Raw genomic sequence first — 55844 nt, forward strand, 5'->3', positions numbered from 1 at the left:
CCTGATCGAGGTAGATTGCCTGCAGCAGATCCTTGTCTTCAATGACTACGCCCTTGAAGCTTTCAATCGTCGACTCCTTTATGACGTTATCTGTTCCGATAAAGTGGGCAAAGTCTACCGTGTAGCTTTTCCCGATGTCAGAGAGCAGCTGCTCCATTTCAAAATCCTTCAGAAAACCCTGAATATTCTCAGCGGATACACCCACCTGAAAAAATCTTCCGTCACTGAGTCTGGTATAGCTGTACTTGTAGAACCTCTCACTTTCCGAATCTTTTCTGACTTCCTCAACGTGATACTTTTCACCACTATGAAGAAATGCATAGACAGGATGCCCTTCAGGCGCTTTCCAGCCGATATATTCATTGCTGCTGTCATACTGGATGACCCCATTACTGTCATAGGAATAAATGACATCCACATTAAGTTCACGGGCTAGAAGCCCAAGAAGTTCATTGCTGTGCCCTTCTGTCCGTTGTGACAAGGCACTGCTCGCCATAAGAAGCCTCTCATCGATCAGATCGTAAAGAAGCTCTTTCGCTTTTGTCGATTTATTCAAATTATGCGAATACACTCTTGCGACATTTATTGCATCTGCTCTGATGAAATCATAATTATTTTTTATCCAGCTGACCATCGTACCGTAAATCAGGTACGAATAAGCCAGTATTATCAAAAGGAAAGGGATGATAAAATACTTAAGCTCGATGGTCTTCGATTTGATTCTCTTCTTCACTATTAACTCCAGTTGGTCTTAACCGATGTATTTTGACGGTAAGCCGTATGATACCTGTTGTCTATATCGGTCACAACAGTAATTTGTTAAAGCCTTCTGCGTCACATGCGCTAAAATTTTCTTGAAGGCATATCCTATACAGGTCTAATTCTTACCATATGAATGCTTATCACGATTCATCTGTTTTTTAAATCTCAAAGCTGGAAAAATGTATTTCAATACTATCAATCTTTCACACTTGGCTATTATACAACAATGCCGTAAATTAAAGAAGCGGAAGTAATCATTCTCTGTCATCTTCTTTTAATAAACTGATAGGTGGCTTCATCTTTTCAGGTATGTTAACCTATAAAGTGTGTAGAACATCATGATCATTTACACGTATACTGCTTCAAATGTCAGAAACAAAAGGAGTGATGAAAATGAACACTTCCGGAAAAACACCGCTCATGCAGGCAAAAAACCTGGAAAAGATCTTGAATGTGGGTGAAATCTATTTAAAACTGGAAGGCGCTAACCCTTCTCATCATAAGTACGACCGAATAGCTGAAGTCATGGTAAGGGACTGTCTGGCTAAAGGAGGAAAGGAACTTCTTCTTGATGGTGCCTATGATTATATCCAAGCTGTACTCTGCTATGCTGGCCGCACGAATCTTAAAGTCGTTATACCAGTCTTTAAAGGAGAACACTGGAAGGAAACTTCTTTTAATGATGAGCATCTCATTTCTTTCCCTGAAAAGAAGAGTGAAAAAGCACAGTCACTTGAAGATTATGCAAAAAAGCACGGGGTATATAACGCCAGTAACGGCTATCATAATAGAAACTTAAGTCTGATCTCCCTTCAGAAGATCGGTGAAGAAATTGTAGATCGTCTGGGAGAAGAAATATCAACCGTTTTTACTCAGCTCAGCTATGGATATACCGTTTCAGCTCTTCATAACGGATTTATGGACAAATGGGTGAGTGGTGATCTGAAAAGCATGCCGAAAATCTTTTCCTGCACCATCCCCAAGGGAAACTATATATTCGACGACTACAGGCGAACTCATTCCCTTCCAGATCTTGAAAACTATAAGATCAAGGTCAATAAATATACGAGAGATCTCTTCACAGGAGACAGTTTTCTTCTCGAAGAAACACTGCACGCCATCGGTGATACCCAAGGTCATCTTCTCTCTATAGACGAGGCCCTTCTCAAGGAAAGTGTACAGCTTTTAAAGAAGCAGGAAAACCTCATACTTTCTGCCGAAGAAGGATATGCGTTTGCCGGGTTTTACCAGATGGCAAAAAGTGGTGAACTGGAAAGAGGCAGACATGTCATCATACTGAATGACGGACGCAGCGATCTCATCATCGAGAGAATCACTGATTTCTGCAAGTACACGAAAGAAGAACTGGCTGCTTTCATCGAAGAGTGGCTTCAGGATTATAAGGATCCGATTATTGAAACCATGGATGCCGTTGAGCATGCTTCAAAAGGGGGTTTCATTCTCCTCGCCCACCGAAACGGAGTCCCTCAGGGAATCTCCCTGGTCGTCAATACAGGATTTGAAAATTTCATTCCCACCTACCATCTGGGATACATCGCCACCAAAGAGGGAAACAAGGGCAGAGGAATCGCGACCGCACTCATATCAGAGATGCTCGAACTTTCAAAGGGAAACCTCTCTCTTCATGTGGACATCAAAAACAAAAGAGCAAAACATCTCTACGAAAAACTGGGGTTTAAATCGAAGTACTACAGAATGATTCATTCCCCATATTAATTTCATCTGAAAACTTAGATAAAGGAAAGGTAAGAAGACATGAAAAACATGAGAAAAAGCTATAGATGGATTCCGGTCTTCCTTTGGATGAGCCTGATCTTCATCCTTTCCCATCAGGATGCCTCACGTTCCAGTCAGCTCAGCGGCGGACTGATGACGACTGTGATCGATGTGTTATCCGGATTGTTTAAGGGTCTCTACATCAATCCCAAAATGCTGCACACTATGATCAGAAAAGGTGCACACTTCAGTGCCTATCTCATCCTTGGTCTGCTGAGTATTCGTGCTACGGAGCCCAAAAATCCCAAAGAATGGTTATGGGCTCTTATCATCTGTAGTCTCTATGCCGCAAGCGATGAGTACCATCAGACTTTCATTCCCGGAAGAAGCGGAGAGCTACGGGATGTGCTCATTGATATGAGCGGCGCCCTTACAGGTATACTGCTTTATGGATATATCACAGGAATAAGGAAGAGACTGTATACTAAAAAGTCCGGAATGAAAGCTGCATAAATCACTGCTCGTGGTGTTCAAGGATGATCAATCTCCTTAAATAAACTACGAGCTTTCTCTTTGGTCCGGAACACGATGGCGGGACAGTCAACCCCTTCATTCACCCTAACGATGATCTGATCCGGGCTTTAACCTCCTCTCCCATCAAGGCAAGGCAAAAAAGTGCTGAAGAAGCAAAATTCCTCAGCACTTTTTATTTTCATTTATAAACAGACATTCATTTTGTTGGCGTTTATTCAGAACTAAACTTTCACTTTCGATTGACGATCTTCATATCGAGTCCTTCCATAATATCCAGCGCTTTTTCATGCAGCTCCCTGTTTCCGGATATGCATAGGCTTGCATCGATGATGATCTTTGACTCGGGCAAAAGATTTCCAAGAACCACAGAATTGGACAGGACGCAGACATGTGTTTCCACACCTACAATTTCAATTCTTTCGGTATACTGGTCAATATTTTCATAACGCTTCATGATTCCTTCAATAATTGAAGGTCTAACAGCGTAGTAATCTTTGGATATCTGCTGGTGAGGGCTCAGCGCTTCTTTCAGCGGACCGTAAAGATCATGCCCCCATACCTTTTCCTCTTCACTTCTCTGATCTTCAGATAAATCTCCATGGAAATTCAATGTGTAAAAAATGAGATCTCCATTACCCTCATACTCTCTGATTTTAGAGAGTATGCCTGAAATAATGTCTGTGCCGCTTTTTACCGGCATAAGACCTTTTTCTTCATGAATAAAATCATTCTGCATATCAATTACAAAAAGCATAATATCCTCCTGATGAATTTTCTATCTCCCTGCAAAGGTGAAATCTATGATATAGGATAATTTACGCTACTCTCCAATTTATAGGAAACACTTCTCCCCCTCATGGTTTCCGTCGTTATACCCTGATATCTGTCCGTAGATATCAGGTACCTCAAGACACGTCTTCCGATAAGAGGTTGGAGAGTTAAGCGACGATTTCTCCTTCAGTTGGTCTATTCTATCATAGAAGAAGCACCATTTATTTTAATACACTATGAACTTTTCATGAGATCATCCTGTGGATGTTTCTATCCTGATTCACCTCATATGCCGAGAATTTCCTTTCCTGCAAAAAGCGCCGAAATGCCACCCGTATGCCAGAAGAGGACGCTGCTTCCTTTCTCGATTTCTCCCTGCCTGATATGAGCGAGCATACAGGCGAACGCCTTGGACGTATATACAGGATCAAGGAATATCCCTTCGGTCAAAGCGAGCAGTTTCATCGCTTCTATAGAATCACTGCCTGGAATCTCATAGCCGGGACCCGCATATTCTCTATGAAACTCAAAGTCCTCCACTGTGATTTTCCCGAAAGTTCCAATTTTCTTTAAAGCTTTATTTCCGAGCTCTGCCACATCTTCCTTGTATCTGTCATGACTGATCCCCACACTGACCCCATGGATTATCATATGGGAATCTGACAGAATCTTTCCTGCAGCTAGTCCGGCAAGGGTCCCTCCTGAACCAGATGCATGATAAAGATGATCCATATGTAGATTCATCTGGTCAAGCTGCTCATTCATTTCCAGAAAGGCTTCTATAAATCCGAGTGTTCCCGTGGCACTTGCACCACCCATAGGAATCTCATAACAGATGTTCCCTTTATCCCTTAGTTTCTGCATTTTCAGCTTCGCAGTTTTGCTGCATCGCTTCAAAGCTTCGGCAAAGCTTTCTCCCGCGGCCTGTTCCATATGAACTTCTGCACCGAGAATATCATTGAGAACCATATTGCCCATAGGCTCTTCTCTACTATCCATAAGGTTCACAAGATAAAGGATCGGCGTTATGCCCAGCCTTCTACAAGTCGCAGCTGTCTGCATCGCATGATTCGACTGACTAGCACCATAGGTTACTACTGTATCTGCATGCACATCCTCTGCCTCGGCCAGCAGATACTCCAGTTTGCGGATCTTGTTTCCACCGAACTGACTGATTCCCGCATAATCATCTCTTTTAATGTAGATGTCGACACCCAGGTGTTTTGAGAGCCTCGTAAGATGATGAAGGGGCGTCGGTAGAAATCCCAGTTTCACTTTCGGTACCTGGTTCAGCAATTTTCTATGATCTTCATTCTTTTCATTCATATCCTCACATCCTTATCCTTTACTCTAGGGCTCTGCCGGATTTTTGGCGGCTTCTTCTGTTTCCTCCATCGTAATTGTTCCCAGCATTTCTCTTACCATGAGCGTATCACTGGTTATGATTCCTTCGATATCATACTGAAGAACTGTCTTTAACTGCTCTTCATCCTTCACTACCCATACAAACACTGCCCTCCCCGCATCATGGGCACGTCTTAGGAGACTCTTTGTCAGCATATTGATCTGAACGGTATAGAAATCAACATCCAGACTTTCAAGCCTTCCGAAGGCGGTATACATGATCTGTCCCAGCCTGATTTCACTGTCCTGTCTTCGAAGCTCTTTCAGCAGAAGATAGTCGAAAGACTGGATATAAGCCCATTCCTTCATGCCATTTTCTTCCAGTTCCAGGAGAATTTTCCGAGCGGTTTCTTCACGGTTATCACCCGCCTTGACATCAAGAAGCACTTCACCCCTACCTCTTACTGCGCGCAGAGCTTCTGCCAGAGTGGGAATCTTTTCGCCTGAAAACTTCTCATCAAAGGAACTGCCAATTTCAAGTTGCATCAGTTCATCATAGTTATAGTAGGAGACAGGATGAGGTACACCTGCCATTCTGATCAGAGATGTATCATGATGAAGGACTAGTATTCCATCCTTAGTCATCTGGATATCCATTTCAATCATGGCTGCTCCACTGTTTAATGCATAGTCAATGGCGCTAAGCGAGTTTTCCGGGGCGCTGAGTGCATCGCCCCGATGTGCGGCAACGACGATATTTCTGCCTGCATAAAGGAACTCTTCATTCACCCTGTTTGAAAGACTGAAGGCAATCACTATACTCGCAGCGACATAAACTATTAGAACCGGTCTTTTATTGGATATCTTTTCTTTCATATCGGTTTCTTTCCTCATCAGCCATTTCCATTTAACCGTTTTTATGGAACCGGTCGAAGGCATGTCCCTTTTCCTCTTAATCTCATAAAAGATTTTTGTGAGATAGGAAAGATTCACCGGCAGAAGAATCATCATATAGAGAAAAAGAGCAGTAGCCGCAAAAGTAATTAAGTACTGACGAACCATGCGGCTTACCGCAATTTCGAGAAGAAGAGGAATCTGACTGAAAAGATAGACCATCAGCACAAAAAGACCAAGAAGGAATATATTAACCATGAGCAGTTTTAAAAGGATGCTGACTCTCATTCCTCTGGTCAGTTCAGTGCTCATCTTAAGCGCCTTCCTCATGGATTTCTTTTCGAGAAACACCTCATGGAAGGCAAATATCCAGCGGATGAAAAAATACATGACGGTCGCCATGAGCATTCCATAGATGAAGATACCGAACCTCACTTTCCTTATGTTCTCTATGAGTGACGAAGGAACTTCGATGAATCTTCTTACGAGCGGATTCGTCTGAAGCTCAACCAGCGGAAGCAAAAGGATAATGAAGAGAAGTAGATAGAGAAACTCAAACCCGATCAGTCTCGGAATCGCTCTTATGGCTGTGAGCATCGCTTCACTGACCATGATGTCTTCCTGAAAGAGCTTTTTCTGGGCAATGATCAGATAAGTCCCGAGAAGGACAAACAGCGAAAAGATAAAAAGAACCAGCATCCCCAGAACACTGAAGAGACCTCTTCGGGTCAGAACGATTTTGAATACATCCAGATTGAGCAGTACGCCGCCCTCAACGGAAAGGAGAACACGATTGAGGAAGTAGGATAAAAGCGGCACGAAAATGATGCTTGCCAGGAGAAAATAGAAGAGTCCGAAGTTAAGATACAGTTTATAGTTTTCTTTCATGTTTCTGATGCTTCCCATAAGATCTCTGATCATTTACATCTACTCCTCTCTTTCTGCAACATGATGTATAATCATCACATTTACCTGTATAGATTAATTTAAACATTAATACGTATAAAAAACCACTAAAGCTTCCTTAAGGGGAAACTCCAGTGGCATAGCTTGCTGTTTAAGGCAGTATGGATTGATCACTATTTCTGAGCTCTCTGACTTCCTGAACAATCTTTTCCTTTTCTTTCTGAAGCCATGATGCTTCCTCGTCACTTTCATGCAGAACTTCAGCATCATTCCTATCCAGTCTTTTTCTGTTCTGTTTCTTCATCATGATTTCCATGAATCCTCCCTTAAACCTTGTCGGCTCATAGGAAAGGATGAAAGCATTGGGTTCATATTCCTCGATCAGCTGAAGCAGTTCATTCTCCCGTGATCTTTTCGTCAGGATATCCAGACGGTATCTTGGACTGTCTTTCCCCTCTCCCTGAAATACAGTGACTCCGAATCCGCTTTCTCTCACTGTACTGATGAGTTTATGATTCATCTCTTTGATGTTGACCAGAATGGATGTATATCCGATTGCGATTTTGTTTTCGATATGGATACCGACAATCAGACCCAAAGAGAAACCCAGAGCATAGACCAGCATCTGAACGAGGCTCTGTTCACCGGTCAGTACAATCGCCAGTCCGAAGACATAGATGATGCTCTCCAGGAATCCGAATACAGCAGTAAGAAGAGTCAGTTTTTTGACCATGCTGATTGTCCTCAGCGCGAGCATGGGCACATAAACCAGTTGCAGGACCAGGAGCAGTATAATATCTTTCATTCGTTATCTCCTCATAGCTTTATGCCACACTTTAACATGTATGCGGTTTAATTTCAAATGACCAGGAGGAATCTCAACCTGATCTTCCTGTTACATCTTATCGAATTTCATTTTTCTGCAGATTAAATGCAGTTTCTTCTCCGCTGTATCGGATCGGAAACTGCATGCTGTTTTTTAAGGCTTATATCTCGTTTTCTATGTTTCTGTAGAGAGTAAACAGTGCATCTTTAAGTTCACTGATCTGCTCCATAGAGAACCCCCTTACAAGGGTTTCTTCCATCTCCACCTGAAATTTCGATGCTTTGATGGACTTAGACTCATGGTCATCTGTCAGATAGACATTCTTGATCCGTTTGTCCACAGTATCATATTCACTGGTGATTAGACCTTTTGATTCAAGCCTTTTCAGGATACCGATAATGGTAGGATGCGTAACCTGAAAGTACTCCTCCATATCTCTCTGGGAAGTTTTTACGCCTTTTCTGTGATGCAGATAGGACAATACTCTTCCTTGGGAAAGTGTCATATCATAATGTTTCAATTTCTGATTTGCTTTAGTTTCAATGGCATCACCAATGAGTTTGATGATAAAACCGATGTCTTCGTTACGGTGCATGTTTTTTCTCCTCAACTGTTGAATACTGTGCAGCTGTCGTCTGTAAACACAATTCAAGTTATTCCTTTTGCTTCTGTCAAATTCATTTCATTCATGTAAATTGAGTCAATCATTCTTTCCTAATCCATATCGGTTTCATTAACAATAATTTAATACCTTTTATAATATATTCAACCGACAGATTATAGATTCACAATTTATCGATTCGCTAGACTGAAACGATATATTGTCTGAAATATCCATTACATTTTTCTTGTGATAATATATTAAGAGTGTTATATTGTGTTTAAGATATATCAGACTATAGTAATCGGTTCTGCCTGTTACGAAACTGATTGGGAAGAGAGGAAAAATAATGCTGAAAAACCATATGGAAGTACTGATCGAAAATCATTTACCTTCACTGATCAAGGATACTTTACATGTCAAAAATTGTGAAAAATGTCAGAATGATATTCAGGCACTCGCCCTGAATAACCTTAAACCCATGTACATCATGTCAGACAAAGGCATGGTATACACCAAACTGAAGGAACTCGATCTTCAGTTTCAGTCAGATATCATCAGGGAACTTGTACAGGCCATTGCTCTTGTAGAAGAACATCCTCGTCATGAAGTCGAACTTTAAGGTCATAAAAGTAATAGAATCAGCATGAAATTAAGGGACAGGAGCTGCATTTATCGATGCAGCTCCTGTCCCTTTGATTTATAAGGTAATCATTGGATTCATTATTTCTTTTTTTCGATTTTGAGTGCTTTCCACACCCAGTCGATGATATAGGCGAATCCGATGAACACAATGACATAGATGATCAGAAAGACAATAAATTCCACAAATTTCGAATAGGTTTCAATCAGATACGCTCTGACTCCAAGTGAACCAAGCAGAACGAAAGTAGACAGATAGGTGATCAGCACCACAATTAGATATTGCCGGGTATCAAGTTCCTTCAGTTTATTCATGCTATACATTCTCCTTAGGATTATTCTTTTCCACCAGCTGAATCTTCATTCCATCGGGATCAAGAATATAGATAAACCTTGTGAACGGATTTGGCATAAATGGTCCTGAATGAACACTGATGCCGTTCTCTTCAAGTACGTCCATCATCACTTTCAGTGAATCCACCTGAAATCCCCAGGATATGTCATGGCCGATCTCCACTTTTTCTCTGTTCTTTTCCTGAATCAGTTCTATCTGCGTTTCCCCTTCTCCAAGAAATGCGATTTCCATATCAGGACCTGCCTGAAACCTCTGAACGGTTTTGAGTCCCAGAATATTTTCATAAAAGACAATGGATTCATTCATGTTTCCGACTTTTAGTGTGCTCCATATAAATTTCATATTTCCCCTCCATAATATATGATCCGCGGGAGTTAAGATGACTCATTTTTCCCTGCGTATCTTTTCCATTTCCATTCTATCACAGTCAGGGTATTTAATTGCAAAAAAATGAAGCCTCCACTTAGATGTATCGGCTCTCTTATACTGACTGAATCTCTGCTGAGTGGACATCAGATTCTGCTATAGGATAGATGAATTATTCCGAAACAATGCCAGAACAGCCAAGTATATCAAGGTCAAAAATACAGGGAATGCACTAAAGAGAATCAGCTCTGGTGTATCACTTATTTCACCGATCTTATACATGATCGGGATAAGCATCACATAGATCAGTCCGAAACATCCTCCAGCAATCATAAGGCTCTTCAGAATCCTCCTTTTCCTTTGAAAGATATCCTTTCCGGATTGGATATGATTCAGAAGCCTGATATATTCTATACCTGTATAGGTAAGCGGAATGAACGAAATAAAGATTCCAGCCATAACCGTATAGATCAGCCTGGCATTCTGATCTTCGGGAGGATTTATGATGAGATCATATAGTATCATTGCACCTGCAACGAAGAAGGTGAGAAGGAATGCAGTTATTGCGAATTTAAGAAAATAAAAACTCCATAGTCTTGTTATACTCTGCTGACTACATAGTATTCCGGCTTCCCTGACTGATTGCTTGTCTGTTCTTTCATCAGTTTCATTCGCTGACATCTTCATGCGGCTTCACCCTGAAAAAGCGTGAAAATGGCAGCAGATATCATGGAAATCAGTATAGGAACACCAGCCATGATGATCAGCCCTGGTGCATCATCTTCCTGTGCGATCATAAATATGAAAGGAAGCATCAGTGTAAAGATGATTCCTGATGTGACTGCCGCTGTTCTGAGCTTCTTTAGTATGCTCTCTTTTATCTTCATCGTTAAACTGTCATTCCCTACATGACTGACGAGCTGATATAACAGAACTCCTTTAAAGAGCCATGGAATAGAGGCAAGATAAATCCCTGCCAGGACCGGGTAGATCATCTGGTCATATCTCGGATTGACCGGATTTCGTGAAAGCCAGAATAGACCATATAGGCCAAATCCGATAACAGGTATCATCAGTACGAAGATGGATAATTTCAGAAACAGAACACTTAATTTCTTCATTTTCTCACTCACTTTGCGTTTTTTTATATCATATCATCATTTTTATCGATTATCAATAAATATTTATCAACTAAGAAAATAAACACACACAAAAATCTGTCAAATACCTGATGAATATCTCTCACCAGTCACAAACCGCTTATTCTACGTAAAAAACGAAGCACTCCTCGGAGCGCTTCGTTTTTATCTGATTTCCAGTATTCCTCTGTATCCTCTCGCACCATAATAGGATTCTGCGCCATTGTGATAGATGAACACTGCGCCGTAACGTCGGTCGCCGAAGAGGGCACCTCCAAGTCTGCGGATGGACTCCGGGGTATCTATCCATGATGAAGTCTTCGTATCCACTTTCTCAAAAGTCTGAAGCTTACGGTACTCCTCTTCCGTTAAAAGTCTGATGCCTATTTCCGATGCTCTACCTTGTGCGCTGCCTTCAGGCTTGTTCTTTTTTCTTGACTTCAGCGCCTCATCATCATAACAGAGGTTTCTGCGTTCTTCAGGCGTTTCTTGTGCGCAGTCGATGAAACAGTATATACCGCTCTTTCCATCAATCTTTACAATATCAGGCTCACCACCTGACTTTTCCATTTCGTATAGAGCGTTTAGATATTCGTCATTGTCCACGATTTTCTTCTGCACATGATCCCAGTTTATCCCTTCATGTCTATGTATGTTCTCTTCGAATCTCATCTTGAGTGTGCTGAGCAGATTTTCTCTGTCTTCGTCTGACAGTCTCTTTGTATTTGCCATCTGTTGTTCTCCTTCAGTATCTCAGTTTTTTTCATTATACCTATAGTGTTCGTAATATTCAAATAATTGATGAGGCTAATCAGAGGCCTGGTTATTGCCCGGCCTCTGATTTAGTCATTACGTTCTCTGATGGTAACATGTATGACATCTCCTGGCTGCTTTCTGATCTTTGCCCGTATGTCTTTTCTGATTCCGATGATATGTCCCGGTGTTTTCATTCTGACAAGACTTCCGTCATAAGGTTCTCCATCAAACGTGGCATGAACCTTCACCCTGCCTTTACTGAACAGACTTTTTACATCATAAGGAAATTCAATGTAGGCAGCATCCATATCCGGAACTTTTATGATCACTGCATCAAACTCAAATATTATATCCGTACGATGATCCGCACTCTGATTATTCATTCTTATGGTCCTCAGTCTCATCTTCTATCCCTGTAGAAGCGGGTATTCCCTGTTTCTCTTTCTCCTCTCTTAATCCCAGTATTTTTTCCATCTCCTCAATTCTTGCATCCTGACTGAGAAGGAGAGAGATCAGGCCAGCTAGGGCTATAAAAGCAAAAAGAATTGCACCATATTCTCCGAAAACGATCAGGGAAAGGACAAATACGAAAAAAGAAAGGAAGAGTGCGGAGAAAAAATTTTTCATAAGGACCTCACTTTACAATTAATATATTATTGATATTAATTGCATTATAACAGTAAGAGGGCTTTTTGTTAAGCACCTCTTACTGAATGTCTTTTCTATTTCACCTTTACCGGTATCCATATTTCACTGCGATAATCTGACTTGCTGGTATCCGGACTTTCATGCCAGAGGATCTCAGGTCCTTCGACAGATTCGTAACCTGAGGCCGGGAACCATTCTGAATAGATTCTTCCCCAGATGTCCTGCAGCGTCTCAGGAAATGGACCCACTGATTCGAACACTGCAAAGGTTCCCTTTTTCACCTCCAGCACCTCCAGATCAGAAGGTACTTCAAGGGATGTCGCTACACCGATATAGTGGTCCAGCTCACCCTTTTCTTCCATTCTTCCTTCTGAAAAGTTAATCGAGGCGCTGATGATGCCATGAGGTTCCTGATCTGACAATGCCTTGAGTCTTCCGATCAGATCTGGAGTCAGCTTCTTATACATTTCGGATATTTCCTCATTAACGCCGTGAAACTGTATGGCAACTCTTTTTCTGATTCCAGCAATTCTGAAACCTTCTTTTTCTACAATCTTATAGTTCATTTCTTCCACTCCTCTTATGGTAAGATTGAAGGTCATCTTCGGAAACGCTTTAAGTCTTACACCGCTTTCTCCTGCCTGTGACGGCAGTATACCATGTAGAGCCTGGAAAGCTCTCGAAAACGCATCAGGTGAGTCGTATCCGTATTTCACTGCGATATCGATCACCTTTGTATCGGTTTCCCTGAGATCTTCAGCAGCCTTGGTCAGTTTCCTTCTTCTGATGTATTCCGTGAGACTGATTCCTGAAAGATAACTGAACATTCTTCTGAAATGATATTCGGAACAGTACGCGATTTTTGCTGCTGCTTCAATTTCGATCTCATCTTCCAGATGTTCTTCTATGTATGATAGAGCGTTGTTGTAAGCATTAAGTGTGTCCATGTCTGACCTCCTTGAATACAATATATCAGGAATGGATTTGCCCTATCCGACTTTACGTGATCAGGATTTGTCGGATTACTGATTTTTCACCCTGTATTCGACGATTCTTTCGATGAGCGCTAATGGTAGTTCCTTATTATGAGGGAACTGTATGGTCCCCTTGGATGTCTTGTAACCTTCAAGTTCCTCCTTGAACTCTGTGATTCCTTCAGGCTGGGGATAAAACCCTATATGCCTGTCATAGCCGGCAAAATGAACAAGCCATTTACCCTTAAAATCATAAGTCGGCATGCTCATACAGATTCTTTCGGTCGCCTCCGGTGCTTTTTCCTGTATTATCTTTCTGATCGCCTCAAGTCTTTCTTTTACCTCTACAGGAAAACTGCTGATGTAAATCTCCACTTCATTCATATTTATCGCCTTCCTCTTTATGCTCGCGCCTCATAAATAAGGTCTGTGAGCACATATTTTAATCAATCATACCACATTTTTATTCTCCTCCTAGTCAGTCATACCTCTGTTTAATCTGTTTTTCTACCGGACGAAACATCAGACTGACTCGATTCGAGTCAGTCTGAAAAATGTCACTTCCGTTATTAAGACCAGGCGTTACCTCTTACAGAAGGAATCCTGAAAGCAGAACACCAAGCACGATAAGCGGTGCGGGAATTTTCTTCGTGAACAGAAGTGCAAGGGTAATGAGCATAATCACAAAATTGTCGATATGGAATCCGCTTTTCTGCATAAGCAGAACAGCTGCTGCTGCAATAAGACCTGCTGCTACAGCAGTGATTCCCTTAAGTGATGTTTTGATGCCTTTGATCTTCTTCAGCTTTTCCCAGACCGGGTACACAAAGTAGATGAGAAGAAGCCCAGGCAGAAATATCCCCACAGCACCAGCTGTAGCACCAAGAACCTGTGTAAGAACGCTCCCTCCCCTTGCAGCCATACCGCCTGCATATGCACTGAAGCTGAACATCGGCCCAGGAAGCCCCTGAACAAGTCCGAATCCTGTCAGAAACTCCTGACTTGTCATATACTGGCTGATCTCCACCATCTCGCTGTACATGAGGGGAACAACGACCTGTCCGCCACCGATGACAAGGTATCCATATCTGTAGAAACTTTCAAAGATATCAATGATCCTGTTATTAAACATAAGGCTCAGAACAAGACTTCCTACAGCGAAAAAGGCGAATGCGATAAGGTATTTCCATGGCGGGCTGATCTTTACACGATTCCAGAGATCTTTCTCCTTTGAAGCAAGAATACTGACAATACCCCCAATAAGAAGAACGAGGGGATAAATCCAAGCTTCCCTTATGAAGTAAGTTGTCAGTGCACCGAACAGAAGCAAAAGGAGTGTCATTTTATCCGAAACGACTTTTCGTCCTATTCTGTATGCGGCCATAACGATAAAGGCGACTGCCATAGGTCCGATATATCTGAAACCCTCCTGAGAAAGATTCATGGCACCTAAGAACTGACTGAGAAAGGACAAAAGCGTCATAAGGATTAGCACCGGAAGCGCCCAGACAAGCATTGTGAGTAATGCAAGCTTTCTTCCGCCCATTTTATACCCTACGGCAACAATTGTCTGTGTGCTGCTTGGACCCGGAAGAATTCCTGTCAGTGCAATAAGTTCAATGAGCTCTTCTTCCGTAATATATTTCTTCTTAATGACCAGCTGATCCGTAAACACGCCATAATGTGCTTCTGGCCCACCATATGCTCCAAGAGAGCATATGAATACGTCTTTCAGAAAAGTGCGGCTGCTTACACTTTTATCCCTGATATTTATTTCATCATTCATAATTTACCTCCACATATTTAACATGATCTTTAACTGTATCCTCTTGCATTATTTTGTATCTTGTATTCGAAAAGCGTTGGTGGTACAATATTATCAAAATCCGATATCGGGTTTCGTTATTGATAATTATAGTATAAAGGTGATGTGTTATGCAACAGAAAGTTATGAGAAAATTTCTTCTTGGGTTCATTCAGATCCATATTCTACATCATGCAAGACATGAGCCAGTTTATGGCGCATGGATGATTGAGGAGCTTCACGCTCACGGTTATGAAATGAGTCCCGGGACACTATATCCTCTGCTTCACAGCATGGAATCAAATGGTCTTCTTCAGAAGGAAGATATCGTTGTGGATGGAAAGATCCGTAAATATTACAGAATCACCGAGCTTGGGGAACTGGTACTCGTGGAAGCCAGAAAAAAAGCCTATGAACTGTTTAAGGAGATAAAGGAATAAGCAGCCGGTGCAAACGCACAGACTGCCTCTATCCCTTATCTCCTTTTCTTCTTACCTGATTTCCTGTGTCATTTTTTCCATATCAGAGATGAAGCTGAGCACTTTTTTCTCGATTTCATTCCCGAGCTTATCAGAATCCTCAAAAGAAGGATTCTCCATAATGATCTTCTCGATGACTGAATCGACACCTTTCGAGATTACCGAAACCTTATAGTCACTTGTGTCTCTTCGTCTTAGAAAATCCGCCGTCTTCTTCTGAACCGATCTGTTCACAGCGCTCAGCCAGACTTCAAATCGGTTCTCCTCATGAAGATAGACGATTGCGATCTTCAGCTTCCTGTCCTTCAGAGACGAAGGCGTAAAGGAAAAATAGCTCATATCCATATACCCGAAGTACAAAGAGCTGGTCAAGTAATCCGGATGATTCATCTGAAGAGCTGATCTTAATGAAGTCATGTACTTCATGATCCCTTTGTAGGCTTTCTGAATCTGTCCTTTTTTCAGCTGACACTGATATTCGCTGATATCCTGATCTAATCCGTCCATTTTCCTTCTCTCCTCATTATGTAGTGATAGAACCTTTTTCAGCTGATTCTGCTGTAGACTTCGATCGCATCCGTAATGTTAAACTGCTCGGTATTAAGGTTTCCAGATGCTCCCATGGTGATGAGCATATACTTCTGACCCCCTATTCTCGCGAAACTTGCAAGGCAAAGTCCTGCTTCACCGGTGTATCCGGTTTTACCGCCTAAGATTTCCCCATTCAGCCTTTTTCTGTTGTAGGATTCCAGTTTCATGAAAAGTGTACTGTTGAGCGTATGACCCTTAGAATCAGCCTGATTCTCCCGTACTGTATATTCCTTAGCTGTGAGTATATTCTCGAAGGTTCTGTTTTTCAGCGCATAGCTTAGAAGCTTTGCCATATCCTCCGCGGTTGTAAAATGTTCCGGATGATGCAACCCTGTTGTGTTCATGAAGTTTGTATTCTCCATGCCAAGAAAATCCGCTTTCTCATTCATCAGTTCAACGAACTCTGCTTCACTGCCCGCAAGATATTCAGCAAGCCCAAGACATGCCTCAGCACCGCTTGGCAGAAGCACACCATAAAGAAGATCCCTGATCGTTATCTTTTCTCCTGACCTGAATCCTGCCATAGAGGCATTTTCTGATATGAGCTGATCAAATATGCTCTGATCAAGAACAATTTCCTCATTAAGATTTCCTGCTCGTTCTATGACGACAAGAGCCGTCATCATTTTCGTCAGTGATGCGGGATAGGTTCTGACATCACTGTTTTTACTTAGAAGTATCTGATCATCCTCCAGTCTGATGAGCAGTGCATTTGTACTGTCGACATGAAGCGAAGATAAATCACTTTCGATCCGTTCATCACGCATAGCCGGTTCTTTCTGCGCAATATAGTCACTGAGCGTAAAATCAATCCCTACAGTTTCAGCTGTACTGAAGAGAATCAGCAGAAGCGCAAGAACCCCTATCGCTAAAGCTGCCTTCTTTTTCCCTTTTCTATTTTTCCTTCTGTCGTATTTCTTACTCATCTCTCTTTACTCCTTTTTCCTTGATAACTAAATTAAACATCAGAAGATGGAGTATAAAACGAATTCCGACTTATGGATACGTTATGGATTCCTTAATTTTTCCTTATGATGGCAGCTTCACTGTAAATACAGTCTTTTCCTCACTGCTTTGAACTTCGATGTCACCACCATGAGCCGTAACGATTTCTTTCGCTATGGCAAGACCCAGTCCGCTACCACCGGTACGAGTCGACCGGGACGTATCCAGCCGATAGAATTTCTCGAAGATGGTCTTCAGTTTATGAGAAGGAATGGGATTTCCCTTATTTGTAAAGGTGATGTGGATCTCATCATCAGTTTTTTCTGCTGCTACAACGATCGCTGTATTCGCATCACTGTATGAAACGGCATTTTTCAGGATATTATTGAATACCCTAGCAAGTTTGTCGCTGTCACCAGACAGAACAAGCTGCTCGGAAACATCGAGGGTGATTTTCTTATTCATGGGCGCTACGATCGGATAAAATTCGTCGGCCATCTGTTCCAGCATATAGGAAAGTCTGATTTTCTCTGTGCTGATTACAATAGTATGAAGATTGAACCGGGTGATTTCGAAGAACTCATTGATGAGTTCCTCCAGACGGTATGCTTTCTCCAGTGCAATGCGCACATATTTTCTCTTCTGCTGCTCAGGCATATCGTTTGCTTCATCTAACAGGCTGCAGTATCCGATAACCGATGCCAGAGGTGTCTTAAGATCATGTGCCAGATACGTGATGAGATCGCTCTTTCTCTGCATTTCAGTTTCGGCAAGCTGTCTCTGCCTTTCTATATCATCCCGGATTCTGATCATTTTTGTTTCTATCTCACTATATCCATTAGGAAGAGGGATCATTTCCTTATCTCCTGTAATGGCATCAAGAATGCCGATCATTCTTGCTCTCTCGTTTTTTCTCTGTGCCTTTCCCTGGATACCGAGCGCAGTCATAAAAATCAGCATGGTTAAGAGGAAAAGTCCTCCAAAGCTGTACACGAAAAAGGTCCTGATTTCCGACCATGTAAGATAGAGAATACCAAGCTTCCCTTCATTGGGTTTGAATGGTTCGATCAGAAATTTCTCATAGAACCATTCTTTGATGGAGCCGTTAAAGCCATAATCCATGATCCAGAACAGAATAAAGCCAAAAAGGATACCGATGGCCAGATTTCTCAGAACTCTGAAACTGTTATTCTTCAATTTTATACCCCACTCCCCAGACTGTTCTGATGTATTTCGGATGATCCCGGTTTTCATTCATTTTCTCTCTGATATGCCGGATATGTACCATGATGGTATTGCTGCTGCTTGCAAAATAGGCATCTCCCCAGACCGCCTGAAACAGTTCTTCGGAACTGACGACTTTACCGCGATGAACAGAAAGATAAAATAGAATGGAAAACTCAAGAGGAGTCAGGCTCAGACGCTTTTCATTCAGCATGCATTCATGAGTTTTCGAATTGAGTACAAGTCCACGGATAGAGATGATATTCTCCTCTTTTTCACCGCTGTGTGAATTATACAGCGTAAACCGCCGAAGCTGAGCTTTAACCCGTGCAATCAGCTCAAGGGGTCTGAACGGTTTTGTGATATAGTCATCTGCTCCAAAGGTAAGTCCGGTAATCTTATCCATTTCTTCTTCCTTAGCAGTAAGCATGATTACGGGAAAGTGATGGTTTTCCCTGATTTTTCTCAGGATGGTGAAGCCGTCCGTATCCGGCAGCATGACATCGAGTATAGCCAGAGTGATCTCTTCATCCTGAATTGCCTCAAGAGCCCCCTGCCCATGATAGAACTTTGCTACGCTATAGCCTTCATTCACTAAATAGATTTCGATGAGATCGGCAAGGGGCTTCTCATCATCTACAACCAGAATTCTTACACTCATATCATCTATCCTTTCAATGGTTATTCCATACTTTATCTTATCGCATAATTCTCCTGAAAGAGACAGGTTTTTCTTAGGAAAATCTTAAGTTTGATAAAGATCTGCTGATTAAAGGATCTTCTGCAAAAATCGGTCCTTTGCAGAAGATCCTTAATATCCTACCGGTAATTATGTTGACTGGCCAACATCAGACTTTCGATTATGCAGGTACTTTGTTTTCTGGTAAACTTGATTCAGAATCAAGAAGGAGGAAAAAGTATGATCTATGTGGCATTACTAAGAGGAATCAATGTGGGCGGCAACAACAAAATAAACATGCAGGAACTGAAGTCAGCTTTTGAAGATATCGGCCTGACTTCTGTAAGGACCTATATCAACTCAGGAAACATCATTTTCTCTGACGTGAAACACGTAAAATCGGAGATAGTCACACTTCTTGAAACTGTCATTAAGCAGCGATTCTCTCTTGATATAAATGTGCTCGTTGTCAGCATCTCTGATTTCAGAAAGATCATGGCGCAGCTTCCAGATGACTGGAGAAACGACAAAGACATGAAAGGTGATGTCCTCTTTCTCTGGGACGAACTGAATACTGAAAGTCTCAGATCTTCCCTTGTGATTAAGGATGGAATCGACCAGGTGATCTTCGTTCCTGGCGCAGTAATCTGGTCAGTGGATAAAAAAGTGGTGACCAGGAGCGGACTGATGAAACTTGCGGGAAGTCCTGTCTATAAGAAGATGACCATACGAAACATCAATACAGCACGAAAACTGTACGCAATGATGAGTGCACTTCCGGAAAGCCATAGCGAGCCTGAAAATAATGACTAGACATCCCTCTCCATTCGTACGGCTCTGGCTCTGAATCCGTTCTGCTCATAAAGCTTCATCGCATCAGTATTGAACAGATGAACGGCGAGCTCTATTTTTGTCGCTCCGATCTTACGTGCATATTCAGCAACATAGCTGAGCATACCCGTTGCGATTCCATTCTGGCGATACGTGGAGAGTACAGCCAGATCATGGATATAGATATATTTTCTCTCCTACATCATAGGCAGCTCCACATCAATAACCTGTACAAGAAAATATGCGGCAACTTCTTTCTCATTTTTAGCGATAATCACCATCTTGTCATGATGATCAAAATAACCCTGTATAAAGCTTTCCGTATACATCACTTCACTGTGTCTGTAGATATCCGGTCTATTCTCCACATAAAGAGAATGGGCTTCTTTTTTTATACTCAGCACAGCGTCCAGATCGTCCTGATCTGCAATCTGTATTTCAAAATTCTCCATATATACCTCTCTAATTCATAGGATGGGCACTACCATCAGTTTTACGTCTGTTGTCTGCAACCATTAGACCATAAAGCATCTGTCTCCTTCCCTCGATTTCCTCCATCTTCTTTCTGAACTCACCTTCTTCAACTGTAGGGATTCCTGCATAACTGATGTTGTTGATATCGGGTAGATATAGAGCTCTGTCTTCAAACTCGATAAAGATTTTTTCCAGCGTTTCAAGATATTCGTCGATGGATGATCTGAGGCTTCTTACGAGAAGCATGTTGATCTTGACTTCATCCGTCAGCCCATAATCGAAAAAGGACAGAACATCATCAATGATCTGCACTGCCACAGACAAAGCCTGTATTCTGCTGCTTGTATGATAATAAAACAAAAGCGGGTAGGCTTTGTGCTGATAGGTAAGGATACTCAGCTCTGTAGACAGATCATTAAGGTAGAGATCCATCTTGTAGAAATCATTACCATCCCAGGCGTTGATGATGATTTCTTCTGCACTCTTACCTATTCCGAAGACGCTGCTCGCAAATGCACGTTTCCGGATTACCGCTCCTATGATGGATAATATATAGGATGTGCCAAGAGTCAGAAACATCATACCGAAACCAGTCGCCAAGCTTGTGACGATCTGCCATACAGCCCCTATAGGGTAAAATTCTCCATTTCCCAGAGTGAAGATCACATAGGCTGAATAATACAGATAGTCATGCCACTGTACAGGTTCATTTCCTGATGTCCTCAATATTCCTTCTGACCCTGCAAAAATAAGTGTCCATCCGATCCAGAAAAGCATCATCCAGGACGCAAGTGTTCCGATCAGAAGAAACGGTCCAGACAGATTCAGGATATTTTTTATCTTCCTGTCCGCTTTTTTAAGCAGCTTCCACGCGATGTTTGTCATTCTATCTGTGAGGGGTCCTGCTCCGCCATCTACCCAGAGGGATGTCCAGATGAGATCGACAATGGTAAATCCCACAATAATCACACCGGCTATAATCAGAAGATACCTCATATTCATCCCTCCAGATGGCTTATTGCGAGAACAAAACAGCGGACTAAATTACGCAATAGATTATCCGCTTAATGAAACCAAACAGATAAAAGCCTTTTTATCCTGTTTTTATAAAAAGCTGATAACTGTTCATTCTACAGTTATCAGCTCAGGTTTTCTTCATCTAGACTTGCTTCTTCGAAACAGAAACTGATTGCGCTATTTCAGTTCTTTTTCTTTTTCTTTTTTCTTCTTCTCCAGAACAGATTCGAATTTCTCGAGAAGTTCTTCCCGTTTTTCCTTAGGAATCACTTTTTTCGCTAAGGTAATAAACTCCTTTTCTTCTTCTTCCATATGATGCTCAAGCACTTCTTTAAGTACCATGAACTTCGCATCCCATGTCTCATCTTCAACATCCGTTTTCTCCAGAACTTTGAACTGGTACTGACCAAGGCTATGCTCTTCGATCATCTCTCTGACCACTTCCTTATCTTCAGCCTTGACTTCTTCAAGAACCATCGGGAAGACCACTTTTTCTTCTGCTTCATGATGGCCATGGAGTTTTGCATAAAGCTCTCTGAAGAGTTCCTTCTTTTTCGCACTTTTTGATGATTCAATCTTTTTCATCAGTTCTCTGAATTCATCATGTTCCTCTTTGATATGAGTTAATACATCCATTCCTTTTCCTCCTCTTGATACGCTGATCATTTCTATATCTCATGATATAGCTGATATAACTTTCTAAAGCACAGATAGATGTCTGTATGATTTCTCATTTCTAATGAGATTAACATCATTATATCTATACGGGTAAAAATGTGTCAACGATAACAGTGTTAACGCTTGATGAACGTTAGAAGAATAATATTTCTGACCACGATATTCCGGCTTCAGATCTCACTCTGAGTTTTCAGGAAATCGCTTTTTAACATGCCATATATCTTGGTATCTATATATTCCTCATTGAATCTGAAGTCCTCACGTTTTATGCCTTCCAGTACAAATCCGTTTTTGATATAGACTCTTTCTGCTCTCGGATTGAAACTGAACACTTCAAGACTGATTTTATGAAGATCAAGCAATATAAAACCATACCGCAGGAATATTTTTGTCGCCTCACTTCCTATTCCTCTTCCCTGTCCCGCCTGACCAATCAGGATTCTGAAATTCACATTCCCCGTAGCTTCGTCATATTCATTGAATACCGCTTCTCCTACAAGAAGTCCGGTCTTCTTATCAATAATGGCTAAATCCAGACGGTCGGTCTGCTCGTTCCGGCTCTCATACCAGTGTCTTGTCCTTTCAAGATCCTCAGTGGATAAGGGGCTATTCGTCTCTTCGTCGCAGGAAGCAGAACCCGTCAGTCTTCTCAGTTCAGGTTCATCAAGGATCGCAAGAATAAATTTCAGATCCTCCTCTTTGAAGGGTCTAAGAAGGGCTCTTTCCCCTTCAAGTACTGGTTTATGAATGAAATTCGGCATACTTTTCATGTCGTTCTCCTTTATGTTGTGTTACTGAACTTTTATAACCTTCTTCATGATGAAACGCGCAGCCTATTAACCCTTATTTCTTCAATATATCCATCATCACGATTAGTCCGTCCCTTCCCGAATCCATGAAAGGTCACTGCTGCATGGACTTCATAAGCTCAATGCCCATTACTGTTGCAGGTATTCTGTAATCCGGAGACAGATTTGAAAGAACAACCACACTGATTCCTCTCTTACTGTCGATCCCGATATAGCTGTTGTAATCTCTTGTTCCTCCATTATGCCAGATCATTCCGTTCACATTGTCGATCATCCATCCGGACGCAACCTGGTTCATGAAGATTCCCATCTTCTCATGGGTCTTGGAGGAATTCTTGACATCCGCCAGCGGCATATGGCTGCTTCTGACATATTCAGGCTCTTCCTCCATATGGAACTTCGCATAATTCATCATGTCGGTGATGTCGGATAGGATGGCTCCGGCAGGCTGATAGGCATCCTCCTTTGACCAGACCCAGTAACTACCTAAATCCCCCACACCTTCTGATATCCTTGTATGGGATAGCTTAAGATCGTTTCCGATATAGTCATTCATCAGGTCTTTATAGCTTTCATCATAGGCTTCTTCCAGCACCTGTCCCAGAACTGCCATTCCGAAATTGGAATATTTGAACGGATGGACAGAATCCTTAAGCTCAACTTTTTCGATTCTATCTCTGACCATTTCTCCGGTGATATGATGAAAGCTGTTGGCCTTTCTGAAAAAATTCGAGATCATCGGCTTTTCGAAGTACTCTCCTTTATATCCTGCGGTATGGGTCATAAGCTCTTTTACTGTCGGATAGTGATCCTGCTTGTGAAGATCTAGATAGACGTCAATTGAGTCATCGATGCCGATCAGCCCCTCACTCTCCGCCTTTCGGATGAGAGACGTCGTGAAAGTCTTTGTTACCGAACCGATTTCGTATATATGGTTTTCTTCAGGAAGAAGTATTCCGTTCTCCCCATAGACTTTGAAAGACATCCTTTCTCCCTCAAGAATACCCACGGTTATTACAGCATCCTTATTGTCTTTTGTCGTAAACTCAATCATGTCCTCAAATGTCATTTCACTTAGCTGATTGAGTTTATGTGTGGCATAGACAAGGTATCCTGAAAAACCAGCTGCTGCGACAACAGATAATACCAGTATGATTCTGATCATCATTTTTCTGCTCCGTTTTTTCTTCATCATTTCCCTCTTCAAACACAGATTGAAACGCCGATGGTTACTATGCAGTCACGATCCTTCTTATTCAGATTTGCGGTTCTTTTTCCTGCCTGGGTCAAAGAAATCACTGAAGTCTTTTTTCAGATCGATGCCTTCTTCTCCAAGGAGATCCTTCGCCAGATAGTATCCGCTGGCCATAACACCTGCCACACCAAATCCTGGAAATACCCACTGACCCACAAGAAACAGATTTCTGATGCTGCTCTTGTGTCTGAGGTATCTGCCATATTCCGACTGCTCGATGGACCACCCCATGAAGGACCCGTCTCTGCTGTAGGTATATCGTTCAAATGTAACAGGTGTCGACAGTTCGTGATGGCATACAGCTTTGATAAAATCAGATCCCAGATGATTTTCAATTCTGCCAAGGAGAACTTTTTCCACTTCAGACTTGAGTTCTCTGTATTCGTGCCCCCGTTCTCTGTCTTGTCCTGTGCTCCAGTAGTCATGATACGCATAGCTGAGTGGTATGGACGCAACTACAGCGCGATAACGATCGCCTTTTCGCCTGGGATAGATGTTTAAGATGATCGGCGCGCTTTCGGGTGTGTATTCATGGGTTTTCCGCTCAAAATCTTGTCTGGACGAGATACTGATTCCTTCAAGATCCTCTAAATCATACCGGCTTTCATCCAGCGACATGAACAGCATCGCTACAGGTTCAAATATCTTTCTTTCTGTCAGATCTCTCTTCATCTTTTCTTTCTCTGCTTCGCTGTTTCTGATCCACTCATAGGTAAAGTGAGGTGAGGCGTTACTGATGACCGCTCCATGAAACTCTTCACCCGTCTTTGTTTTCACGCCATAAGCTCTACCATCCTTAACCAGGATGTCGGTAACCTCGACATTGCACCTGATCTCTCCACCATGCAGTCTGAGTCCCTCAGCTGCAGAGTCCGGAATGGACTGCATCCCATTGGACGGATATGCATTTTTCCCGAATACGCCCCACTGGTAGGCAAAAGCCATGAACACCATGGAGTACGGACTTCTGGAATAGATCAGCGATTTCAGCTCTTTGGAATCTGTCAGATTATTCATGACCTTTAAAAAGTCCTTCGTCCCATATTTCAGGAACATCGGTCGATATTTATAGGTGCTTAACCCGAACCTGATCTTCTGAAGAAGATTCATGCTGTATGGAGGTTCAGGAGCTTCTTTTCCCGAGAACATTTCCTTATTGATCGTTTCCATGAGATCGAATATCCTGTTGACTTCTAAAGTCCGCTCAGGAAATATTTCCAAAAAACTTTCTCTTACACTGCTTTGCCTGATCAGAAATTCTTTTCCGTCTATGAAGCACTTCAGATTTCCTGTAAGCGGTTCACTTTCCACACGGGGTGCGCCAAAGAATTCAAGAAACTGCGGAATTGTCTGGTTCTCCTTCAGCTCATACAGCCCGTGAATTCCAAGATCGAAATGGACGTCATTTCTTCTGAATGAAGTAACAAGACCGCCGGGTATATTATGCTTCTCCAGAACCAGAACTTTTTTACCATATTTCGCAAGAAAGTTTGCCACGCTGAGGCCACCCATTCCTGCACCGATGATGATGTAATCATAATCCATATCTTTTCACCTTCACATTATAATAGCTATCTTGTTTTAGTATATAGATATAGAAACTCATAATCAAGGCGATAGCGAAAAACATATCCACCCTGTAATCCTCTAGAGGCTCAGATAATTTTTCGTTTTCCGATGATTCACATAAATGCACCGCAAGACTGTCTGCTCTTCCCTGCGGTGCATGGCATCTCTGTTCAAAACGATATCGTGAAACTGAGTGAGTCTGGCTAATTCAGAAATCCGTATTTTCTAAGGGCATTCCAGTATCCCAATAGATAGAAGTCAGCCCACATGTCGATTTTCTCAGCAGGAAACAGTTCAAGGGCTTTCAGCACCTCTTTCGAAAACTCTACAGGATTGTTTCCATTGGCCGTTATGATTCTACCGTCCGATATGGCATTTTCCATTCTGAATCCTTCCGGATTACGATAATTTTCAAGATTTCCCATCTCTTCCTGATTGTTACCGGTATGTAGTACCTCATTCAGAAAACCTTCTTTAGCGGCAAAATAAGTCGCATCACAGATGAAACCTACAACCGCTTTTTTCTCCAGAAACCTTCTCACAACATCTGCAGCTTTCTTTGCCTCCTCTCCTCTCCATGAGTTCCCGCCGATAAGAATCAGTGCATCTGCATCTTCTGGAATTTCTTCAAATGACAGATCCGGTATAACGGTCATGTTGCCGAGAGACTTCTTGGGCTTTCTATCAGTGGATGCCCAGAGCACTTCATTTATGGAACCCATCTCTTCATCTCTTAATACCGAAGAAAGATAAGCACCTTCCCAGTCTGCAAACTGGTCCAGGATGATGAATACGACTTTCCTTTTCATGATACGATCCCCTTTCCGGAAGTATTTATTTTCTCTCATTCAGCTTATTCAGCGAATCTGTCCTAATCTAAACTGTTTGAATATTGTGTTCATTATACTTCTTTATTATCTTATGAAAGTCCATCGAAGTCAAAAAGAGGTGACTGCTCTGTGTGCATAGTGATCACGGTATTCCATGCATTATTCACTTCGGTATGCCGAAAACCTCTGAAGAACAGCCCGCAGGTGTCGTCAGAGGTTTAATCGTGATTACTGATTCAATATGCGATCGGCTTAAAATGATGAGTTCTTGTCCCTTCTGCCTCACTTAATGTATTTTACGAACCTGTAGTTGAGAAAGGTTGCTGCAACGCCCAGAACCGCAAAAGAAATCACAAGTGAGAAGAACTGTCTAGGCGGAATTACAATACCCTGTGAACTCTGGAAGATATTCTGGCTGATTACAGTCAGACCGATAATCGTAATGAAAATCAGAAGAATCGGAGTCAGTTTATATCCGATGAGCTTTTTCCTGGAAAGTGCAATCCCGCAGCCGATGTACACAGGTAGGATGATACCCAGATCCAGTACAAAAGTAGCCTCTGTGGTATAGATTTCAATGTTCGATAAAGGTGAACCTGAGAGCACTGCCGGAATGATGAACTCAAGCCAGACAAGCACAGAGCACCCGCAGATTATGGTGAAAACTGCAGTTCCCTTGAAATCAGTATTCCTGAGCGTTTCTTTGAAGTTGTCTTCTTTTATCCACTCCGCAAGAAGGCTGATCATTCCAAAGAGACTCGATGCAAAGAGCAGGATATAGACAGGAAAGAGACTGTTGAACGTCACACCGAATAAAAGGCAGGCGGAATAATAGAATAAAGCTGTAAGGCTGCCGATCTGCAGCAGTTTATATAATCCTGATTTTTCCCGAAGAAACGTAAACACCCCAAAAAGACCAGCAATGACGATCATGACGATATCTGTTCCCTTACTCCCCATAGCCTTCAATACCGAATTATATTTATAGATTCCGTCTCCATAAAGCTCTATGCTCTCCCCATAGATGTTTTCCACAAAGTACCGTTCCCCGCCGAAAGTGTAAAAAATTCCTGTGACTGCTGCAATGATGGTCATCACAACCACCAGATAGCATAGAACTGATTTTTTTGACATGACTTGATCCTCCGATTCAATTTAATCGTTTTTGACTGATTTAAGCTGTTCTTCTGCATTTTTCATCATCCGATCAAGTACATTCATCGTCTGCTCGATATCTTTTTCATCGATGCCCGTAAAAATCCGATCAAGAAACTGATTTCCGATATCTTCCTTGTTCTGGAAATACCTGCCGCACTCTTCTGTAAGCTCGACATATCTTGATCGCTGGTCTTTCATGGAAGAATGTATAGCGACCATTCCTTTTTTCTCCAGAACCGAGATGGTTTTCGCGACATTCTGTCTTGATGTCCCCATGACATCGGCAATATCATTAAAGTTCGGAAATTCTTTCTCCATGTTTCGGATCATATTAAGAAGAAACCACTGCTTCAATGTAATCTCTCCCGTAAGCTGATCTCCCAGCATCTGGAGTCTGTTTGCAAGCAGAAAGATAAATCCGAAAATATACTGCTGGTTTTCCTTATCACTCATCAGATTCTCTCCTTTCAAAATAGGCAACCTATTGCATTTATTATATGCAATAGGTTGCCTATTTGTCAACATCTATTTTTCAGGACGAGTGTCTGAATATGAAGCCGAGAGGTTTATTCCCTGAATCCTCAATCACCCGAATAATCTTCTGATCTGCAGACCCAGATCATATGGTCACTTCCCTCACCCCAGTAGTCTCTGACTATGCGATAAGGCTGTCCGAATTTAGTCTTCCACCTTTTCTGAGCGCGTTTATACCCGCTATCCAGACAGAATTCCTCAATGCCTGATTGTGTAAGGTGATTTGCGAGAGCCTTAATCAGAAGACTGCCGGCACCCCTATTCTGATATTCGGGCAGAACATACAGACTCCCGAGTTCACCTAAATGTCCAAGGCTGTCTCCTGTGCAGTCTCTGATTTCCTTCCCGAGGGGACCATAGGATATGGTTCCAATGACAAGATCGCCTCTTTTTGCAAGGAGAAACATATTTTCAGAATCGGAATCTTCAACGGACTGCATGAGGAGTTTCTTCTTATATTCGATCTCCTCATACATCATTTCTTTAAGGTCGTGCAGTCCTTCACAGATAAAAGCATCTCTTATGGATTTTTCAAATACTTCATAAGCTGTGTTGAGATCCGCTTCTTCAGGCGCGGTAATGATTATTTCTTCATTCATTCAGTCTTTCTCCTTCTCAACGTGTCTATCCTTATCCGGTCCAAGAATCTGTTCTTCAATAATCCTTATGGAATGAGCAATCGAATCAGTCCGCCTGTAGAGAAGCGTTCTCTGGGCACTGTTTTCTCCTGATTTCAGGTAAGCTCGCTCTAAAGATGGCATTAGGGCTCGAAGAACTTCCACAGCCTTTATATTCTCTTCTTCAGTGAATAACTCACTCTTCCCGTACCAGGCATATTCAAGTGCGGCAAGTCCGATTTTCATCGACTCAAGGCGCCTTGTGACAAGTGTCGTATTTGCTTCTTTATTTCTCATCTGTATCAGTGCCTTCTCCATTTTTCGGATTGTTGACTGAAAGGATTCTATCGCCTCAACTTTTGATTTTTCAGAAATCTGTTCCAATGTTTTGACCCTCCTTCTTAGCTGTCCTCACGGTATCTCATCATCCATCTCTGATCTCACCTGTACAAAGATTGAAATCATCGGGAGAAGGATCCATACTTTTTCCTCTGTTCAAAAAGAAAATGAATCAGAGATTCATAATACGGAATAAACTCATCTTTTCGGATCAGCTCAATAATTTCAGGTAGTTCCGCCCATTTGGCATCCTGCACTTCATCCTTCTGAAGCTTTAATGACGACAGTTGAATATCCTGTTCAAGAAGATAGTAATCGTCAAAACCCTCATCAAAATTTATGGTGAGATGAGGTCTTACATACTCAAGTGAATAAAGGATACCCAGTTCCTCAAACAGCTCCCGCTCTGCCGCTTCCCGGCTGTTTTCCCCGCTAATCGCACTTCCGCCCACAGTCAGATCCCATCTTCCCGGCCATCCTTCTTTAAAAGGCTGTCTCCTTTGTATGAGCATCTTCCCTTCTGTACTGAAAATGCATACATGAACTATCAGGTGATAGTGCCCATCCTTAAATGAATCTCCACGAAACATCCGCTCTTCAGTTCTTATCCTGTTCTTATCATAAGTGTCCCAGATTTCCATATTCTCCCCCTGGCTGAATTCCTGCACTTCCATTCGGTATCGATCATTTTTCTGAAACTATACTGACTGGACCATATTCATCATGAATTTTTCAGCTTCTTTGTAATCTCGGTTGTTGGGATGTCCTTTAGCGAGTCTACTCATGAGCGCAAAAATCCTTACATCTGTGAACTCCTTGGCAACAAAGCTTCCCTTGCAGGAAAAGCTTCCTCGGACCTTAGCTCCCTTCATCTCCAGCGCATGGATCAGACTACGGTTGTATGACTTTATGCCCACGCCGCTTGTAGAAAACACAAAAACCGGCTTCCCTTCAAGTTCAAGCTGACTGATGATCTTCACCAGTCTTGGAGCAGTACTTTCCTTGTATACTCCTGATCCGAAACCGATGAGATCATATTTTTCGGTATGAATCGGCCCATTGTCTTTAATGTTGATCAGATCGCAATCCGCTTTCTCAGAAAATCGTTCTGCTATTTTTTCCGTATTCCCTTTGTAGTGGGAACTGTAGATGATCAGTACTTTCATATCGTGTTCTCCTTTGAATCTCTTCTGATGTCGCTTATTTTATCGTCTACCGCAGAAAGCGGTGATCTTGCCTGAATTTCAGGATTTACTGAAGTATTCTTTTTGCCTCGAATAATGATTACCCCATTAACAATCAGATAACCTGCGACAACAACAGATCCAGTAAGATCTACAATTCCTGCTAGAGCCGTTCCTGGAGCTGCCGCAACTGTCGCAAGAGCAAGAGATACACAGAGATCGACCAGAGATTTCGCTCTGTAGAGACTGCTCTGGACAGCAAATACCCCATTAGGTATCCGCCTGTTAAGCAAGCGGTACCTTAACCAGAACCACGTATTGGTTAAAACCCCAAGAAGTGCGATAACGAGCCCTGGAATCACATTCCCGTCTCCACTGTCTGATGCGTATAATGCGGATAGAAGGATAACTGGACCTGAAAGGCACATGGTCATCCCTACACTTAAATCTGCTGTTCTTTCGAGGTTTCTCATTTTCAGTGGAGTCATGAGTTTATCCCTGACCATTTTACGGTAGATGAGATAAGATACGATAATGGCTATAAGTTCTGCACTGCGCCGGACAAAATCTGCAAGCTGGGTGGATGAACGGCCGAAAAAGAGAGCCGTACCCACAACAAGAGGGCCAGGAGCGCTCATAAGAACCGATGCAAGGAGAGTTTTTTCTCCTGTCTTGATTTTCATACCATGCCCCCCCTATAGAGATGAACAAATGAGATCATGATCACTGCGGCCGAAACCGGACATGTCAGGGTATCCATGCCATCTTTTGAATAAAGCTCAACTAAAGCGGTTACGCCTGCAGTGATGAGGGCGACTGTTACATATCCATATCTGAGTTCCGGCGCACTAAGGATAAGAACTGTCATGACAGAGAGAAATGCGACAATAAACATCGCTGTAAATCCTTCATAGGTTTTATGCCCATCAAGCCGTTTTCCTTCAATCGGTCTTCTACCGAAACGCTTTCCGACGATTGCGGCGGCGGCATCACCCATTCCCCATGCAAAAACCGGTGCAAGAACAAGATATCTCTCTCCTAAGATTCCCCAGGAAACAGAGATCAGCAGTAAAAACATACCGAAAACGATGACGAGACTTCTCTTGATCTCCCCTTTTTTCCGTTCGATGAGAAGATCAGAGTATCCGCTGAGATTTTCCGCGGCCGCAAGCAGAGGAAACACGAGAAGAATAAAGGCAAGGACGGCAAGGGCCGAAACCCACCAGGTCTTAAAGCCGTACGTCAGTACCAGCACCGATCCAAGGAGAATCATGTGCAGTATCTTTCGGAACAGCTCTCTTGGGATATGGACAAGTTTTCTCAGAGAGACTGCAGTCACTGCGCACACGCCAAAATATCCGATAAGCAGTCCAAAGCCCCTTATAAATTCACTGAACATAGATGTTTCTCCTTTGATTCAAGATGATCATGAAATCTGCTCTTTCTCTGTTTCATTTTTTTGCCAAGATGAACGGATCTCACGCCTTCTCCAATAAAGCGGAAAGAACAGAATCTGTATGTTCCATCAGCTGCCTGGTTTTGTCGCTCGTGTGCTCAGACAGACGATGAACCGCCATGACATATACCGCTTTTTGAAAATCGCTTTCTTTGAACCCGCACTGATTCTTCACTCTCTTCAGAAACTTCTTCGAAAGTCTATACGCATATTCATGAAGAATCACATAGCTTCTCGCATAATCATATATGGGATTGCCGTTTCTGGCATTGATCCAGTCGATGATATAGTATTCACCTTCTGCATACATGAGGTTAAGAAAATGAAAATCCAGATGGCACAGAACATTATCCTCAGGAAGATCTGTGATGTAGTGCCCTGCTTTTTCTTTTATGGAACCATCTATATCCATGCTCATGATGGTTTCGTGTAGGTAAGTGCTGAGCCTAGACAGGTTCAGTCCGCTGAACCTGTGCACTTCTTCTATGATGGATAATAGATCATCAATACTTTCCTTGTATTTATCCTGAAGAACACGACTGGCAAGCGAGACCCCATCAATATAATCCATCTTGATGCTGTGGGGGATTTCCGATTCATAATATTTTACGGTTCTAAGATCAGTGCTGTTGATGATACCCTGTATTCCGATTTCATAGCTGATCCACTCTTCCGGATAATGGTCTTCATAGCATTTATAGGCAAATCCATTCCATAGATAGACCTTCGCCATTTTGCCCTGACCGATCAGGACTCTTTCACGGTTAAAATCTTTTTCCATATATGCTCCTTTCTTTGGGGCAATTATCTTTATCGATATCATAAGCACAGCTTAATCCTGTTATCTGCTAAGACTACGTAAATCTGCACTTTTTCGTTCCGGATGATTCCGTTTATCTTTCTTTTTTAAACAGCTTTTCATTCCCTCTCTTGAAATTCCCCGTAATTTTCGCGAGAATCAGCTGGATATCCTTATCTTCAGCTTTCTCCAGCTTCTCGATAAGATCCCGAGCTTTCTGATCTTTAAGGATCACAACCGGTTTTCCATTATAATATATCTGCAGACTCTGATTCTTGAAGACAACATAATCGAACGGGTGATCATCCAGTCTGTTTCTTTTATCTATCGGACTCATATTATATCTCCTTTCTATCCCTGTTCTATTTATTATACCTTCAGTCCTTCAGTGCGGATAATGGACTTAAGAAATTTATTTATGCCTTTTCACGCACATCAGGGTGTTTAATCCTTGGACTCTTTATCATTCATTTATTGTAGAGCAAGTCAGAAAAACACCGAAGATTCTTTAATCATTCATCTTCGCTCATTACAGTTCCACAAATTTCGCCAGGTTCTCCAGCGTCGATTTTAAGCCTTCATCATGATCCGCTTTGCTTATGCCTTCCGGTACATTATCCATAATAAAGGTGACTCTCGTTCCTTCATCCACTTCCTCAAATATCACTGTTTCAGTCATTTCACCGGAATACGATGGATCATCTGACTGAAATCTCCCTGTCTGAACAATTTTTAAGCATGGAATCAGTTCCATAAATTTCCCTTCCATAACATCAGTGTCTCTCGTCGTCTTCCCTGAACCATTCACTGACTCATACGTTAAAGTGATATGAAACCGTCCGCCTTCAAAAGGTTCATACTGATCCACCTGTGCACTCATGCCCTGAGGGGGAAGCCACTCTATAAGTTTCATAGGATCTGTGTAGGCTTCATATAGGACTTCAGGTGTTGCTTTGATCACTTTTGAGGCAGTATCTGTTCTGCCTGTTCTGAATTCTCCTGTCATGGTTTAAATCCTCCTTGCGGGCTGTAAGAGACAATAGGTGTGTTTATAAGTTTCAGCAGATATCTCTAGTGATTATGGACTTCAATCAGATTACTAGTACTTTTATTTTCATCATGCTCTTCCTTCAACACCATCCATCTTCCGGCAAACGCAAAGATAATGAGCAGAATACCCGTAACCCAGCCTCCCAGACTGAATATCTGAGGTCCATATATACCAAGACCGGCTCCGGAAAGTATCAGAAGACCAGCAAGGATACCATACATCTTCATTCCATAGAGGGTGATGAACGGCAGATAATGAGAACCTACAATAATCATCGCTGCCGGAAAGAACCACTCCGGTCTACTGAGTATGACTGCACCGACCAGAATGAAATTGATCGGCACAGTAAAGGCAATCTGAGAACCTAGCGCCCATAGACCGTTCTCTTCACTTACTTTAGCACTTCTTCCCATTATTTTTAATGAGAGCTGGGTCAGAGGAAATATCCCCATACATCCGAAGAACAGCACCAGCATACCATGGACCGGGGAACTGATAAGGCTTACAGCAGAAGAGCTCAGCCAGATCAGTCCGGATACCAGCTGACCGGCAAAACCTCCAAGAAAGGCGGATCTCATTTCCTTCTGATCCTCAGATAATCTGGTTGTCTGTGGCTTTTTCATAAAACAAATCTCCTTCATATGATTTATATTTTGCTGCAGTCTGGATATCATCCACATTCATTCTGCCGCTTGATGAAGGGTAAAAAGGAAATGAACTCGGATATGGTATATGCCCAACCTTTGATTTCATTTCTTCCTGCCGGATTCTGTGTTTCTACGGATAAAATTCGTAGGAATTTTCAGTCTTTCGATCATCTGTCTGTCGATTTCAAGTCTTTCCTGACAGAATGCATAAACCCCTTCTATGCCCTTAAGCCCGCGATTTCTGCCATACCTGCTGCTGCTCACCCATTCTTCCATCATTCTGATCCAGTCCCACTCAGAACCAGCTGGTGATCTTCTTTCTTCCGCTGCAAGATCGATGGCCCCTTTGACATCTGAAGGCTCGATATAAACCAGAACAGGATCGAGCTCCTTAACCGTCTCGAGTAGAAGGGCCAGATGCTCATAGATTTCATCATGGTTTTTATCGTATACCGCCAGAAGTTCGGTAATATGATTCTGAAGAAATGCGCACTCAAAAATGCTGATCTGCTCAGATTTTAAAGCTTCTTCTTTAAATCGCTTCCATCTTTTCAGATGAATTTCCGTGAACTCATTTATACTGCGTCTTCCATCATAGATTTCCTTCGAGGCCAGATCATCAATAAGACTACGGAGGTACGGATCCTGTAAGTCTATTCTGGTATAGGCAATGATGATACGGTCATCTTCTCTCCTTAGCTGAGCTTCAATTCTTCTTCTGATTTCCTGCTGTGTGATGGCGATGTGCGCGTTCTTACAGGATTTAAGGCATTCAGAGAGAAATATATCATATTCATCTTCAGTAAGATAAGCCTGCCAGGCCATATCCGCAGGATGCAGCATACCTTCTTCATAAAGAACCGCATCTTCCCCCATTGCAATCAGCTGATCTCTGATCTTTCCTGCTGCTGTTGTTTTGCCTGCTCCTGGTATTCCTTCTACTAAAATCAGACGATTGACCATTTTGACCTCCATCCTTTTGGGCTCATCACAACATGAATTTCTGTCCCACACCTTAATCATTAAGATTCAATTAAATATACTATGATTATACGTTTATTTCGAATCATATTTCAATGTAAATCAGGATTCATTATGCAGAACAGCTCCTTAATCTGTGAATATATTTCTCAGTGTCAAACTCATCAGAAAGACCCGGAAACTGATGTATGAAAATACAGTTTCCGGATCACATATTTGAATCCTCATTGATAGGAAGCAATCTCTAAAGGGGCACCGGTCCATCAGTCAATTTTCAACAGCCTTGCATTGAAAGCCACAATAATTGTACTCATGGACATCAGAACAGCGCCGAGTGCGGGACTGATGATGATACCCCGGTTATACAGTACGCCTGCTGCAAGGGGCAGAGCGATCAGATTGTACGCTGTCGCCCAGAAAAGATTCTGCAGCATTTTTCTGTAGGTTGCCTTTGACAGTTTAATGATATTGACCACATCAAGTGGGTTGCTTTTTACAAGAATGATATCTGCTGTTTCAACTGCAACATCCGTACCTGCTCCAATGGCAATTCCAAGATCCGCTTTAGCCAGTGCCGGTGCATCATTCACACCGTCTCCCGTCATTCCGATGACTCTGCTCTCACTTTGCAGCTCTTCTATCTTAGTTGACTTCTCCTGAGGTAGAACCTCTGAAATGACTTTATCGATTTTGAGCGCCCGTCCGACATATTCTGCTACCCGTTTATTGTCACCCGTAAGCATGAAAGACTCTATACCCATGGCTTTAAGTGTTTCAACAGTTTCCTTTGCAGATTCCCTCACAATGTCAGATAATGCAAGGTAGCCTAGAAGTCTGTCTTTCTCAAGAACAAATACCACTGTCTTACCTTCTCCAGCCAGCTGCTCATAATGAACTTGGTCAAAATCGATGTTTTCTGATTTCATGTAACCTGGACTGACAATGAAGATTTCTCTATCGTCAACCATACCCCTAAGGCCCTTACCCGGAAGATTTCTGTAGTCTTGAACATTCATAAGCTTAAGCTCTCTCTTCCTGCCTTCTTTTACAATACCTTTTGCAATGGGATGCTCAGAGTTTGATTCGATGGAGTAGGCAATCAAGAGAAGCTCTTCCTCTGTAACGCTGATCGCATGGATATCGGAAATACCGAACTCTCCTTCAGTCAGTGTTCCGGTTTTGTCAAAAACCACGGCATCCAGTTTTCGCGCATTTTCGAATGCAGCCCGGTCTCTGATAAGCAGTCCTCTCTTAGCACCGATACTGGTCGAAACTGCTGTTACTAGGGGCGTAGCAAGTCCGAGAGCATGAGGACAGGAAATGATGATCACGGTGACTGCTCTCTCCACTGCAAAATCAACACCTCTACCAAGATACATCCATACTGCAAAGGTCAGCGTTCCAGCTGTAACCGCAATATAGAACAGCCACTTAGCTGCAATATCAGCAAGTCTCTGGGTATGTGATTTTGACTCCTGAGCTTCCTTGACCATTCTGATCACCTGAGACAGAAAGGTTTCATCCCCGGTTCTTGACACTTTAAATTTGAGTATGCCATCTCCATTGATCGATCCTCCGACAATCTCTTCTCCACCGCTCTTTTCTACGGGAACCGATTCTCCTGTAATCATGGATTCATCCACTTCAGAATTTCCTTCGTATACTATGCCATCTATAGGAATCTTTTCTCCAGGCTTAACAAGCACTTTGTCACCTGATACCAGATTCTTTACAGATACCTCTTTGGTTTCACCGCCATCTCCTATGAGATGAGCTTCTTCTGGCATCAGTTTAACCAGTTCATCCAAAGCTTTGGACGCCCCCATTACCGATCTCATCTCGATCCAGTGTCCAAGCAGCATGATGTCAATTAGTGTCGCAAGTTCCCAGAAAAAATCATTGCCTTCCAGAATAAATACTGTAAGTGTGCTGTATACATAAGCGACGATAATCGCAAAAGCGATCAGTGTCATCATGGCAGGTGATTTTTTCTTCAGTTCATCTCTGGCTCCAGTAATGAAGGGTTTACCTCCATAGAAAAACAGCACAGTAGAAAGCCCGAACAGCAGATAAGAATCTCCTGCAAATCTCCAGTCCACGCCAAGAAACATCTGGATCATGGGAGACAGTGCAAGTATTGGTATGGTGAGGATAAGCGACACAAAAAAACGTCTCCTGAAATCTTCTACCATCATCGCGTGATGATCGTGATGATCATGATTCCCCTCATGCATCATAGGCTGACCTACACGCTTATCTTCCCTATGCTCCATATGATCTGACTGATGTTCCATCCCATGATGCTCATCATTCTGATGATTTTCATCATGGACATGATCCATATTCCTGTGCTCATTATGATTCACTTTCATGTTCTACCTCCTCTTCATTTAGGTCATCATAACTCACTGATATATACCCCAGATTAAGCTGTGGTAAACAATGTTTAAAGCGGAATCGCAGAGCATTACAGATTGTTTAATTACGGAAAACAAAAACTCCTGCAAAATACTTATTCAGATCAGATGATCCGAATGGAACTTTGCAGGAGTTTCTTCTTATTCTCTATAGATTCACTTTGAAAATGCCATTTTTACGATCAGTAAGAAGACACTTCTATTACGGTCTGCCGTTGGAAGGAGTTTCTGGCTTTTCTGACTTGTCCTTCTTATCCGGCTTTACAGGCTGCTGGGTTTTTTGAGACTTCTCTTTCTGAGCTTCAGAAGCTTCATTCTTCTCTTCTTTTTCCTTCGCTTCAGTCTGCTCTTTCTCCTCTTTTTCTGAAGATTTCTTCTCGATTTCAGGGTCTGTTACGAGTATGTTGTCTGATTTCTCGGACTTATCTTTTTTCTCGGTAGTTTTCTTTTCTTTGATTTTCTTTTCTTTTACAGGCTTAATTTCATTCTCGTCCTCGATCTCATCATCTATCTCAACTTCTGTTTCAATCTCTGTCATGGGAGTTTCCACTTCCGTCTCCAGATCAGTTTCTGTTTCGGCATCATCTGCTTCTTCTTTGTTCTGAGCTCTTAATGCTTTAACTTCCTTCATGATATCCTTGATGGACGTTGCAACAAAATCCTGTGCATTTTCCGGAGCAATCCCAAGATGATTGACGATGAGATTATACTTTCCCGGTGTCATGCCTTCGATGGCTTTTGCAGCCTGTACCATCTCATATCCTACGACTTTAGTCGTCACTTCAGCATCGATCTCATTCTCGATCACTTCTTCGGAAATGATGCTCTCAAGTTCTTCCGCAGCTTCTTCGGCAGTCTCTTCATCTTCTGAAGTGGTACCGATGAGGATTTCTCCTCCTTCTTCGTCAAAGTAACCCAGCTCGTCGATACGTTCCACTGCAAGAGATACCGCATCGGAAATATCGGTATTTTCAAGAGCCAGTCCATCAATAACCGCAACTGCATCTTCATTTGCTGCCTCTGTTCCGATGACTCGATCATATATATTGACTTCCATGATTACCCCGGGATTGACATCAAGGCTCACATAATATGCTGGTGTCGCATAGGTATAGATCCCTCCACCTGTCAGTAAAACAAATGACGCTGCTGCGATTCCAGCACCTAATCTGCCTGTTTTGAACATCTTTCTTTCTTTCATGCTTACTACATCTCCAATCATCAGATTTCCGCACTTCATTTTTATGAATGTGCCATCTTTCTTCAGCAGCACAGCGTATTTACCCTTGATTTCCATTACTGTAGCTTTCATTTACAGATTCACCTCTTTTATAAAACTTAAGTAATCCGAGAGATAGGGACAATCTCCACTAAGTATCTCTGCTGCTGCTATTAAGTACTTACGGTGACGTTCCAGAATTTTTTGGGGTACCCCCGTATTTTTTTCGATGATTTTCAGGGGAAACAGTTTTGATTTTCTCATTTCACCAATGAGAACCGGGCTTGTCATAAGATAGGATACTGCTTTTGCGCATGCTTTTCTTGTTTTATCGGCTTTCGGTGAGCAGTCAGCAAGATCCATGAATCCGAATCCATACTCACTGAGCACCTCTGAAATCGCTTCAATTTCCAGCTTAAGGTTATTATCGCTGTGTTCAATCAGCACTTCCTCATGAATGCACTCCACAGGGATTTCCATGCTGCGTTTCCCGTTTGACCGGTAATAATCTATGAGATTCTTCTTTATGACAAGTTCTGCAAAAGAGAAAAAGCTGCCTTTATCATAATCATATTTTTTTACGGCACCGGAAAATGCAACGAGAGCAACTGACCACTCATCGTCATTTTTTGAAATGTAATGCTTTGAAATCTTTGACGCAGTTTTCAATATGAAGAATTCATTCTGTCGGATGAATGAAATCAGTTTTTTCTCATCTTTAACAGATTCCACTGCCATTATATCCATTTCACGCAGTTTAACCACCCCCACGAACACGGTTTTTTAGTATGCCTGATAATACCAGAATCGGACATTAATCATGAATGTTAATGTCCGTGCCATTGCACCAAATGTGAACTTCTCTCTATTCCTTTTAATCGAAAAAAGACTTCGCATATCCTTTTTTTAGAGATGCAAAGTCCTTTGACCGTAAATGGCTGCATTCTATTTCAGAAAATAACTGAGATCCGAAGCTGAGGAAGGATAGGCAAATATTGTCTTCCTTACTTCATCATAAGGCAGATCAAACTTCATGATCAGAGAAAAGTAGTTGATCAGCTCATCCGCGTTGCTGCCAAGAATATGGACACCGATAATTTTACCCGTACTCTTGTCCATCACGAGTTTTGTCATCGCATAAGCCTCATTTGTTCTTCTGTTGGTATACCACTCTTTTGTCTCAAACCGTACCACCTCGAAATCAATGCCCTTCTTTGCCGCCTTCTCTTCTGTCAGGCCGATGATTGCAAGCTTAGGCTGAGTAAACACAATGGAAGGCACTAGCTCATAATCGATTCTTGAACGGTTCCCATGAATAATGTTATCTGCAGCAATACCTGATTCTCTTCCCGCGACTGGTGTCAGCGGAAGACCTCCACTGGCAGATACATCTCCAGATGCGTATACACTATTATTGGATTCGCTCTGCAGATATTCATTGACGGTTATTCCTCTTTTTGTATATGCGATATTTCCATTCCCAAGATCAAGTCTGTCTATATCCGGAATTCTGCCTGCACCATGAAAGACTTCATCGCAGACAATATCGATTTCTCTGCGGTTCTGTTTTCCATGGACGATGACTTTTCCATCTGATTTTTCGATCACCTCAGGTACTGTATTGAGATGAACCTTTATCCCGATTTCCTCCGAGCGCTTGATCAGAAGCTTTACCAGTTCCTGATCGAAGTTTTTCAAAGGATTTTCGTTTCTATGCAGAATATGGACCTCTGAACCGCTAAGGGCTGCAATATGCGCAAATTCAAAGGATATGAATCCACCGCCGATAAACACAATCTTTTCGGGCAGCTGGTCCAGTTCCAGAAAATCATCACTGAAAAGAACATGTTCCTCACCTTCAATATCAAGTGGTGCGGGTCTGGCTCCCGATGCAATAAGTAAATGTTTAAACGAGAATTCACTTCCATCAAGAAGTATAGTGTTTTCACCGGTCAGTGAAGCCTCACCATGGTAAGTGTCTATTCCTGCTTTATGATAAGCCTCGACATGGCTCTCGGGAACACCTTCTATGAATGTACGTTTGAACTTCATGAGTTCATTCCAGTTTACCTTGCTTCCTTCCTCCATTCCAAGACCCTTCATTCTATGAATCCTGTCCACGATTTCTGATGCACCGACAAGAACCTTTTTGGGATCACATCCTCTTAACGCGCAGGTACCTCCATAGGGCAGTCTGTCTATGACCGCAACGCTAAGTCCTGCTTCACGGCAGCGATATGCTGCAGATGATCCTGCAGCTCCTGTTCCAATAACAATCAGGTCATACTTTTTCATTTTCCTGTCCTCCTGTTGTTCTATCGTTCTACATTAAGCCGACTGGTAGCCTTGAGTGTATATTCTTTTGACCATTATAGCCTTCATGCGAAATTGAATCAATGTCATGAAAATTCTGTAGAATGTGAAAATGGCCTTCACCCATTATGAGGTGAAGGCCATTACTATAGGCTTATTTCCTTTTTCTGATAACCGGTCAGGTCTTAGAATGATATTATCCCAAGTGCCGCCAGAATATTTGTGATGATAATGAGCAGCGGTATGGATAAAAGTGTTCTGAAAAGGAACAGCTTTACAACATCCAGGAAGCTTAGCCCGATTTTGGTTTTGACGAGAATCATACCCGTCTCAGACATAAAGACCAGCTGAGTAAAGGCAAGAACTCCTATGAAGAATCTTGAGGCTTCTGAGACCGATCCGCTGATAAAGAGAGCAGGCAGATACATGTCCGCAAATCCCGCAAGGGATGCAGGTGCCATTGCAAGCGCCACTTCCTTGCTGTACCCGATGAAGGTATACAGATGGACCACAGGTGCACTGATGATCGTAAAGAAAGAGGTATATTCAGCAATAATAAGAGATAGTGTACCTACCGCCATGATGACCGGAAGAAAACCGACAAAGATGTTGATGATATTCTTCAATGCTTCCCCGATGACATCAAACAGTTTTGCACTGTCAGCCTGTCTGATCGCAGAATCAAAAGCATGCTGCAATCTGGACTTGTGATCAGGTATACCTTCCACTACAGGTTTGACTCCTTCATAATAGGTTGGCGGAAACTTTTTCAGCGGCATTCTTGAAATGACGAATGCCAGAATCACTGTAATGAGGGCTATAGTTGCATAAAAGATCGGAAAGATGGCGCCAAAGCCCAGTTCTTCAGCCACTGCTGATGCGAACGCGATACCTACAATTGAAAAGCTTGTAGCTATAATGTATGCCTCTCTTTTATTGTAATAGCCTCTCTGGTACTGGTTATCCGTTAACACGATACCGATGGTACCATCTCCTACAAAGGATGCGATAGCATCGATGGTTGAGTATCCAGGCACTTTGAACATCCTGACCATTACAGGTCCGAGAAGGATACCCACAAATTCCACTATTCCGAAATGGGTAAGCAGAGGAAGTGCAAGTATGCCTACAAAGAATGTGATATAAAGCGTAGTCAGAAGTCCGCCGTCGCCTGCCATTACGCCTCCGGTATTTGGATCAAGAATCATGTCTGCGAATGCATTTCCTGCAAACCAGTTATTGATGACCATAAGATAAAGGAATGATCCGGTAATTCTAAGTACGATATTTAAAGGCGAAGCTTTAAATACTGAATCGATAAACTTGTTTCCTGATTTAAAAAACATAAATACGATTGTCCCAATCATTACAATCCAAGCAATTACTGCTGTGAAGGTGATAAATGGGTCGAGGAAATTTCCTGTTACGAAGCTTACGATATGCGAGATTGCGATTTTTCTTTCTCCGTTGATGGTAAATGGCATCAGAAAGAATATAAAACCGAAAATTGATAAAAATACAAATTTTAACTTATTAATCATAACTTCACCTCCATTTGTGACATGTCCCAGAATAACATATACCGTGGGGTGTCGCAAGGGATTTTCTGCATATAATGTTCATACTTTGTATAATTATCGGAACTGATAAATCTGCAGGCATATCGTTGACACATCCGTTAAGCACTTTGCATCTTTTCCATAAAACTGGCAATTCACTTGATGAGGTCACTTTAAGGTGAATAAGTTCCCGGTTATTGAAGTATCTGGCGGATCTGCTCTTAAAGGATTACCCATAAGCAGCAATACCCGTGAAGTCATGGTACTTTATCATAACAGGATGTACTGCAGCGAATAAAACCGCAAGACCACCCGCGTGCTGCACTTCCGTCATCAGGTCCTTCTGATTACCTTTGAAGGTATATCTTAAGAATTCACCATGATGAAAGCTTAAGTACAGCGGATTAAACGATTCACTTGCCACATATACACTTCACCACGAATCTCCATCAATAAGTACACTTCCAGTATAAGTTCTTGACATTTTTTGCTCGATTTTTCATTGAATAGAAGAATTTCAGAAATGTATACAGGAATAATTCATGCATAAAGATTGCACGTTCCTTAAAGGCACCTTTTAATCTATACCTAAAAATTAAATCAGCCTGTCCTTTCTGAATGATGAGGATATAAAACGCCACGCCGCTTTACTGTTTGTCAGCCACTCAATCTCTGCATTGTTCTTTCTGTTTTCCAGTATTCTAGGAATGAAAAACTTAGCCACTGTTTCAGGTCTGTCCGCCAGTGTATTGAACACCTTTCTGAACTGCCTGTTCTCAAAGAGCTCTGCAGTTCCACCATCGGGCATCTTCGTGATGAAATCCGTCAGCATCATACCAGGAGAGAGTCTTCCTGCAATGACCCCTGTGCCTTCCAGTTCCTTTGCCAGACCTTTCATGAAATAGGTCAGTGCATGCTTTGTTGTGCCATAAAGGATGGTTTTCACCTGGATCATATTATTGGATCCTAAGCCCTCCATACTGTATATGGCACCCTGTCCCTGTCTCACCATTTCTTTTGCTGCCACCTGCGAGCCATAGATGATGCCCAGAAGATTGGTATTTATCACCGATTCTGTAAAATCTTCTTCAGTTTCCCAGGAAAAGACATGCGGTGTATTCTGGCCTGCGTTATTGATCCATATGTCTATTCTTCCCCATTTCTCTGCGGAAACATCCCAAAGCGCTTTGATGCTTTTCTTGTCCTGCACATTGCAGGGCACATAAATATACTTCCCTTCAAATGGTTTCAGCAGAGCTTCTGCCTGCGGTTTAAGTGCCTCTCCCCTGCCGGAAAGGGTAACACTGCATCCTGCCCTTAAAAACTCCATGGCCATAGTATAGCCTATACCACGTGTACTGCCAGTAATGACAACCTTCTTCATAAATTAATACCCCCTGTGTTGAGTGTGAATGCTTCTTGCGAAACTGCCTGATGATCAGGAATGAACGATTTTATCAGCGTCTGAAATGCTGCGCTCGGATTTGCCTGCTGGTTGGTGGTCTCTGTTATATAGATAGCCGATTCTGGCACATAAAATGCGGGCAGAACACGTTGATCCGCAGTTTCTGATCATATCGGGCACTGCATTCACCGGTGACAGGTATCTTGGTATGTGGAACTTCTGAATGCCAATTCCGTACTCATACGGAAAAGAGATCCTATTTCACACCGGACGTGAGATGTTAAACTGATCCATCTATGTACTTTTTCTTCGGTACTTCTTCTGTAATCCGCTAAAGTTTTGCCTCGTCAAAAGTTCTCATAGCCTTCCCCCAATTATTGACTTTCTGATCGTTTTACTCTGATTCTCTTCATTATAATCGATTCTGACAATAATTTGATTGAATATTGTAAATTATGTACCGATATATTTCTTCGTTCTAAAACTGTTAACGTATAAACTACGATTACCTCATCTCTTTTGTGAACGGACAAGCTGACTCTGATATACTGAGATAAGAAGCATGAAAACAGAAAAAAGGAGAAACCTTTATGAAAGCTATTGTTACAGGAATGAACGGAACAGTTGCCCCCTACGTCTATCATGAGCTGATGAGACGTGATATCGAGGTTTATATCTGGGACCGCAGGAAAAACAGCATTGACAGCGAAGAAGCTGTCTTTCATTACATCGAAAGCATTCAGCCGGATCTTTTTTTTCATATCGCCACAGGTCCTGTGGAATGGGTAGAACATATCGCAAAAGCGACACAAGAGCTGAAGATTAAACTCCTCTACACTTCATCTGTCTCTGTATTCTCGGAAAATGGGACAGGACCATATACGGCTGAGAGTATACCCGATGCCGAGGATGACTATGGCAGATACAAGATCGAAGGAGAAAACGCTGTGAGTTCGGGCAATCCCCATGCCGTAATCGCTCGTCTGGGCTGGCAGATAGGATCTTCATCAGGTTCCAACAATATGTTTGATTTTCTGGTCAAAGCTCAGAACGAAAAAGGATTCATTGAAGCAAGTTCAAAATGGTACCCTTCCTGCAGTTTCCTTGAAGATACTGCTCAGGCTCTAGTTGATGCCGCGCTTGATCTTCCGTCAGGAACCTACCTGCTCAATTCAAATACGAAGTACTCATTTCTGGAGATCGTAAAGCATCTCAGAAATCAGCATGGAATTGAGTGGGATATTCGTGAAACCACAACATTTATCCGAGATGACCGTATGTTCGATGATCGTGCAGAAATCAGGAAACTTGATTTTAAACCCGATTAATGAAAACAATAAAATCCTGAAAACAGCTTGACTGTGTTTTCAGGATTTCTTTCAGTTACTAAAAGTATAAATCTCGAGACAGTGAATAATAGACTTACTCAGCCAGTCTGCATTCCTGCCGAATGATAAGGTATCATTCCTCATGAATTACGCTCTTGCAGTTACAGGTTCGTCTCTTTTTTTCAAATCGCTGAAGATGAATAGCAGATAGATTCTTGTGATGAGTAGACTGATGCTTGATATAGTGAGAAGTGTCCATATATTGAACATCAGAGAAACCGAGAAAATCATTATGTTTACTACTGATATGATCGTATAGTTTCTCTGACTTCTTGTGAGCTCATCTGCTGAAAGATCAGAGTCTCTGGACCTCAGATACTCTACAGAGCTTTCAAGTATCTTGAAAAACATAACCATTTCGAGAATCTGATACCCTGTATGCCATAGGATAATGGAAATCATCCTCTCATAAGCGCCTTCTGAAATCATGCCGAATATACTGGTCAGAAATGAAAACAGTAACGCTGCCATAGAGAGCAATCTCGCTTTGGTGAAAAGTAGCTGACCCGTTTGTCTATAGAGCTCTTGAAGTCCTATAGTAATGAGATAGAGACCAACAAATGCCGGGAAGAATCTGAGATTGCCGATATCTACATGAAATGACATGAGTATGAGTCCTCTGAAGATATTTTTATAGCCATTATGCATCAGATTTCACCTCGTGCTTTTAAGTATCTGAGGATATCCGTAAGACTGAAATACTGTTTCTGATGAAAGATATTATAGATTCTGGCTTCCCAGATCTGATTGTCAGTATCTCTGTAGGTCATCTTCGGTCTCAAGTCATAGGTCGAGTATCTGCGGATGATGTCTTCAGGTGAGCGGATAAACGATTCGACATTGAGCCTTGTTCCTTTCTTTATGGGAAGCTTAGATATCTCTCTGAAATCCACTCCGTTCAGTTTTACATCAATAAAATCATCTGTTTCGTCCAGCAGTGGAGATTCCAGATCCAGCACCTCAATGTCACTACTGATCTCCATAGTTGTTGAAGAATGTCCGGTAGAAGAACTTGAACTGCTGCTTACCTTAAAACTGCTGTTTTCCTGTCTGTTCTCCCGATAAAAATACATACTTCCAAGGTCAAAGGTTTCGGTCCTGCCATCATCGAAACGCACCTCAGCTTGGGTAAGAAGGATCTCATCGCGGTGAATTTCTTTGCTGTTGAATTCTACATGTACCGTCTGAATACAGTACCGTCCGACGATTTCTTTTTCCGCTTCCTGTGTCCACATATGAAGAAGATCTCCTCTGCGGACATTATCGATAACGGTAAATAAGACGTCAGTTGCCTCCGGGAATGAGATGTCTGTTATTCTCGAATAATCTGTGAGATCAGTAATGTATCTCAGTGCAAAGACATCATTATAATTGGGGTCTTCCACAAAATTCGTTTCTCTATACTGCAGTAGAAATACCGGTTTTTTAACCTCTAATCCTGATGCTATCAGTGAACTGATAATCATCACCACAGCTATCATAAAAAGACCTGTCTTCAATATCTTTCTGTTTTTATCCATTTTTCACCATCACTTTAATCTTTATCCTGAAAGAGAGCACTTTTTTCTGATGAGTCCCATTACTCGTGTCAGATTGAACTTTTTATCCGGTACAGGGAAAAGGTCCAGAGCTTTAAGGTTCAGCGAGAATGTCAGATTCAAAAGGAAACTCTTCTGCTTCTTTGGTCAGAAAGTTCACCCTAAATCCGGTCCCGTCTTTGTATAAGAAACCAGTCTCAAGCTCTATTCTGATGTAACACATATGATCGTCATTTTCATTATTGTGCGCAAAATACCAGGGTGCAAAGACCTTTATCAGTCTATCCCTTATTTCTTCGTTACCAGCCTTTAGAGGATGTCCGATATTTATGGCGTTCCCGTCGAAGCGGTATAGATCACAGCAGAGAGATACTCTAGGGTTTTCAGTAAGTTCCCGTACCTTCTGCGACTGGGCGTAGGTCACGACGTAAAATGAACCGGAATCGTAAAAGGTATCGACCATTCGAACAGAAGGCTTATTTTCTTCTACAGTCGCCATTGCGAACCGGCGGTCTTCTGAAAACAGGTCGATCATGACCCTTAACGCATTTTCATAGATATCCATACTCTTCTCCTTGAGATAAATAGTCTGTTCTGATAATGAATAAATAATATGGTTATTCTTCAATCGTTATATCCATAGTATGGTTCCCATCATAAGATGTCAACAATGAATTCTATTTATCATCAGGTGGATATAGAGATACGATCTAAAGCAGCGGGTCTGGTGAAAATGACCTTCATTTCTATGGATTACTGAATCACCCTTGGAATACCATGTAGAATCCACAAAATACATGATAATATTCAAATTGAAATCATGCCGCGATATATCTCATCACAGTATGACTTCACGATGTGCTTCTATAAATAGTAAGTTAACCTGACTTATCTTCCTCCAGAAATGGTCTGGCATTCTCTGCAGAAGTATATGCTGCTACCTATGTAGTTTGCTTTCTCTATAGGCATACCGCACTGTGGACAAGACATTTCAGCCATATTTTTGCTCATCCTGGTGTTATAGGGACAGGTATTTCCGAAGAGATCTTTTTCCGTGTCCCTACCACCATACACCACCATCTCCATAATAACTGATTTCACTGAATTGAATAGTCTCATGATCTTTTCCTCCGACAGATCTTTCATCCCAGTTCTAAGATGGATTCCTGCATGGTCCTGACATCTATAGTGATCCCAATATAAAAGCTCATCACATTGATGAGCTTTTATATTGAGACGACTGCCTAACTGTTAACCGGCATCCCAGATCTCGTGGGCTTTGAAAGAAACAGAAGATATCCACCAAATAGAACTTTTATCAGTCCGTCTCCAGTCCCGATGAGTAAAAACGGAATCTCAGGCATCAGCATAGCTAAGGAAGCTAGCAAGGTGCATGCTGCGCCCAGTAGAATCATTGAGCTTCCATGTACAAAGTAAAAAATAAAGAAATGAAGTCCTGTAGCCAGGAGAGTACCTGTCCAGATCATACGCCAGTTCTGAGCAGGAAAAAACGGACCGGAAATCAGAAACATCAGTACAAACAGAGAGATGATTCCTATGTTCCCCATCTTGTTCTGGAAATCAGAGCTTGGACCCTCTGATAGCTTATTTCCAATAGTCGGATTGATGTAAACTGCATAGAAACTTATCCCATATCCCAGCATAAAAATGATCGGATTGATCAGCTTTTCTCCGCCAGCAAGGGTTGATAGCGTGATGACAAGACCGATCAGGATCAGCCAGGCCCCGCATATTTTTTTCTCGTTGAACTCAAGCTGTCTTTTTATCATTCAGAATTTTCCTTTCTTCAGTAAGTATTATAGACATGATAAGCTGTAGTTTATTGATATATCGATATAAACTGATCTATCTATTATATCGTATAAATCCGTTTTTTTGAATCATGACAGGGCTAAAAAAACTCCCTTTCTGATCGACAGTATTTCCTTCTCGCTGTCTCTCATGGAGGGAGCTTATTCATTATTGTTTATGGACTTTACAATAATTCAGTTTAAAAGAACATCTCTCCGGCTTTATACCCGGCAGGTAATTCTTCTTCAGTAATGAACTGAAAACTGTCATCTCGTAGAATCGGAAGGAAGGCTTCGAAAGGAGTTCTCATAAACTCACTGACGTAACTGCTTGCACCGAACCACTTTCCTTCTTTGCTGCTGAGGTTAAGGTTTCTAGCAAATTTGGTCTGGTTGGAGCAGTCATGAACTGCAATATCCCATTTTTCTTCATCCGCCATCTTCATGAATTTCAGTGTAAGTTCACGGCTCCAGATCGGAGAAATATAGCCGTGTCTTGCAATGTACATGTTCTCACCTTCATAATTGTCGATATTGTTCTCGTTCAGATGAAGCTCGGCACAGTTGATGAAATCAAGTCCGGTATCAAGAATCATCTGCTTTTTCTTCATGAATCCATCGAAGAATTCTGGGGTCATCGGTGTCTCGATTCCGACACTTTTAATATACTTCTTGGCTATCCTGATGCTCTCGATCACCTTGTCCGAGCAGTTTGCAGCGCCAAGGTTAAATCTGATCTCATCAAGTCCCGCTTCACCTAAAGCCTTCAGGTTCTCTTCATTGGCAAGAATACCGTTTGTATAGAGATGCTGATAGATCTTTGCAGCCTTAAACCTTCTGATGATGGAATAGTATTTTTCAATTTCTATAAATGGTTCAAGATACACATAACAGATTCCTGTCGGTTTCTTGTATGTAGATAGAAGAAGGTCGATATCCTTCTCATAAAACTTGGTTCCGCCGATTTCCCACATACCTTCGCCAACTGGCGGAATGTTATCAAGGTCCCCGTAGTTATAGCAGAACTTGCACTCGATATTGCATTTATTGGTTTTTCGGATTGCACTTAGTCCAGTACCCAGAAGACATGATTTACAGCCTCTTGGGAATTTTTCATCATTTCCCACAAAAAGTGTTCTGCTCTCAAGAGATTTCAGACTGGGAATCTCCGCCATAAGCTGGTCATTGCGGTGGTCTATGGCTTCCTCAATCTGTGCAAATGTAGCGAAAACAATTTCCTGCTGCTTGATCATGAGTTCTTCATCTTCCGGCAGCATGGAAAAGAATTCAAACCACTGCAGGGCATCTTTTTTAGATATTTTCATTCGTTTCCTCCAATTAATGATCCTTCGGCTTCAATAAGTCATAAGGACGCTCTGTCTAATTCCATTCTACATCATATCGCGTTTGCAGGAATAATGCTCGGTTTTTTTACAGTTTTCTCGTAAACTTTTACGCTGTGAAAAGTTTCAGTACTGATCTTTAAAAAACGCTTAGAAGTTCCGTCTGCGTTCAATTACATCACCATATATCTTCGGCTCAGATATTGACTGTAAAACCCTGATGCTGAGCTCTTCTTCTCGCACCAGGGTTTGATGTCATTATATCGATGCTACGCTTTAATCGCCCATCTCAGTTTAGCCGATCGGGCACGACTGTTGGTTGCGCACTCTTCAGCTGTTGGTCGAATGGGACCTTGTGACACTTCGCTGTATACTCCTTCTCTGAAATAATGCTGGAAGGATTTCTTCACGAGTCGGTCTTCGCCTGAATGGAAAGAAAGTATGGCTACTTTCCCGCCTGGTGCAAGCACACCAGGAATTTTCTCAAGAAACTCATATAAGACCTCATATTCGCTGTTGACATCGATTCTTAATGCCTGGAAACAGCGCTGACAGGTTTTCTTGACCGTTTCTTTCCTTTCTTTTTCAGGCACAAAAACAAGAGCATCTTCAATCACTTTACGTAGGGCTGTTGTGGTCGAGATATCTGTACCTCTTCTTATTTCCTGAGTCACAGCCCGAGCGATCACAGCTGCATAAGGTTCATCCGCATTTTCGATGAACATCCCTTCTATCTCATCCTGACTCATGCTTCTCAGTCTTTCCGCAGCAGATTTTCCTTTCAGCGGATCCAGTCTGAGATCCAGAGGTCCATCAGCCTTGAATGAAAATCCTCTTTCAGGATTATCGATCTGCATGGAGGAGACGCCAAGATCTGCAAGAACGAAATCAAGTGGTCCAGATTCAAGAGCCACAAGATCGATGTCCGAAAAATTGACCTTCCTTATGGACAAAATCTCAGGACCAAATCCCATCCCCCTTAGACGTTCCTCCGTCTTAGGCAGCTCGATGGGGTCAACATCAAGCGCGAAAAGATGCCCTTTATTCTCCAGTTTCTTCAGCATCTCCCGTGTGTGACCGCCGTATCCTAGAGTTGCATCAAGACCCGTCTGTCCAGGTCTGATGTCAAGAAATTCCAGAATCTCATCCACACAGATGGAGCGATGCATACCTGCAGGCGTACTGCCTTTCTGTATGACTTTAGCTATGGTATCCTGATATTTTTCCGGCTGCAGTTCTTTGTACTTTTCATTATATGATTTCGGATGTGTGCCGCTGTATCTTTTTCTTCTCTGATGTTTCGGTTCGCTTTTTTCTGAATTACTCATTTTAAAACGAAGAGTTTACTCTGATGCACAGTCTGTTCCCCTTGCACCAGGCTCTTCTCCCTCCTATATACATTTTTATGCAGGTATGATTGTGATATCCTTCTTTTCGGATCATACAGTCAGCTGATTACTTCTTTGACTCTTCCGACGATCCCGCTGCTCAGTCTCACTTTGATTCCATGTGGATGGCTGGATGAGTTTGTCAGTATTTCTGATACTGTTCCATCCGTCAGTTTTCCTGTGCGCTGGTCCTCTTTTTGAACAATTCTAACTTTTGAGCCTATCTGTATATTTTTTCTGTTTGTTCCATCCATCTGTTTTCCCTCTTTCATTTTTTCATTTATAAAAACTTCTGATCAGATCTTTTTTGCTCTTTGTCTGAATTCAGGAATATCCCAGCATGGCCTCTGCTATTTATCATTCCATAATCCCTTCGTGGGCACTTCGAAATTTTCCAGTCTATCCAGCAGCTGCTCTTGCGATAAATCATCGTACTTCAACATAGTTTCCCTTTCTGGTATTTCAATCATGTACCCCTATGATGTCATTGTACCATGGCAGAGATTTAATCCCATGATTTTCCAATGATTAATATCATCTCTATGAATGATCAAGCCTATCGGGTATCCCATCATCAGTATCCGTTTCCGGTCAGATAAGGGAATCTCCGGATTCTTCATCCATACTTAAAGGAGACAGCAAAAGATGACATCATTCTCAATCGATGATTTCATCAAGTCCCTGTTCTCTGAGCTTTTCCAAGGAAGAAAGCATATGACTGATCTCTTCATCTGAATGTCTTTCCCATGAGCACAGTTCTGCGACAATTTTAAGCGGGAAAAGAGACCGGTAGGATCTTGTAGGATTGCCTTGGAATCTTTTATCGGTGAGATTCGGATCATTTTCAAAATTACCCGTCGGTTCAACGATATAGATTCTCTCCTTTCTTTCAGACACTGCAAGTTCTGCTCCCCATTTTGCAGCATCCAGCGTTCCCGTGAAATAAATATAGCTGGACTTCTTGTCCTGATAATTGGATTTATTCAGCGGGTTTAGCTGATCTCCTATTTTAAGCTCCGCTTTTGTGCCATGAAAGAATGGACCGCTGTCCAAAACATTTTCATCACTTTTCATTTCATCCACTTCCCTTTTTCAGATGTTACTAAAGACTATCTTCGGTTTAAAAGCTGCTCTGTTATTTTATTCCTTATGACAGGATTACGCAATTGGCAACCTATTTAAATGAGGTGAGAAATATTTTCTCACCCCATCTTTCATTTACTGTTTGACAACAGGTATCCACATCTCTCCTACAACAGTACCATCCTTTTCACCCATAATGACAGCAGTATTCGGTCCGCCGACATAAGCATATTCAGTCTCTTTTTCGAGCACCTCTCCAAACGTCACATCAGTAAGTGTATCTACAAGTTCGAACTGAGATGACGCTTCTCCTGGTACAGCTACATATATCCCTTCAGGAAACTGAATGAGACGTGTCGCTTCTGGCAGCTCTTTGTCCGTCATTACGCCTACATAATGCATCATTTTGTTATCGACGGCTTCGTTGACAACAAAAAGCAGATCATTCTTGGCTATGGACTTCAGCTGGTCAATTATTCCGTCACGGCTGACCCTATCAAAAAAGTCTCTTTTTTCTCTCCTGATGCTGTCCTGATCCATATAGTCACTCTTCAGTTCAACGCCGATACCCAATATGGAGAAACTTTCTTTTTCGAGATATTCGTACTTTGTCATTTCTTTCCTTCCTTTCTTTGGTGTAACTTCTGTTACCCTTATTTTTCTGTTAACTGTATAATAAACTCAAAACATGTCAGAAACTGATACCATTTTGGAGGTTATTTATGAAAAAAGTTGAAAGAATCAATACTCTTATGCGCTACATCAATAACCGTGCTCAGTTCACCATTTCCGAAATTATGGATGAATTCGGCATATCACGTTCTACTGCGATTCGAGATATTCGGGAAGTTGAAGCAATGGGTGTTCCACTTACGGCAGAAGTCGGTCGCTCTGGTGGATATTTTGTCATGAAAAATTCCATGCTCCCACCTGTTCATTTTATAGATGCGGAAGTGAAAGCACTGTTTGTGGCACTCCTGGCAACGAAAAATCAGCAGCTTCCTTATCTGAAAAGCAGACTTACATTAACCGAAAAACTGATCGGTCTATTGACCTCATCCCAGCAGGAGGATCTTTTGCTGCTCAATGAAGTGCTTCTCTTTTCAGGAACAAATCCGTCTGATCCTGAGCTTCTGGAGATGTCGGATATTCCTCATCCCAATCTTGAAAGTCTGATTCCTCTCATTTTAACTGACCGATTTCTGAAACTCACAACCCTTGAAGGGGTGTTTTATATCTATCTGAAACATCTCTATCAGGAAAGCGGTCAATGGTATATCGATGCATTTGACATCGAAAGGCAGAAAACAATAACCATAGCTGTTGCAGAACTTGAAGATTCCGAAGTTTATGAAGAGATCAATATCATCGGAAGAAAACAGATGATTTCTTCATCTCTGCAAAGCGAAAAACCTTTTAACGTTATATTGAAACTGGGTCCTAAAGCCATCGCACAATATAAAAAATATCATCCTTTCAACATCAAAATAGCTTATACCAGTCCATTCCAGCTGTCTGGAATCTGCAGACTCTCTGTAGAGCTGAATAATAAAGAAGAGTTAGAGGAAACGCAGAGCTGGATTCACTTCCTCGGAAAGGATGTGACTCTACTATCAGCACCCAAGGAAATAGTGACACTGTTTCAGTTTTAACCTGAAGGATAACACCGGACATGTTCACAGAATGATCCAGGCTTATTCACTTTGCCTTAACTTCATATTCATTTCGGTATGGTAGTCTAGGATTAATTTAATCAGTTGCACACTAATTAATTTGATACTTACACATAACTGATGACGGCCATACTCACTGTAAAGGAGGTTACTATGCCAAATAAACATAAAATTTTTGTCAACTTACCCGTTGATGATCTTCCCCGTTCAATGGATTTCTTCCAGGCATTAGGCTACTCATTTAATATGCAGTTCACGGATGACAAGGGAGCTTGTCTGGTACTTGGAGAAGATATATACGTCATGCTTATTACTAAACCTTTTTATAAAAGCTTCATCACCAATGATGTGGCTGATTCAAAGAAAGTTTCCGAAGCCATTATTTCACTGTCGGTAGACAGTCGTGAAGCTGTGGAAGACCTCGTGGATAAGGCACTGGCAGCAGGAGGCACTCCATCAAAAGAACCCAATGATATGGGATTTATGTACAACAGAAGTTTTCTCGATCCTGATGGACATCATTGGGAAGTGTTCTATATGGATCCGGAGAATGTAAAGTAGCCATAAAAATCTCAGAATAATTCCAATGGGCTGATAACAGTGAAAGATACTGCTGTCAGCCCATTTCATTTTAAGTGATTATTCGTGTCTGTCTTTTCTTTAACCATAGGATGAACAGAGCATTCTGAACCGATGAAACAGTTTAAGAGAGTCTCATCAATGACTACATCTGCGATTACTTCAGACTGTCTATGAGATGCTTATGCTCCTATTTTACGCTCTGGAAGTTTCCATCTGAATCATGGATCATCACTTTCGCTCTTTTTTCCTTGATCAGATTGTCTATTTTATCCATTGCTTCCTTTTTGGTCTCAAACTCAAAACGATCTTCGTTATCTTCTCCTTTTAATACCCACATATCACCTTCAGGAACAAGATGATGAGTGATTTCAGAAGTGGTTTCTCCGCCACGTCTGTCGTGCCACTCTTTAGCCTGAGAAATCGCAATAGGTATTGCCCGTCCCTCATCATAATTATCTTTAAGCAGCCTGTTCGCAATTTCAATGGCTTTATTTCTTACGGATTCGTCAAGATTTTTCATGGAATCGGGATAATCTTTTTTTGTCCATGGCATATGTAAAATCTCCTTTCAAAACTTTATACTCTTGTCTGTAGCTTGTTAAAGATCAGATAGACTATTAGAATCATTGAATCATGTATATCCACAATATCTTTCTGCGTTTTCTGTTCTTACAATAATAATTTATTGTTTTTACCATAATATGAATGATCTACTTCTTTTCGATTAATATATCAGACCAGTTTTGTCTATTCTGAAATAATCGGCAGTATATGACTAAGTACTTACGATTTGATAAAAGTGAAAACACTACAAATTTCTCAGTTTGCACCAAACACCGCATCAGCAATTCAACGGATTCAGTTATTCTTCCATATGTATATGAGCAACAGTGGTACCAGCCAGCACGATTGTTACAGA

The 55844-nt window shown here is 41.9% G+C and carries 68 protein-coding genes (2 of these 68 cut by a window edge); 8 read left to right on the top strand and 60 right to left on the bottom strand.

What is annotated here, in order from left to right; genetic code table 11:
* Nucleotides 1-733, bottom strand: partial view of a GGDEF domain-containing phosphodiesterase gene (locus RTX25_RS06195; RefSeq protein WP_312651831.1) — the 5' end (the start) only. It extends 1517 nt beyond the left edge of the window; 733 of the gene's 2250 nt are visible here — the first part of the coding sequence; its start codon is at nt 731-733; its stop codon lies off the left edge, out of view.
* Between the two features lie 422 nt (nt 734-1155).
* On the opposite strand from RTX25_RS06195, the gene RTX25_RS06200 reads away from it, so the two are divergent.
* Both RTX25_RS06200 and RTX25_RS06205 read left to right on the top strand, forming a co-directional pair.
* Nucleotides 1156-2499, top strand: a complete 1344-nt coding sequence (locus RTX25_RS06200) for a pyridoxal-phosphate dependent enzyme (RefSeq protein WP_312651833.1) — start codon at nt 1156-1158, stop codon at nt 2497-2499.
* A 39-nt stretch (nt 2500-2538) separates the two neighbouring features.
* The gene (locus tag RTX25_RS06205) at nt 2539-3012 is read left to right on the top strand and encodes a VanZ family protein (RefSeq protein WP_312651835.1); all 474 of its coding nucleotides are present in this window, start codon (nt 2539-2541) and stop codon (nt 3010-3012) included.
* Between the two features lie 250 nt (nt 3013-3262).
* On the opposite strand, the gene RTX25_RS06210 is transcribed toward RTX25_RS06205, so the two are convergent.
* The 5 genes from RTX25_RS06210 to RTX25_RS06230 form a co-directional block, all read right to left on the bottom strand.
* A complete protein-coding gene (locus RTX25_RS06210; protein ID WP_312651837.1) occupies nt 3263-3787 on the bottom strand; it encodes an isochorismatase family protein in 525 nt (174 codons plus the stop codon).
* Between the two features lie 302 nt (nt 3788-4089).
* Nucleotides 4090-5130: a D-cysteine desulfhydrase family protein gene (locus tag RTX25_RS06215; protein ID WP_312651839.1), complete on the bottom strand. Its 1041-nt coding sequence runs from the start codon at nt 5128-5130 to the stop codon at nt 4090-4092.
* 24 nt (nt 5131-5154) lie between these two features.
* Nucleotides 5155-6963, bottom strand: coding sequence for a glycerophosphodiester phosphodiesterase family protein (locus RTX25_RS06220; protein ID WP_312651841.1), 1809 nt, complete (start codon nt 6961-6963; stop codon nt 5155-5157).
* A gap of 136 nt (nt 6964-7099) precedes the next feature.
* A complete protein-coding gene (locus RTX25_RS06225) occupies nt 7100-7753 on the bottom strand; it encodes a DUF2179 domain-containing protein (RefSeq protein ID WP_312651843.1) in 654 nt (217 codons plus the stop codon).
* A gap of 181 nt (nt 7754-7934) precedes the next feature.
* Nucleotides 7935-8369 (bottom strand): MarR family transcriptional regulator, encoded by a 435-nt coding sequence (locus tag RTX25_RS06230; RefSeq protein ID WP_312651845.1) that lies wholly within the window; start codon nt 8367-8369, stop codon nt 7935-7937.
* A gap of 355 nt (nt 8370-8724) precedes the next feature.
* Between RTX25_RS06230 and RTX25_RS06235 the strand changes: the two genes are divergently transcribed.
* Nucleotides 8725-8997, top strand: a complete 273-nt coding sequence (locus tag RTX25_RS06235) for a late competence development ComFB family protein (protein WP_312651847.1) — start codon at nt 8725-8727, stop codon at nt 8995-8997.
* Nucleotides 8998-9098: 101 nt separating this feature from the next.
* On the opposite strand, the gene RTX25_RS06240 is transcribed toward RTX25_RS06235, so the two are convergent.
* From RTX25_RS06240 to chrA, 10 genes are all read right to left on the bottom strand, one after another.
* A complete protein-coding gene (locus RTX25_RS06240) occupies nt 9099-9332 on the bottom strand; it encodes a hypothetical protein (RefSeq protein ID WP_312651849.1) in 234 nt (77 codons plus the stop codon).
* 1 nt (nt 9333) lies between these two features.
* Nucleotides 9334-9714 carry a VOC family protein gene (locus RTX25_RS06245; protein WP_312651851.1) on the bottom strand — a complete coding sequence of 127 codons (381 nt, stop codon included), beginning with the start codon at nt 9712-9714 and terminating at the stop codon, nt 9334-9336.
* 180 nt (nt 9715-9894) lie between these two features.
* Nucleotides 9895-10425, bottom strand: coding sequence for a hypothetical protein (locus RTX25_RS06250; protein WP_312651853.1), 531 nt, complete (start codon nt 10423-10425; stop codon nt 9895-9897).
* Nucleotides 10422-10859, bottom strand: coding sequence for a DUF2975 domain-containing protein (locus tag RTX25_RS06255; protein ID WP_312651855.1), 438 nt, complete (start codon nt 10857-10859; stop codon nt 10422-10424). Before RTX25_RS06255 ends, RTX25_RS06250 begins: the two co-directional genes overlap by 4 nt.
* A 183-nt stretch (nt 10860-11042) precedes the next feature.
* Nucleotides 11043-11609, bottom strand: coding sequence for a DUF4256 domain-containing protein (locus RTX25_RS06260; RefSeq protein WP_312651857.1), 567 nt, complete (start codon nt 11607-11609; stop codon nt 11043-11045).
* A 110-nt stretch (nt 11610-11719) separates the two neighbouring features.
* Nucleotides 11720-12016, bottom strand: a complete 297-nt coding sequence (locus RTX25_RS06265; protein ID WP_312651859.1) for a DUF1905 domain-containing protein — start codon at nt 12014-12016, stop codon at nt 11720-11722.
* On the bottom strand, nt 12009-12260 hold the full coding sequence (locus tag RTX25_RS06270; RefSeq protein WP_312651861.1) for a hypothetical protein: 252 nt from the start codon (nt 12258-12260) through the stop codon (nt 12009-12011). Before RTX25_RS06270 ends, RTX25_RS06265 begins: the two co-directional genes overlap by 8 nt.
* Before the next feature lie 95 nt (nt 12261-12355).
* A complete protein-coding gene (locus RTX25_RS06275; RefSeq protein ID WP_312651863.1) occupies nt 12356-13228 on the bottom strand; it encodes an AraC family transcriptional regulator in 873 nt (290 codons plus the stop codon).
* A gap of 75 nt (nt 13229-13303) precedes the next feature.
* Entirely contained in the window at nt 13304-13639 is a 336-nt protein-coding gene (locus RTX25_RS06280) for a DUF1801 domain-containing protein (protein WP_312651865.1), read from the bottom strand.
* Between the two features lie 205 nt (nt 13640-13844).
* Nucleotides 13845-15041: a chromate efflux transporter gene (gene chrA, locus RTX25_RS06285; RefSeq protein WP_312651867.1), complete on the bottom strand. Its 1197-nt coding sequence runs from the start codon at nt 15039-15041 to the stop codon at nt 13845-13847.
* 149 nt (nt 15042-15190) lie between these two features.
* Here chrA and RTX25_RS06290 point away from each other — a divergent pair, with 149 nt between their 5' ends.
* The gene (locus RTX25_RS06290; protein WP_312651869.1) at nt 15191-15499 is read left to right on the top strand and encodes a PadR family transcriptional regulator; all 309 of its coding nucleotides are present in this window, start codon (nt 15191-15193) and stop codon (nt 15497-15499) included.
* Between the two features lie 51 nt (nt 15500-15550).
* On the opposite strand, the gene RTX25_RS06295 is transcribed toward RTX25_RS06290, so the two are convergent.
* The 4 genes from RTX25_RS06295 to vanR form a co-directional block, all read right to left on the bottom strand.
* On the bottom strand, nt 15551-16045 hold the full coding sequence (locus tag RTX25_RS06295; protein WP_312651871.1) for a DUF7000 family protein: 495 nt from the start codon (nt 16043-16045) through the stop codon (nt 15551-15553).
* 38 nt (nt 16046-16083) lie between these two features.
* Nucleotides 16084-17055: a serine hydrolase gene (locus RTX25_RS06300; protein ID WP_312651872.1), complete on the bottom strand. Its 972-nt coding sequence runs from the start codon at nt 17053-17055 to the stop codon at nt 16084-16086.
* A 103-nt stretch (nt 17056-17158) separates the two neighbouring features.
* Complete coding sequence (locus tag RTX25_RS06305) at nt 17159-18271, bottom strand: HAMP domain-containing sensor histidine kinase (protein ID WP_312651874.1); 1113 nt, start codon at nt 18269-18271, stop codon at nt 17159-17161.
* The gene (gene vanR / locus RTX25_RS06310; protein ID WP_312651876.1) at nt 18261-18959 is read right to left on the bottom strand and encodes a VanR-ABDEGLN family response regulator transcription factor; all 699 of its coding nucleotides are present in this window, start codon (nt 18957-18959) and stop codon (nt 18261-18263) included. Before vanR ends, RTX25_RS06305 begins: the two co-directional genes overlap by 11 nt.
* Nucleotides 18960-19217: 258 nt before the next feature.
* Here vanR and RTX25_RS06315 point away from each other — a divergent pair, with 258 nt between their 5' ends.
* Entirely contained in the window at nt 19218-19790 is a 573-nt protein-coding gene (locus tag RTX25_RS06315) for a DUF1697 domain-containing protein (RefSeq protein WP_312651878.1), read from the top strand.
* On the opposite strand, the gene RTX25_RS06320 is transcribed toward RTX25_RS06315, so the two are convergent.
* The 28 genes from RTX25_RS06320 to RTX25_RS06455 form a co-directional block, all read right to left on the bottom strand.
* Nucleotides 19787-19993 (bottom strand): GNAT family N-acetyltransferase, encoded by a 207-nt coding sequence (locus tag RTX25_RS06320; protein ID WP_312652002.1) that lies wholly within the window; start codon nt 19991-19993, stop codon nt 19787-19789. The genes RTX25_RS06315 and RTX25_RS06320 overlap by 4 nt on opposite strands.
* 12 nt (nt 19994-20005) lie before the next feature.
* Nucleotides 20006-20260, bottom strand: a complete 255-nt coding sequence (locus RTX25_RS06325; RefSeq protein ID WP_312651880.1) for a hypothetical protein — start codon at nt 20258-20260, stop codon at nt 20006-20008.
* A gap of 10 nt (nt 20261-20270) precedes the next feature.
* Nucleotides 20271-21278 carry an ion channel gene (locus tag RTX25_RS06330; protein ID WP_312651881.1) on the bottom strand — a complete coding sequence of 336 codons (1008 nt, stop codon included), beginning with the start codon at nt 21276-21278 and terminating at the stop codon, nt 20271-20273.
* A 198-nt stretch (nt 21279-21476) separates the two neighbouring features.
* Nucleotides 21477-21935 carry a hemerythrin domain-containing protein gene (locus RTX25_RS06335; protein ID WP_312651883.1) on the bottom strand — a complete coding sequence of 153 codons (459 nt, stop codon included), beginning with the start codon at nt 21933-21935 and terminating at the stop codon, nt 21477-21479.
* A 212-nt stretch (nt 21936-22147) separates the two neighbouring features.
* Nucleotides 22148-22747, bottom strand: coding sequence for a GNAT family protein (locus tag RTX25_RS06340; protein WP_312651885.1), 600 nt, complete (start codon nt 22745-22747; stop codon nt 22148-22150).
* A 133-nt stretch (nt 22748-22880) separates the two neighbouring features.
* A complete protein-coding gene (locus RTX25_RS06345) occupies nt 22881-23978 on the bottom strand; it encodes a serine hydrolase domain-containing protein (protein WP_312651887.1) in 1098 nt (365 codons plus the stop codon).
* 60 nt (nt 23979-24038) lie between these two features.
* The gene (locus RTX25_RS06350) at nt 24039-25586 is read right to left on the bottom strand and encodes an NAD(P)/FAD-dependent oxidoreductase (RefSeq protein ID WP_312651889.1); all 1548 of its coding nucleotides are present in this window, start codon (nt 25584-25586) and stop codon (nt 24039-24041) included.
* Between the two features lie 227 nt (nt 25587-25813).
* Nucleotides 25814-26419, bottom strand: coding sequence for a DJ-1/PfpI family protein (locus RTX25_RS06355; protein ID WP_312651891.1), 606 nt, complete (start codon nt 26417-26419; stop codon nt 25814-25816).
* A 303-nt stretch (nt 26420-26722) separates the two neighbouring features.
* Nucleotides 26723-27574, bottom strand: coding sequence for a hypothetical protein (locus tag RTX25_RS06360; RefSeq protein ID WP_312651893.1), 852 nt, complete (start codon nt 27572-27574; stop codon nt 26723-26725).
* Nucleotides 27575-27595: 21 nt separating this feature from the next.
* Nucleotides 27596-28051, bottom strand: coding sequence for a MarR family winged helix-turn-helix transcriptional regulator (locus tag RTX25_RS06365; protein ID WP_312651896.1), 456 nt, complete (start codon nt 28049-28051; stop codon nt 27596-27598).
* Between the two features lie 128 nt (nt 28052-28179).
* Nucleotides 28180-28731, bottom strand: coding sequence for a GNAT family N-acetyltransferase (locus RTX25_RS06370; protein ID WP_312651898.1), 552 nt, complete (start codon nt 28729-28731; stop codon nt 28180-28182).
* A complete protein-coding gene (locus RTX25_RS06375) occupies nt 28732-29133 on the bottom strand; it encodes a hypothetical protein (RefSeq protein ID WP_312651899.1) in 402 nt (133 codons plus the stop codon).
* Nucleotides 29134-29210: 77 nt separating this feature from the next.
* The gene (locus tag RTX25_RS06380) at nt 29211-29729 is read right to left on the bottom strand and encodes an NUDIX domain-containing protein (RefSeq protein WP_312651901.1); all 519 of its coding nucleotides are present in this window, start codon (nt 29727-29729) and stop codon (nt 29211-29213) included.
* Nucleotides 29730-29786: 57 nt separating this feature from the next.
* Nucleotides 29787-30254 carry a flavodoxin domain-containing protein gene (locus RTX25_RS06385; RefSeq protein WP_312651902.1) on the bottom strand — a complete coding sequence of 156 codons (468 nt, stop codon included), beginning with the start codon at nt 30252-30254 and terminating at the stop codon, nt 29787-29789.
* Entirely contained in the window at nt 30251-30955 is a 705-nt protein-coding gene (locus RTX25_RS06390) for a cation transporter (protein ID WP_312651904.1), read from the bottom strand. The genes RTX25_RS06385 and RTX25_RS06390 overlap by 4 nt, the downstream gene beginning before the upstream one ends.
* Nucleotides 30952-31671: a phosphatidate cytidylyltransferase gene (locus tag RTX25_RS06395; protein WP_312651906.1), complete on the bottom strand. Its 720-nt coding sequence runs from the start codon at nt 31669-31671 to the stop codon at nt 30952-30954. The genes RTX25_RS06390 and RTX25_RS06395 overlap by 4 nt, the downstream gene beginning before the upstream one ends.
* Before the next feature lie 79 nt (nt 31672-31750).
* Nucleotides 31751-32509, bottom strand: coding sequence for a phosphotransferase (locus RTX25_RS06400; RefSeq protein WP_312651908.1), 759 nt, complete (start codon nt 32507-32509; stop codon nt 31751-31753).
* Between the two features lie 112 nt (nt 32510-32621).
* The gene (locus RTX25_RS06405) at nt 32622-32864 is read right to left on the bottom strand and encodes a hypothetical protein (RefSeq protein ID WP_312651910.1); all 243 of its coding nucleotides are present in this window, start codon (nt 32862-32864) and stop codon (nt 32622-32624) included.
* A 192-nt stretch (nt 32865-33056) separates the two neighbouring features.
* The gene (locus tag RTX25_RS06410; RefSeq protein WP_312651912.1) at nt 33057-33533 is read right to left on the bottom strand and encodes an SRPBCC domain-containing protein; all 477 of its coding nucleotides are present in this window, start codon (nt 33531-33533) and stop codon (nt 33057-33059) included.
* 65 nt (nt 33534-33598) lie between these two features.
* Nucleotides 33599-34201: a DUF7010 family protein gene (locus tag RTX25_RS06415; protein ID WP_312651914.1), complete on the bottom strand. Its 603-nt coding sequence runs from the start codon at nt 34199-34201 to the stop codon at nt 33599-33601.
* Nucleotides 34202-34327: 126 nt separating this feature from the next.
* Nucleotides 34328-35188 (bottom strand): thymidylate kinase, encoded by an 861-nt coding sequence (locus tag RTX25_RS06420; protein ID WP_312651916.1) that lies wholly within the window; start codon nt 35186-35188, stop codon nt 34328-34330.
* Between the two features lie 281 nt (nt 35189-35469).
* Nucleotides 35470-37578: a copper-translocating P-type ATPase gene (locus RTX25_RS06425; RefSeq protein ID WP_312651918.1), complete on the bottom strand. Its 2109-nt coding sequence runs from the start codon at nt 37576-37578 to the stop codon at nt 35470-35472.
* A 247-nt stretch (nt 37579-37825) separates the two neighbouring features.
* Nucleotides 37826-38935 (bottom strand): anti-sigma factor domain-containing protein, encoded by a 1110-nt coding sequence (locus RTX25_RS06430; protein WP_312651920.1) that lies wholly within the window; start codon nt 38933-38935, stop codon nt 37826-37828.
* Nucleotides 38936-39589, bottom strand: a complete 654-nt coding sequence (locus RTX25_RS06435) for an RNA polymerase subunit sigma (RefSeq protein WP_312651922.1) — start codon at nt 39587-39589, stop codon at nt 38936-38938.
* 198 nt (nt 39590-39787) lie between these two features.
* Nucleotides 39788-41137 (bottom strand): NAD(P)/FAD-dependent oxidoreductase, encoded by a 1350-nt coding sequence (locus tag RTX25_RS06440; protein ID WP_312651924.1) that lies wholly within the window; start codon nt 41135-41137, stop codon nt 39788-39790.
* A gap of 203 nt (nt 41138-41340) precedes the next feature.
* Entirely contained in the window at nt 41341-42696 is a 1356-nt protein-coding gene (locus tag RTX25_RS06445; protein ID WP_312651926.1) for a nucleoside recognition domain-containing protein, read from the bottom strand.
* A 247-nt stretch (nt 42697-42943) separates the two neighbouring features.
* On the bottom strand, nt 42944-43138 hold the full coding sequence (locus RTX25_RS06450) for a hypothetical protein (RefSeq protein WP_312651928.1): 195 nt from the start codon (nt 43136-43138) through the stop codon (nt 42944-42946).
* Nucleotides 43139-43309: 171 nt separating this feature from the next.
* Nucleotides 43310-44098, bottom strand: a complete 789-nt coding sequence (locus tag RTX25_RS06455; RefSeq protein WP_312651930.1) for an SDR family oxidoreductase — start codon at nt 44096-44098, stop codon at nt 43310-43312.
* 611 nt (nt 44099-44709) lie between these two features.
* On the opposite strand from RTX25_RS06455, the gene RTX25_RS06460 reads away from it, so the two are divergent.
* On the top strand, nt 44710-45447 hold the full coding sequence (locus tag RTX25_RS06460) for a sugar nucleotide-binding protein (protein ID WP_312651932.1): 738 nt from the start codon (nt 44710-44712) through the stop codon (nt 45445-45447).
* Between the two features lie 147 nt (nt 45448-45594).
* Here the strand turns inward: RTX25_RS06460 and RTX25_RS06465 are convergent, their stop codons facing one another.
* From RTX25_RS06465 to RTX25_RS06510, 10 genes are all read right to left on the bottom strand, one after another.
* Complete coding sequence (locus RTX25_RS06465; RefSeq protein WP_312651934.1) at nt 45595-46155, bottom strand: hypothetical protein; 561 nt, start codon at nt 46153-46155, stop codon at nt 45595-45597.
* Nucleotides 46155-47027 carry a hypothetical protein gene (locus RTX25_RS06470; RefSeq protein ID WP_312651936.1) on the bottom strand — a complete coding sequence of 291 codons (873 nt, stop codon included), beginning with the start codon at nt 47025-47027 and terminating at the stop codon, nt 46155-46157. The genes RTX25_RS06465 and RTX25_RS06470 overlap by 1 nt, the downstream gene beginning before the upstream one ends.
* A 112-nt stretch (nt 47028-47139) precedes the next feature.
* On the bottom strand, nt 47140-47610 hold the full coding sequence (locus RTX25_RS06475) for a pyridoxamine 5'-phosphate oxidase family protein (RefSeq protein WP_312651938.1): 471 nt from the start codon (nt 47608-47610) through the stop codon (nt 47140-47142).
* 323 nt (nt 47611-47933) lie between these two features.
* Nucleotides 47934-48164, bottom strand: coding sequence for a zinc-ribbon domain-containing protein (locus RTX25_RS06480; protein WP_312651940.1), 231 nt, complete (start codon nt 48162-48164; stop codon nt 47934-47936).
* 125 nt (nt 48165-48289) lie between these two features.
* Entirely contained in the window at nt 48290-48835 is a 546-nt protein-coding gene (locus tag RTX25_RS06485; protein WP_312651942.1) for a DUF6609 family protein, read from the bottom strand.
* Nucleotides 48836-49056: 221 nt separating this feature from the next.
* Nucleotides 49057-50181, bottom strand: coding sequence for a radical SAM protein (locus tag RTX25_RS06490; protein WP_312651944.1), 1125 nt, complete (start codon nt 50179-50181; stop codon nt 49057-49059).
* Nucleotides 50182-50468: 287 nt separating this feature from the next.
* A complete protein-coding gene (gene rsmH, locus RTX25_RS06495; protein ID WP_312651946.1) occupies nt 50469-51527 on the bottom strand; it encodes a 16S rRNA (cytosine(1402)-N(4))-methyltransferase RsmH in 1059 nt (352 codons plus the stop codon).
* A 119-nt stretch (nt 51528-51646) separates the two neighbouring features.
* Nucleotides 51647-51841 (bottom strand): YwbE family protein, encoded by a 195-nt coding sequence (locus tag RTX25_RS06500; protein WP_312651948.1) that lies wholly within the window; start codon nt 51839-51841, stop codon nt 51647-51649.
* Between the two features lie 403 nt (nt 51842-52244).
* A complete protein-coding gene (arr, locus tag RTX25_RS06505; RefSeq protein ID WP_312651950.1) occupies nt 52245-52661 on the bottom strand; it encodes an NAD(+)--rifampin ADP-ribosyltransferase in 417 nt (138 codons plus the stop codon).
* 144 nt (nt 52662-52805) lie between these two features.
* Nucleotides 52806-53285 (bottom strand): GyrI-like domain-containing protein, encoded by a 480-nt coding sequence (locus RTX25_RS06510; protein ID WP_312651952.1) that lies wholly within the window; start codon nt 53283-53285, stop codon nt 52806-52808.
* Between the two features lie 107 nt (nt 53286-53392).
* Between RTX25_RS06510 and RTX25_RS06515 the strand changes: the two genes are divergently transcribed.
* On the top strand, nt 53393-54322 hold the full coding sequence (locus RTX25_RS06515) for an HTH domain-containing protein (protein WP_312651954.1): 930 nt from the start codon (nt 53393-53395) through the stop codon (nt 54320-54322).
* A 174-nt stretch (nt 54323-54496) separates the two neighbouring features.
* Nucleotides 54497-54904 carry a VOC family protein gene (locus RTX25_RS06520; protein ID WP_312651956.1) on the top strand — a complete coding sequence of 136 codons (408 nt, stop codon included), beginning with the start codon at nt 54497-54499 and terminating at the stop codon, nt 54902-54904.
* Nucleotides 54905-55112: 208 nt separating this feature from the next.
* On the opposite strand, the gene RTX25_RS06525 is transcribed toward RTX25_RS06520, so the two are convergent.
* Nucleotides 55113-55478, bottom strand: a complete 366-nt coding sequence (locus tag RTX25_RS06525; RefSeq protein ID WP_312651958.1) for a DUF2188 domain-containing protein — start codon at nt 55476-55478, stop codon at nt 55113-55115.
* Nucleotides 55479-55837: 359 nt separating this feature from the next.
* Nucleotides 55838-55844, bottom strand: partial view of a Vat family streptogramin A O-acetyltransferase gene (locus tag RTX25_RS06530; RefSeq protein WP_312651960.1) — the end only. The gene runs 638 nt beyond the window's last position; the window shows 7 of its 645 coding nt (coding positions 639-645); the start codon falls outside the window, past its right edge — the gene reads right to left on this strand; its stop codon occupies nt 55838-55840.

The sequence above is a fragment of the Proteiniclasticum sp. genome (assembly GCF_032054185.1).
In the GTDB taxonomy this organism is placed as follows: domain Bacteria; phylum Bacillota; class Clostridia; order Clostridiales; family Clostridiaceae; genus Proteiniclasticum.

What these genes read in the sequence shown, in the direction of transcription:
- RTX25_RS06200 (WP_312651833.1), top strand. Translation starts at nt 1,156, where the DNA reads ATGAACACTTCCGGAAAAACACCGCTCATGCAGGCAAAAAACCTGGAA.
- RTX25_RS06205 (WP_312651835.1), top strand. Translation starts at nt 2,539, where the DNA reads ATGAAAAACATGAGAAAAAGCTATAGATGGATTCCGGTCTTCCTTTGG.
- RTX25_RS06210 (WP_312651837.1), bottom strand. Translation starts at nt 3,787, where the DNA reads ATGCTTTTTGTAATTGATATGCAGAATGATTTTATTCATGAAGAAAAA.
- RTX25_RS06215 (WP_312651839.1), bottom strand. Translation starts at nt 5,130, where the DNA reads ATGAATGAAAAGAATGAAGATCATAGAAAATTGCTGAACCAGGTACCG.
- RTX25_RS06220 (WP_312651841.1), bottom strand. Translation starts at nt 6,963, where the DNA reads ATGATCAGAGATCTTATGGGAAGCATCAGAAACATGAAAGAAAACTAT.
- RTX25_RS06225 (WP_312651843.1), bottom strand. Translation starts at nt 7,753, where the DNA reads ATGAAAGATATTATACTGCTCCTGGTCCTGCAACTGGTTTATGTGCCC.
- RTX25_RS06230 (WP_312651845.1), bottom strand. Translation starts at nt 8,369, where the DNA reads ATGCACCGTAACGAAGACATCGGTTTTATCATCAAACTCATTGGTGAT.
- RTX25_RS06235 (WP_312651847.1), top strand. Translation starts at nt 8,725, where the DNA reads ATGCTGAAAAACCATATGGAAGTACTGATCGAAAATCATTTACCTTCA.
- RTX25_RS06240 (WP_312651849.1), bottom strand. Translation starts at nt 9,332, where the DNA reads ATGAATAAACTGAAGGAACTTGATACCCGGCAATATCTAATTGTGGTG.
- RTX25_RS06245 (WP_312651851.1), bottom strand. Translation starts at nt 9,714, where the DNA reads ATGAAATTTATATGGAGCACACTAAAAGTCGGAAACATGAATGAATCC.
- RTX25_RS06250 (WP_312651853.1), bottom strand. Translation starts at nt 10,425, where the DNA reads ATGAAGATGTCAGCGAATGAAACTGATGAAAGAACAGACAAGCAATCA.
- RTX25_RS06255 (WP_312651855.1), bottom strand. Translation starts at nt 10,859, where the DNA reads ATGAAGAAATTAAGTGTTCTGTTTCTGAAATTATCCATCTTCGTACTG.
- RTX25_RS06260 (WP_312651857.1), bottom strand. Translation starts at nt 11,609, where the DNA reads ATGGCAAATACAAAGAGACTGTCAGACGAAGACAGAGAAAATCTGCTC.
- RTX25_RS06265 (WP_312651859.1), bottom strand. Translation starts at nt 12,016, where the DNA reads ATGAATAATCAGAGTGCGGATCATCGTACGGATATAATATTTGAGTTT.
- RTX25_RS06270 (WP_312651861.1), bottom strand. Translation starts at nt 12,260, where the DNA reads ATGAAAAATTTTTTCTCCGCACTCTTCCTTTCTTTTTTCGTATTTGTC.
- RTX25_RS06275 (WP_312651863.1), bottom strand. Translation starts at nt 13,228, where the DNA reads ATGGACACACTTAATGCTTACAACAACGCTCTATCATACATAGAAGAA.
- RTX25_RS06280 (WP_312651865.1), bottom strand. Translation starts at nt 13,639, where the DNA reads ATGAATGAAGTGGAGATTTACATCAGCAGTTTTCCTGTAGAGGTAAAA.
- chrA (WP_312651867.1), bottom strand. Translation starts at nt 15,041, where the DNA reads ATGAATGATGAAATAAATATCAGGGATAAAAGTGTAAGCAGCCGCACT.
- RTX25_RS06290 (WP_312651869.1), top strand. Translation starts at nt 15,191, where the DNA reads ATGCAACAGAAAGTTATGAGAAAATTTCTTCTTGGGTTCATTCAGATC.
- RTX25_RS06295 (WP_312651871.1), bottom strand. Translation starts at nt 16,045, where the DNA reads ATGGACGGATTAGATCAGGATATCAGCGAATATCAGTGTCAGCTGAAA.
- RTX25_RS06300 (WP_312651872.1), bottom strand. Translation starts at nt 17,055, where the DNA reads ATGAGTAAGAAATACGACAGAAGGAAAAATAGAAAAGGGAAAAAGAAG.
- vanR (WP_312651876.1), bottom strand. Translation starts at nt 18,959, where the DNA reads ATGAGTGTAAGAATTCTGGTTGTAGATGATGAGAAGCCCCTTGCCGAT.
- RTX25_RS06315 (WP_312651878.1), top strand. Translation starts at nt 19,218, where the DNA reads ATGATCTATGTGGCATTACTAAGAGGAATCAATGTGGGCGGCAACAAC.
- RTX25_RS06325 (WP_312651880.1), bottom strand. Translation starts at nt 20,260, where the DNA reads ATGGAGAATTTTGAAATACAGATTGCAGATCAGGACGATCTGGACGCT.
- RTX25_RS06330 (WP_312651881.1), bottom strand. Translation starts at nt 21,278, where the DNA reads ATGAGGTATCTTCTGATTATAGCCGGTGTGATTATTGTGGGATTTACC.
- RTX25_RS06335 (WP_312651883.1), bottom strand. Translation starts at nt 21,935, where the DNA reads ATGGATGTATTAACTCATATCAAAGAGGAACATGATGAATTCAGAGAA.
- RTX25_RS06340 (WP_312651885.1), bottom strand. Translation starts at nt 22,747, where the DNA reads ATGAAAAGTATGCCGAATTTCATTCATAAACCAGTACTTGAAGGGGAA.
- RTX25_RS06345 (WP_312651887.1), bottom strand. Translation starts at nt 23,978, where the DNA reads ATGAAGAAAAAACGGAGCAGAAAAATGATGATCAGAATCATACTGGTA.
- RTX25_RS06350 (WP_312651889.1), bottom strand. Translation starts at nt 25,586, where the DNA reads ATGGATTATGATTACATCATCATCGGTGCAGGAATGGGTGGCCTCAGC.
- RTX25_RS06355 (WP_312651891.1), bottom strand. Translation starts at nt 26,419, where the DNA reads ATGAAAAGGAAAGTCGTATTCATCATCCTGGACCAGTTTGCAGACTGG.
- RTX25_RS06360 (WP_312651893.1), bottom strand. Translation starts at nt 27,574, where the DNA reads ATGTCAAAAAAATCAGTTCTATGCTATCTGGTGGTTGTGATGACCATC.
- RTX25_RS06365 (WP_312651896.1), bottom strand. Translation starts at nt 28,051, where the DNA reads ATGAGTGATAAGGAAAACCAGCAGTATATTTTCGGATTTATCTTTCTG.
- RTX25_RS06370 (WP_312651898.1), bottom strand. Translation starts at nt 28,731, where the DNA reads ATGAATGAAGAAATAATCATTACCGCGCCTGAAGAAGCGGATCTCAAC.
- RTX25_RS06380 (WP_312651901.1), bottom strand. Translation starts at nt 29,729, where the DNA reads ATGGAAATCTGGGACACTTATGATAAGAACAGGATAAGAACTGAAGAG.
- RTX25_RS06385 (WP_312651902.1), bottom strand. Translation starts at nt 30,254, where the DNA reads ATGAAAGTACTGATCATCTACAGTTCCCACTACAAAGGGAATACGGAA.
- RTX25_RS06390 (WP_312651904.1), bottom strand. Translation starts at nt 30,955, where the DNA reads ATGAAAATCAAGACAGGAGAAAAAACTCTCCTTGCATCGGTTCTTATG.
- RTX25_RS06395 (WP_312651906.1), bottom strand. Translation starts at nt 31,671, where the DNA reads ATGTTCAGTGAATTTATAAGGGGCTTTGGACTGCTTATCGGATATTTT.
- RTX25_RS06400 (WP_312651908.1), bottom strand. Translation starts at nt 32,509, where the DNA reads ATGGAAAAAGATTTTAACCGTGAAAGAGTCCTGATCGGTCAGGGCAAA.
- RTX25_RS06405 (WP_312651910.1), bottom strand. Translation starts at nt 32,864, where the DNA reads ATGAGTCCGATAGATAAAAGAAACAGACTGGATGATCACCCGTTCGAT.
- RTX25_RS06410 (WP_312651912.1), bottom strand. Translation starts at nt 33,533, where the DNA reads ATGACAGGAGAATTCAGAACAGGCAGAACAGATACTGCCTCAAAAGTG.
- RTX25_RS06415 (WP_312651914.1), bottom strand. Translation starts at nt 34,201, where the DNA reads ATGAAAAAGCCACAGACAACCAGATTATCTGAGGATCAGAAGGAAATG.
- RTX25_RS06420 (WP_312651916.1), bottom strand. Translation starts at nt 35,188, where the DNA reads ATGGTCAATCGTCTGATTTTAGTAGAAGGAATACCAGGAGCAGGCAAA.
- RTX25_RS06425 (WP_312651918.1), bottom strand. Translation starts at nt 37,578, where the DNA reads ATGAAAGTGAATCATAATGAGCACAGGAATATGGATCATGTCCATGAT.
- RTX25_RS06430 (WP_312651920.1), bottom strand. Translation starts at nt 38,935, where the DNA reads ATGAAAGCTACAGTAATGGAAATCAAGGGTAAATACGCTGTGCTGCTG.
- RTX25_RS06435 (WP_312651922.1), bottom strand. Translation starts at nt 39,589, where the DNA reads ATGGATATAATGGCAGTGGAATCTGTTAAAGATGAGAAAAAACTGATT.
- RTX25_RS06440 (WP_312651924.1), bottom strand. Translation starts at nt 41,137, where the DNA reads ATGAAAAAGTATGACCTGATTGTTATTGGAACAGGAGCTGCAGGATCA.
- RTX25_RS06445 (WP_312651926.1), bottom strand. Translation starts at nt 42,696, where the DNA reads ATGATTAATAAGTTAAAATTTGTATTTTTATCAATTTTCGGTTTTATA.
- RTX25_RS06455 (WP_312651930.1), bottom strand. Translation starts at nt 44,098, where the DNA reads ATGAAGAAGGTTGTCATTACTGGCAGTACACGTGGTATAGGCTATACT.
- RTX25_RS06460 (WP_312651932.1), top strand. Translation starts at nt 44,710, where the DNA reads ATGAAAGCTATTGTTACAGGAATGAACGGAACAGTTGCCCCCTACGTC.
- RTX25_RS06465 (WP_312651934.1), bottom strand. Translation starts at nt 46,155, where the DNA reads ATGCATAATGGCTATAAAAATATCTTCAGAGGACTCATACTCATGTCA.
- RTX25_RS06470 (WP_312651936.1), bottom strand. Translation starts at nt 47,027, where the DNA reads ATGGATAAAAACAGAAAGATATTGAAGACAGGTCTTTTTATGATAGCT.
- RTX25_RS06475 (WP_312651938.1), bottom strand. Translation starts at nt 47,610, where the DNA reads ATGGATATCTATGAAAATGCGTTAAGGGTCATGATCGACCTGTTTTCA.
- RTX25_RS06480 (WP_312651940.1), bottom strand. Translation starts at nt 48,164, where the DNA reads ATGAGACTATTCAATTCAGTGAAATCAGTTATTATGGAGATGGTGGTG.
- RTX25_RS06485 (WP_312651942.1), bottom strand. Translation starts at nt 48,835, where the DNA reads ATGATAAAAAGACAGCTTGAGTTCAACGAGAAAAAAATATGCGGGGCC.
- RTX25_RS06490 (WP_312651944.1), bottom strand. Translation starts at nt 50,181, where the DNA reads ATGAAAATATCTAAAAAAGATGCCCTGCAGTGGTTTGAATTCTTTTCC.
- rsmH (WP_312651946.1), bottom strand. Translation starts at nt 51,527, where the DNA reads ATGAGTAATTCAGAAAAAAGCGAACCGAAACATCAGAGAAGAAAAAGA.
- RTX25_RS06500 (WP_312651948.1), bottom strand. Translation starts at nt 51,841, where the DNA reads ATGGATGGAACAAACAGAAAAAATATACAGATAGGCTCAAAAGTTAGA.
- arr (WP_312651950.1), bottom strand. Translation starts at nt 52,661, where the DNA reads ATGAAAAGTGATGAAAATGTTTTGGACAGCGGTCCATTCTTTCATGGC.
- RTX25_RS06510 (WP_312651952.1), bottom strand. Translation starts at nt 53,285, where the DNA reads ATGACAAAGTACGAATATCTCGAAAAAGAAAGTTTCTCCATATTGGGT.
- RTX25_RS06515 (WP_312651954.1), top strand. Translation starts at nt 53,393, where the DNA reads ATGAAAAAAGTTGAAAGAATCAATACTCTTATGCGCTACATCAATAAC.
- RTX25_RS06520 (WP_312651956.1), top strand. Translation starts at nt 54,497, where the DNA reads ATGCCAAATAAACATAAAATTTTTGTCAACTTACCCGTTGATGATCTT.
- RTX25_RS06525 (WP_312651958.1), bottom strand. Translation starts at nt 55,478, where the DNA reads ATGCCATGGACAAAAAAAGATTATCCCGATTCCATGAAAAATCTTGAC.